The sequence below is a fragment of the Rhizobium sp. BK376 genome (assembly GCF_004341625.1).
Classification (GTDB): domain Bacteria; phylum Pseudomonadota; class Alphaproteobacteria; order Rhizobiales; family Rhizobiaceae; genus Rhizobium.
Window position 1 is genome coordinate 167,053 of sequence record NZ_SLZG01000002.1, and the last position, 56,449, is coordinate 223,501.

Below are 56,449 nucleotides of genomic sequence, written 5' to 3' on the forward strand. Positions count from 1 at the left end.
ATATTCGATGCAACCGTCTTCGGCATGCACCGCTGGGACGTTGGCCTGGAACAGTTCCAGATATTCGGCCCGCTTGCCGGGCTTTGCAGTCAGTATGGCGATGACATGGATCACGTCGGGGGTCCTTTGAGGTGGGATTGCAGGCGGTGAGACGAGGTCATCAGGCTATCGGGGATTCCTCGATCGCGTCAACACGATCCGGATAAAAGGCGAGGTGGTCCTTGATCTCCGATACGGCATCATGCGGGGTCTCGTAAGTCCACACCGCATTCCTGGAACGCTCGCCGCCGGCGGGAATGCTGTAATAGGAGGCGTCGCCTTTGTAGGGGCAATGGGTCTCATGGTCCGTCCGCTCCAGCATCGACATGTCGACATCCCCACGCGGAATATAGAAGACCGCGGGGTAGGAGGCTTCCTTTAGCCTCAGCGCATCCTTCGTGTCGGCGATCGTGCGGCCGGCGATCTTGACAACCACATGCGACCGGCTCGGCTCCACTGTTATCGGGTGGTCGGGGCCGGGGATCTTCATCAGCTTCACGGACATGTCTCTTCCTCGCGTGTTGCGTTTGACTTGAAACAGAGAGGTGGGGCGCAGACGCCGCCACCGCAATGAGTGGAAGAAGAGTTTTTGGCCGAAAGCCGGGAAAAGTCCGTCAGGCGATTTTGCGATAGGCTTCCGGATCCGGGATCGGAACGGCGGCCATCAGCGTCCTCGTGTACTCGTCCTTCGGATTTTCGAAGATCTCGCGTCGTGTGCCCGTTTCGACGATCCGGCCGCCGCGCATGACGGCGACATGATGCGACATGCGCTCCACAACAGCCATGTCGTGGGAGATGAAGAGGTAGGAAAGGCCCATCTCTTCCTGCAGTTCCAGCATCAGGTCGAGTACACGGGCGCGTACTGACACGTCGAGGGCGGCCACGCTTTCGTCGGCGACGATCAGTTTCGGCTTCAGGGCCAGTGCGCGGGCGATGCAGATGCGCTGGCGCTGGCCGCCGGAAAATTCGTGCGGATAGCGCGTTGCTGCATCCGGCGTCAGGCCGACGCGGCGAAGCAGCTCGGCCACGGTGTCCTGTCGTTCCCACTTGCCGCCGAGGCCATGGATGACGAGCGGTTCGGCAATGGCTGCGCCGACGCTCATGCGCGGATCGAGCGAGGCATAGGGATCCTGGAAGATCATCTGCGCGGTGCGGCGGATAGGCTGCATGGCGCGTTGTCCAAGGCCGCCGATTTCCTGGCCGTCGATCGTGACACTGCCGGTAAAGGGGATCAGGCCGAGCACGGCCTTGCCTGTGGTCGACTTGCCGGAGCCGCTTTCGCCGACGAGGCCGAGCGTCTTGCCCGGCAGGATATCGAACGAGACGTCGTCGACAGCCGCTGCCGGCGCCTTGCCCTTGAACAGCCAGCCTGCCTGGCTGCCATAGGTGACGTTCAGGCCGTGCACATTCAGGATTGGCTTCCGGTCCGCGGGCGCTTCCGAAGCAATGCCCGGGGTGATGCGTGGCGGGCCATCGGTGCCCGAGAGCGCGCCGAGCCTCGGGACAGCGGCCAGCAATTGCTTGGTGTAGTCTTCCCGCGGCTGCTTGAACACGGCGAGTGCGCTGCCGTCCTCGACGATCTGGCCGTTCTGCATGATGACGACACGGTCGGCCATCTCGGCGACCACCCCCATGTCGTGGGTGATGAGGATGATCGAGGCGCCGAATTCGGCCTTCAGCTCGCGCATGAGCTTCAGGATCTGCGCCTGCACTGTCACGTCGAGCGCCGTCGTCGGCTCATCGGCGATCAGCACCTTGGGGCGGCAGGAGAGGGCCATGGCGATCATCACGCGCTGGCGCATGCCGCCGGAAAGTTCGTGCGGGAACTGTTTCAGCCGCCGCGCCGGATCGGTGATATGCACGGCGTCGAGCATGCGCAGTGCGGTTGCTTCCGCGGTTCCGCCTTCCGTGCCCTGATGCTCGCGGATCGCCTCCATCAGCTGGGTGCCGATTGATATGACCGGGTTGAGCGATGTCATCGGTTCCTGGAAGACCATGGCGATATCGCCGCCGCGGATCCTGCGCATCTGCCGGTCGGAAAGTTTTGCAAGGTCGCGGTCGCCGAACAGGATGCTGCCTGACGCAATCTGGAGCGATGCCTTGGGAAGCAGCCCCATGATGGCGAGTGACGTCACCGACTTGCCCGAGCCGGACTCGCCGGCGATGCACAGCGTCTCGCCGGCCTTCAGGTCGAAGCCGACGTGATCCAGGACCCGCCGCCGCCCCTCCGGGGTACGGGCGTCGATGCTGAGCTCGCGAACCGAGAGCACGGAGGGGATGGCGGAAGGGGCATGCATCACGCGAACACGATCCTCGGGAAGTAGAAGGAGACGACCCAGTTCGGGACGTCGACGATTTCGCTGATGCGCAGGTCACCGCAGACGGAGCAGAGCAGATAGGCATCGACCGCGCTCATGCCGTGTTCGGCGCCAAGGAGGTCGATCATGCGCATCAGGCTTTCGCGGGCGCCGGTCATGAGGTCAGGGCCGATACCGGTCGTGACTTCGTAGCCGGCGCCGTCGAGATGGCGGGTCACGGGCTCGGTCGTGGTGAAGCGCGGGCTCTTCAGCCTGGCGTCCTTGACGAGTTCGAGGGTTGCCTCGACGTTCATCTGGCTTTCGATGGCGGTACCGCAGACTTCGCCGTCACCCTGGGCGGCATGGGTGTCGCCGATCGAGAAGAGCGCGCCTTCGACTTCGACGGGCAGGTAGAGCGTCACGCCGGCCGAGAGATCGCGGATATCCATGTTGCCGCCGACATTGCGCGGCGGGACGACGGAATGCAGGCCCGGCTCGGCGGGAGCAAGGCCGATGGTACCGGCAAAGGGCTTCAGCGGCACGCGGCCACCGGGGCCGTAAAGGGCCGGCGTCAGGCTGTTCGCATCATATTTCCACATGTGCAGGGCCGGATCGGGGAACTGGTCGGCCAGAAGGCCGAAGCCCGGAATATTGGCTGTCCAGCCCACCCCCGACGGAATAAAGCGGCGGAGCGTCACCTTCAGCGCATCGCCGGGCATCGCGCCTTCGACATAGATGGGACCGGAGACGGGATTGATCCTCTCGAAATCGAGATTGTTCAGCGTGTCTAGCGTGGCGCCGTCGCCAAGCTGTCCGCCTGAGGAATCGAGGCATTCGAAATGGATGGTCTCGCCCGGCTTGGCGACCAGGGCAGGCTCGAAGTCGCGGTTCCAGCCGAAATTGTGCTGCGCGCGGTGAATGGTGTGGGTGCATACGATGCACATGGGAATTTCTCCGTATCTAGATATTCGCCCCTAACCCTCTCCCCGCTCGCGCCGAGAGGGGACGTGCCCTGAGAGGGGCGGGAGAGGGACGAAGAGGTCGCCACTTGTTCCTTCGCCCCGCTTGCGGGGAGAAGGTGGCGGCAGCCGGATGAGGGGCTGCCGCGCAATCCAGACTTACTTCTTCACGTAGATCGCGTCGTAATCGATGACGCGGGTCGGATCGATATAGATCTGGTCTTCGCCGCCCATGCGCTTCGATTTTGCGACCACGCGACGCTCGTTGAAGACCGGGATCCACGGTGCATCCTTTTCCTGGATTTCCGTGAAGATCTTACCCCATTCGGCGTTGCGTTCGGTTGCCTTGGCGGGCAGCGGCAGGGCGTCTGCGGCCTGGGCACGAGGCTCCATGTCCTTGTTGCAGTACCACGACCAGTTCCAGCCGCCGGCGACAGCGCTGGAGCAGGAGAGGATCGGTCCGTAGAAGTCGGACGGATCCGGGAAGTCGGCGATCCAGCCGAGACCGCCGGACCAGACCATTGCTGCCTGGCCCTGCGTGCCGCCTGCTGCAATCACGTTCGGGTTGGCGAGTGCCTTGATCTCGGCCTTGACGCCGATGGCCGCCAGATCCTGCTGGATCGCCTGGGCGATGCGCGGCTGCGGATCTGTGTTGGATGTGTAGAGCTCCGTCGAGAAGCCGTCCTTCAGGCCGGCTTCGGCGAGCAGCGCCTTGGCCTTCTCGACATCATAGGCATAGCCCTTGTAGTCCTTGTCGTAGCCGGCCATCAGCGGCGGCAGCACCTGGTTTGCAGGCACGGCGCGACCGTTGATGATGCGGATGATGCGGTCCTTGTTGATCGCCATGTTGACGGCCTGGCGGACCTTGACGTTGTCGAACGGCTTGACCTGCGTGTTGAGAGTCACATAGCTCGTTTCGAGCTGCTGGCGGTCAACGATCATGCCTTCGAAGTCCTTGGACTTCTTCATTTCGAGGTATTTGGCCGGCGGAATGCCATCGCCGGCGATATCGACCTCGCCCTTCTGCAAGCGCAGCAGCGCGACCAGTGGCTCCTGACCGATTTCGACGGTATAGCCATCGATGCGCGGACGATCCTTTACGAAGTAGTCGGGGTTCTTTTCGAAGACGAGGCGCTGGCCGACGGTCCATTCCTTCAGGATGAAGGCGCCCGATCCAACCGGCTTCTTGCCGAAATCGCCACCGGCGGCGTCAACGGCTTCCTTCGGAACGATCGAGGCGAAATTGAGCGCGAGATCGTTGAGGAAGGTCGCATCCGGCTGGGTGAGCGTGAATTCGACGGTGTGGTCGTCTACGACCTTCACGCCGTCGAGCGAATCCGCCTTGCCTGATGTCATCGCATCATACCCTGATATGGAGTGGTAGAAGCCGGCGCCTGGGCTTTGCGTCTTCGGATTGACAGTGCGCTCGATCGAATATTTGACATCCGACGCAACCAACGGGCGGCCGTTGGTGAACTTCACACCGTCGCGCAGCTTGAACGTATAGGTCTTGCCATCGTCCGAAACGGTGTAGCTCTCGGCGAGCGAAGGCTTTAACTCCGACGTGCCCGCGGGATAGTCGATGAGGCGCGAAAACATGGCGTTGATCATCGACCAGTTCTGCCAGTCGTAACCGATGGCGGGGTCGAGGGTGGCGATATCGTCCTTGTAGGTGACGATGATCTTGGCGCCGGGGGCAGCTTCGTCGGCTGCGTGAGCCACGACGGCCGGCACGAGCGAACTCGTGGCGAGCATGGCGGCAAGTGCCGCGCGTTTTAGAAATCCGTTGGTCATCAAATGCTCCTCTGAGGTTTTGCTTTTGCTTGGTTATTGCGCGCGGATGCGCGGGTCGATGAACGGGGCAATGACATCGGCAGCTAAGTTGCCGAGGACGATGGCGAGGGCGGAGATCAGGGTCACGCCCATGATGATCGGGATGTCGACCTGCTGGATCGCCTGCCAGGCAAGCTGGCCGATGCCGGGCCAGCCGTAGACGGCTTCGACCACCACCACGCCGCTCATGAACTGGCCGATATCGATGCCGATCATGGCGATGATCGGCAGGATCGCGTTGGGCAGGACATGGCGAAAGATGATGCGGCGACCTGAGAGGCCCTTGGCGCGGGCCGTGCGGACATAGTCGTGGTTCAGGACATCGATCATTGCAGAGCGGACCATGCGGGCATACCAGCCGGCGCCAAGGACGCCGAGGGTGGTTGCCGGCAGCACCACATGGGCCGGCGTGCCGAAGCCCGACATCGGAAACCAGCCGAGGGTGGCGGCAAAGACGTAGAGCAACAGCAACGCGACGACGAATTGCGGCGAGGAAACGCCGACAAAAGAGAGCATCATGACCGTGCGGTCGACAAGCCCGCCGCGCCTGATGGCGGCGATGATGCCGAAGGTCAGGCCGAGCACGACTTCGACGACGATACCTGCAGCCATCAGGATCAGCGTTGCCGGCAGGCGGGCAAGGATCAGCGGCAGGACCGCGGTTCGCTGGGTGTAGGAGCGGCCGAGATCTCCATGCACGAGATTGATGAGATAGTGCAGGAACTGCATGAGCAGCGGCTGGTCGAGGCCGAGTTCATGGCGGATGCTGGCTACCATCTGCGGCGTGGCGCTGCGGCCGGCGATCAATACGGCTGGGTCGGCGGGAAGCGCATAGAGCAGCAGGAAGGTGATCGCGGCGACCCCGAGCAGGATCAGCACCGATTGCACGAGGCGGCGAAGGATGACTGCTATCATCAGCCCCTCCCGCGCTGGGTCGGATCAAGGATATCGCGGAGCGCATCGCCGACCAGATTGAAGGAGAGGGCGGTCAGGAGAATGACGGCGCCGGGGATGAAGACGAGCCAGGGCGCATCCTGGAAATAGGTCTGGTTGTCGAAGATGATATTGCCCCAGGAAGCATCCGGCGGCTGCACGCCGATGCCGAGGAAGGAAAGGGTCGCTTCGAGCAGCACGGTCGTTGCGATGCCGAGCGTGCCCCAGACGATCGCCGTCGGCATCAAATGCGGCAGGATGTGCTTGAAGAGAATGCGGAAATGGCCGGCCCCGAGCGAGCGCTCGGCCATGATAAAGTCACGCTCCACGAGGCCACGGGTCTCGGTATAGACGATGCGCGCCACCTGCACCCAGTTCACCAGCGCGATGACCAGCGCGACGATCCAGAGACTCGGCTTCAGCAGGGCAGCCAGCACGATGGCTAGCAGCAGGGCGGGGAAGGCCATCATCAGGTCTGTGAAGCGCATCAGCAGATTGCCGACAAAGCCTCTGATATAGCCGGCAAGGATGCCGATGAAGAGGCCGATTGCGACGGCGACACCGTTGGCGACGAGGCCGATGACGAGCGAAGTGCGGGCGCCGAACAGCAGGCGCGAAAAGAGATCGCGGCCTAGCGTGTCGGTGCCGAGCAGGAATTCATGGCCGGGCGGCAGCGGCGCGCCTTCGAGCGAGAGGCCGTCGGCGATCTGCTCATCGGGGCTGAAAGGGGCGATCAGTGGTGCGGCGATTGCCATTGCGACGACGAGGATGACGACGATCAGGCCGAAGACCGCCGCCGGCTGGCGCAACATGGATTTCAGGACGCGCATCAGCCTGCCTCCGGCAGGGGCTCTGCCCCGCCAAGAATAAAGGCCGATAGTTGCTCCATCGGCAGGCGACGACGCATCGCGCATTGGCGCAGGATGCTGTAGGCACGCTCTTCATCCACCTTGTGCTGCTCCATGATCTTCTGGACGGCGGCATAGACCAGGGGCCGCAGGCGGATACGCTCTTCCAGATATTGCAATTTTTCCGTGGCGGCCTTCCGTTCCTCGTGGATCGAGAGCGCCATGACGAGTGCCGGATAGACGGCAGAGGCGGCAACGGGCTTGGCGACGATGGCGCTTGCGCCCTGTTCCAGCGCCCAGGCGATGCGGCCCGGCGCTTCGGAGCCGAGAAGGGCGACGACGGGGATCGGCGGGTTCGTGCCGCGCCAGGGCAGGAGATCGTCCCAGCCCTGGTCGGCATCGACGATGACCATGTCGGGAAGTGCGGCCGCCTCGATCGGCTTCCATTGCACGGATGGGCGCAGGCCCAGCAGCTTGAGCTGGCGGATTAGGCGTTCGGTATTGCTGTCCTCGCGGTGGAGGATGATCGCGTTCCAGCCCGCGAAGTTCGGTGTCTCTCTCATGAAACCACCCGCAATTTCGGTGCAGTACGCCCACGTTTGCCGGTCAGGTAGGGGTCTGCTGCCAGTGCCGGCCGCGAGGCGATGACGTCGAAGCCGTTCTCGGCATTTATCCGACCGAGATGGAACGGCAGCGCAGCGTGATTGGTTTCCGCGTCGATGGCAAGCGGGCCGAAGAGGCTCGGCCAGGATGACGCGTAGAGTTCGCGGCGGACGGCCTGCGGCTCGTCGCTGCCGGCGGCAAGGATCGCCTCGGCGCAGAGCTTCACGGCGGTATAGGCGCTGGCAAATATGCTGGAAACGCGGCGATCGGGACCATATTGCGCTTCCACCCGTGCCTTGAAGGCAAGGTTTTCCGCGGAATCGACGCTATCGAAATAGGAAGCCGCGCAGAGCTGGCCAGTAGCGGCTCCGGCCTTGATGTCGTCGAGCTCGCATTCCATCAGGTCGCAGCTGACGACGGGGCAGTTTTCCGCCGAAAAGGCTTGGTCGCGCTCGCCGAGCGCCTTGATCGCCTCCAGGAAGGCATAGCTCGACGGTCCAATCAGATTGTTCAGGATGAAGCTCGGACGGCGCTGTTCGATATCCGCGACGATGCGCTCGACCGATGTCTCTTCCAGGGGCAAATAGCGTTCGCCCAGCACTTCGCCGCCGGCATTGGTGATGAGTTCGCGGGCCAGCCGGTTCATCTCCCAGCCCCAGACATAGTTGGCGCCGATGAGATAGGGACGCTTGCCGTAGCCGGGAAGGAGATGGTCGAAGAGCGGCAGAAGATGCTGGTTCGGGCATCCGCCGACATAGATGACGTTCTCGTTGGCCTCGAAGCCCTCGTAGGGGCACATGTACCACAGAAGGCCGTCGTGCTTTTCGACGAGCGGGATGACTTCCTTGCGCGCGGCCGAGGTGATCGTGCCGACGATATGGCGGCAACCGGCGTTGCGTAGCATGTGCTTGGCGGCTTCGAGATAGGCGGGAATGTTGGCGTGCGGATCGATGAAGACGGGTTCGATGCGCTTTCCGGCCGCCGTCAGCTCCTCGATGGCGAACAGGGCGCCGTCGCGCGCATCACGGCCCATCGAGCCGTAAGGCCCGGTGGTGGAATAAAGGATGCCGATCTTCAGCGCGTCATTCATCAGCTGCTCTAAAACGAAAAACCTCACGACGCGGATCCCATCGAGCGATGGGGCGTCATGAGGCGAAACTGCCCGGCGACTATCGAAGTCATGTGATTGCAGCCGGCGCATGCCTAATCTGCGAGCTTGATTAAAATCCGGGCACGTGGCCGTTGTCAAGGAGCTTTCACGCAGATTCGGTTCGAAACGCCCCACGTTTTACGCGGACGTTTCAAGCTTCAAGAAATGTCCGGGCAGAGGTCAACTCGACCGGACCTCAAGCCTCTGAAACTCATGCTGCGTGACGATCGGCGCTCTGGATGGCGGAAAGCTTCCAGTCGGAGCCGGGGCGGCGGACGAAGGTCCAGATTTCAGTCGTCTCGGACGCGTTATGGTCGTCGCCATCGACGAGGCGGCCCGTGTTGCGGTCCACCATCGCGTCGATGCTGGAATAGCGCATGGCAAGGGTGGCGTACTCGCCGCTGGTCTCACGCCAAGCCTCGGCGATGTCACCCTGCAGCAGGTGAACGTTCGAGACGCTGTTGCGGACGCCGCGGGTTGCGTTTTCCCCGAGTTCTTCGGCGAGATAGGACATGGCCTCCGGCGTCGTCAACGTGCGCAGCCGGCCGTAATCCTCCATGCCATAGGCGGTCTGGATTTCCGTCAGCAATTGTTCGAAGCGATCCAGGTCGCGCTGGCTCAGGCCGATTTCGTCATTCGCGCGGGCGTTGCGCGGCTGCGTGTTCGCGGCTGCGCCGCCACCGATCGCGGGAATGCCGAAGGAGGGCCGCTGCGAAGGCTGCGGCCGGCTCATATTGTAGCTCTGGCCGCCCCCGGAGGCCGATGAAGCCGAGCCCTGGCGGTTTGCGAACAGGCGAAAGACGAAGGATGCGGCCCAGACAAGCAGCACGATCTGCAGCAGCATGCCGAGGAAGCCGAAACCGCCGCCGAAGCCATGACCGATCAGCATGCCGAGCAAGCCGCCGGCGATCAGGCCGCCAATCATGGATCGGCCGAAGCCACCATTGAAGAAGCCAGGCCTCGGCTGCGCGCCGAGCGGAGACTGGGTGGCGACGCTGGGTTGCTGCGTCATCGAGCGATTGATCGGGGCTGCCTGCGTCGGAGCGGTATTGGTGACCGGCGGCGCCTGGAAGGTGCGCGCCCCACGGCTGCCGAAGCCGCCGCCAAAGCCTCCGGCCCTGCGTGCCTCGGCGCTGTCGAAAGTCGCGACTACGGAGGCGAGCGTCAGTGCGGCGATGGCTGCGATCTGGGCGATACGCGGAACGGTGCGAAGCATTGTTTCCTGTCCTTGGGCAGAAAGATTGTTCCATGCGTATATAGGAATGCTTTTTGCGATTATAAGTTCGTATTGCAGGACGGGTCTAACCTCCAAGGGCCAAACGGATGCTGACGATCGTACAATCGACGCATAATTACGAGGCATGGTTGCGGGCGCAACTCGGCAACGATCTGGTTGAAGCCGATCTGCAGAAAAAACACGCCAGGATGCGGGACAGCAGTTTTGCCTTCCTGCGCGCCACCTATTGGCGGTGGAGCGAAACGATCCTCGATATCTGTCCGCAACTTGCCTCGGCGCCCAAGCTTCTTGCGATCGGCGATACGCATCTCGAAAACTTCGGAACATGGCGCGACGCGGAGGGACGCCTTGTCTGGGGCGCCAATGATTTCGACGATGCGGCGGTCATGCCCTATGCGCTGGATCTCGTGCGCCTGGCGGCCAGCGCAATACTGGCGCGGGAGGGGGACATTCCTTCCTCCCACGATATCTGCGACAGCATCCTTGGCGGTTATCGGCGCGGCCTTGCCGCTCCATCGCCGATCATCCTCGAGCGCGATCATAAATGGCTGCGCAATACCGTCCTGCTGCCGAATTCCGAGCGCGAGGATTTCTGGCAGAAATTCGAGGAACTGAAGCCGGACGCGAGACCCGTGCCGCCGCCGCATCTGCAGGCACTTCGCTCGTCCTTGCCGGAGCCGGCTACCGCGATCGTCGCGATGCCGCGGACGGCGGGAACCGGAAGTCTCGGCCGTCCGCGCTTCGTGGTGCAGGTGGAATGGCGAGGAGGACCCTTGCTTCGCGAGTCGAAATCCCTGCTGCAGTCGGCATGGTCGCTCCGTCACGACCCGCGCGATACTGCGATCCATGCGGCCGTGATCGCAGACGGTGCGGCCCGCTCGCCGGATCCGGAATACAAGCTGATCGGCACGGTCCTTGTTCGCCGGCTCTCGCCGAATAGCCGCAAGATCGAAGTGAAGAACGATCCTTCCACGCTGTTGTCTTCGCAGATGCTTGATCTGATGGGCTTCGAGATCGCCAATTGTCATGTTGGCGATGCTGCCCAGACCCACGCGATCCTCAGCGACCTTCGCCAGCGGGACGGCGACTGGCTGCGCGATGCCGCAAAGGCGGCCGTCGCGACTATCGAGGCCGAACAGAAGCTCTTTGCAGCTTCGCCATGAGGCTTGCTCCTAAGCCTCAGGGTGCAGAAGTCGAAAGCACTTGACGAAGGGAGGACAGCGGGAAGAAATGTCGCTCCACCTCACCGGCGAAAGAGCGACTGGACCCAATGCAGATCTATGCCTTTGACATGAATTGTATCGGCCACATCAATCATGGCCTGTGGACGCATCCGCGCGACATGTCGCTCAACTATACGGATCTGGACTATTGGGTCGACTTCGCCCGGACTGCCGAGCGCGGCAAGCTGGACGGCATCTTTCTCGCCGATATCGTCGGCGTCTACGATGTCTACAAGGGCAGCCCGGATACGGTCATCCAGACGGCCGCGCAGATACCGGTCAATGATCCGATCATTCCGATCTCGGCCATGGCCTATGCAACGAAGCATCTCGGCTTCGGCGTCACCGTCAATACCAGCTACGAAGCCCCCTTCCTCTTCGCCCGGCGCATGTCGACGCTCGATCACCTGACGAAGGGACGAATCGGCTGGAACATCGTCACTGGCTATCTCGACAGCGCCGCGCGCAGCATGGGCTTTGACCGCCAGCCGGATCATGACGCCCGCTACGATGCCGCGGAAGAATACCTGGAGGTGCTCTACAAGCTCTGGGAGGGAAGCTGGGACGACGATGCCGTGCTCCGCGACAAGACGGGCGGCGTCTTTGCCGATCCCTCCAAGGTGCGCGCCGTAAAGCACGAGGGCAAACATTACCGCATGGAAGGCATCCATCTGAGCGAGCCTTCGCCGCAGCGCACGCCGCTGCTCTTCCAGGCCGGCGCTTCGGCGCGGGGCCAGGATTTTGCTGCCCGCCATGCCGAATGCGTCTTCATTGCCGGACCTTCAGCGCAGGCGGCGCGCTCGACGGTAGAGGCGCTGCGTGGGCGTGCGGTTGATTTCGGGCGCAGGGCGGACGATTTGCGCGTCCTCAGCCTCGTCACGGCGGTGGTTGGGCGCACGGAAAAGGAAGCGCAGGACAAGCTCGAGGACTATCGTCGCCATGCCAGCGTCGAGGCGTCGCTGGCCCATTATTCCAGCTCCATCGGCGTCGACCTCTCCAAGTTCGGCATGGACGAGCCGATCGTCGATCAGGCGAGCAATGCGCAGCAGGCGGCGCTTGCCAATGTCACCGGCAAGGCCGGCAAACCGCCGATGACGCCGCGCCAGATCATCGACCAGATGGTGCTCGGCAGCCGCATGAAGCCCATCGTCGGCTCTGCCGAACAGGTTGCGGATTATCTTCAGGCCTGGGTGGAGGAAAGCGGTATCGACGGCTTCAATCTTGCCCGTACGGTGGCGCAGGAAAGCCTGCGCGATTTCGTCGATCTCGTCATTCCCGTCCTACAGGAACGCGGCCTGTTCAAGGCCGACTATAGCGAAGGTCCGATGCGCCAGAAGATCTTCGGCAGGGATAATGGCCGGCTGCCGTCATCGCATCCGGCAGCCGTTCATCGGCGGGGATAGAGCGCCGGATCAGGCCCGATGATCGAGGCGGGCGACCAGACGGTCGCCGAGCCATTGCATGCCGCAGACCAGAATGATCAGGACGATGACGACCGCAATCATGACATTGGTCTCGAAGCGCTGGTAGCCATAGCGGATGGCAAGATCGCCAAGGCCGCCGGCGCCGATCGCGCCGGCCATGGCCGAGGCGCCGATCAGGGTCACCAGCGTCACGGTGAAGCCCGCGACAATGCCGGGCAGGGCTTCGGGCACCAGCACCTCGCGAATGATCGTCCAGCGATTGCCGCCCATAGCGCGCACGGCGTCGATCAGGCCGCGATCGACTTCGCGCAGCGAGACTTCTGCGATGCGGGCATAATAGGGCGTCGCCGCGATCGCGAGCGGGACGATGGCTGCCCATGTGCCGATCGCGGTGCCGACGATCAGGCGGGTCAACGGTATCAGCGCGACAAGCAGGATGATGAAAGGCACGGAACGGAAGCCGTTGATGACGGCGCCGAGGACGCGATTGATCCAGAGGTGCTCGGCAATGCCGCCCCGTGCCGTGACGACGAGCGCGAGGCCGAGCGGCAGGCCGGCGACCAGTGAGATCAGGCCGGATGCACCGGTCATCAGGATCGTTTCCCAAAGGGATCGAAGCAGCATTTCAAGCATGATCGGTGTCATAGCCCAGCACCTCCACCCGGGCGGACCGGGCTTCAAGAAATTGTTGTACGCGGCCGGCAAGTGCTGCATCGCGTGCGGGGACGGCGATGAAAAAGCGGGCGACCGGCTGGTTCTGAATATGGTCGATGCCGCCGTGGACGAGGCGGAAGGAATGCGGCAGGGCGGCCGAAAGGTCGGAGAAGACTGCCCCTTGTGCATCCGGGCCGGCGAGATCGACGCTGAGGATCGCTTCGGTGCCGCCAGTCCGCGAAAGGCGGGCGACGATATGCTCCGGAAGCTGCGGGCGGATGCCGCTCAGCAGGCTTGCCGTGATCGGCGTCTGCGGGCTGGCGAAGACGGACCAGACCGGGCCTTCCTCGACGATACGCCCGGCGTCGATGACGGCGACGCGATCGGCGATGCCGCGCACCACTTCCATCTCGTGGGTGATCAGGAGGATAGTGAGGCCAAGCTTGCGGTTGATATCCCTAAGGAGCGTCAGGATCGAACGCGTCGTCTCCGGATCGAGCGCCGAGGTGGCTTCGTCGGATAGCAGCAGCGCGGGGCGGGCCGCAAGCGCGCGGGCAATGCCGACGCGCTGCTTCTGACCGCCGGAAAGTTCTGCCGGATAGGCCTTGGCCTTATCCGAGAGACCGACGAGATCGAGCAGTTCATGCGCTCGTTTAAGACGTTCGGCTTTCGCAACACCTTCGATCTTCAGCGGCAGGGCGACGTTTTCCTCGACCGTCTTTGCCGAGAGCAGGTTGAAATGCTGGAAGATCATGCCGATGCGACGGCGGAGCGGCTGCAGGTCGCGCTCCGCTAGGCCCGCAATGTTGCGTCCCTCGATGTGGATCTCACCGGAATCGGCCCGCTCCAGCCCGTTCAGGCAGCGGATCAACGTAGACTTGCCGGCACCGCTTCGACCGATGATGCCGACGATCTCTCCGCGCCGGGCGCTGAAGGTGATGCCGTCAAGTGCCGCGGTCCTGCCGAAGCGGCGGCGAACATCGATGAGGCGGACGATGTCGTCCTTCTGGCGCTCGCCGGGGGAGGAATTTCCCTTAATTGCGGAGGCGGTGACGATGGAATTCATGTCTGTCCTTTCTGGCGCCAGGGTATCCAGCTATCGAAGTATCGCGCCCAACACCGAAGGCGGCCCAGGCATCCGATGCCCAGGCCGCCCCGATGCCCTGCGCTGCCCCCCAGCGCGCGAACCGATGCTTAGTAGGCGCTGATGCCCGTGCCCTTGTAAACCTTGTCGAACACCGCCTTGACCGCGTCGTTCTGGTAGGAGGCGACCAGCGTCTTCACCCAATCCTGGTTTTCGTTGCCCTGCTTGACGGCGATGAAATTGCGGTAGGGATTGTCGGCGACCGGTTCCTGCGCGATACGGTCCTTGTCCGAAAGGCCGCTCTTCAGCGCCCAGTCCGTGTTGACGACCGCAGCGTCGAGATCATCGACCGAACGGCCGACGATGCCGGCATCGAGCTCCTTGATCTCGACATTCTTCGGGTTTTCGACGATGTCGGCGGTCGTGGCCAGAATGCCGGTGCCATCCTTGAGCTTGATGACGCCTTCATTCTGAAGCACGCGGAGCGCACGGCCTTCGTTGGACGGATCGTTGGGCAGGCCGATCACAGCACCTTTCGGCAGTTCGGCGACGGACTTGTACTTCCTGGTGTAAAGGCCGATCGGCCAGACGCCGGTGTAGCCGACGCGGACGATATGGTAGCCGTGCGTCTTGATCTGGTTGTCGAGATAGGGCTGATGCTGAAAGGCGTTGGCATCGACTTCGCCGCGCTCCAGGGCTTCGTTCGGCTGGGTGTAGTCGTTGAAAACGACGGTTTCGATCGTCAAACCCTTCTTGGCGGCCTCAGTCGTTACCGCGCGCCAGACGTCTTCGTCCTCGCCGCTCATGATTCCAACCTTGATTGTCTTGTCGGCGGCGAGTGCCGGGGCTGAGGCGCTGACGCCGAGAAGGACGAGAGCGGAGGCGGCGAAGGCGGCAAGGCCGGCGCGGCGCGTGAGGTTGAGCGTGGCAAGGCGCGGGTTGGACGTTTTCGTCATGGATGTTTCCTGTTTCGCACGGATAGGTTTGGTGTTGTCTGACGCTTTGATCATTTCAGACGGTTGTGGCTGGCGCGACGCAGGATCATTCGTTGTATTCGAAGGACAGGAAAAACTCTTTTTGAAACTGCTGAAATTCAGAACTAATATTCTATAGATATTGTGGATAATTGAGTCGTCGGCGATTGTCGAAATTGCTTCGCTGGTCCGGAAATTTCATTCAATCGCTATGCGTAACAGGGCGAAATGGTCTGTGATTGAAACTTTAAATATTTGAAAATAATACACTATTCAGGAAAATTCAGAAAAGGACTTCCCAAAAAATCATAAGCCTATAGACTCTCTAGTGTTAAAAGCCGGTGAGACGGTGGTTGTTTGTCTCGTGTTGTACCCGGCGCCATAGGAGGACTAAAGGCTTCTAATCTGAGAGGAGACAGCCATGACGAATGTACTGCCACCCCTTCACCAGGGCCATGCCCCAATTACCCTTCAAGAGCTGTTTCGCGAGGCGCTCTATGCGTTCGAGGAATGGGATACAGAACTGACAGAGCCGATCGTGACGTTTGAGGGCAAGATCCTCCCGATCAGTGCCGTCTTTGAATCCATGCGCGATTGCACCGATATCGTGCCCAATGTCATCGTCGGCGCCGTGACCGAACGATTGACCAAACCCTGGGAAGGCGAAGGTCCGCTCGACCAGATGACTTTCTCCACTGCGGCCCGAGTGATGGGCGTTCTCGTCCGTAAACGTCTCTTTGCCAATGGCGGCGCTATTGCCGCAAGCGCCTCGAATTCCGAGCCGGCAGAGCTTTCGGGCAAGTAAGAAATAGCAGGATTTTTTGATCAAGCCGTCGGCAATTTGCCGGCGGCTTTTTCGCGTCCGGCTGTTTCAACAGGCTTGTCAAAATAACTCATATGTGAAAATAATCTTCACATAAGAAAATTAGGGGCAGAGAGTCCCGGCTTGGTTACAGGGCGGAACTGCCTTCCGAATGCCGATGTCTCTGCTTTTTTGAGGGAGGCTAGTCGCCATGACGCCGGAAAATGAATTGCCGCTGAGCGGTCTCGTCGTCATCGACATGAGCCAGTTTCTGTCAGGGCCTTACTGCTCGCTGCGGCTGATGGATCTCGGCGCTCGCGTCATCAAGGTGGAGCGCCCCGACGGCGGCGATCTGTCCCGGCGGCTCTATCTCAACGATTCCGAAATCGGCAATGATTCGACGATCTTTCACGCGATCAACCGCTCCAAGGAAAGCTTCGCGGTCGACCTCAAGAACGAAGACGATATGCGGGCTTTGCGACAGCTCATCTCGAAGGCCGATGTGCTGATCCAGAATTTTCGGCCGGGCGTGATCGAGCGGCTCGGTCTTCACTACGAGGCCGTCAAGGAGATCAATCCGCGGCTGGTCTATGCCTCGATCAGCGGCTATGGCGACGAAGGACCCTGGGTGAAGCGGCCGGGACAGGACCTTTTGGCGCAATCGCGCTCGGGCGTGATGTGGCTTAACGGTGACGACGAGCAGGGACCGGTGCCTTTCGGCCTGGCGGTCGCCGATATGCTGGCGGGTGCGGCGACGGCGCAGGGCATTCTCGCGGCGCTTGTTCGGCGTGGGGTGACGGGCAAGGGCGGTCTGGTCGAGACGAGCCTGTTGGAAGCGCTGGTGGATTTCCAGGTCGAGGTGCTGACGACACATCTGAACAGCGGCCGCAAGCTGCCGGTGCGCTCTTCCTTCCGCAGCGCCCATGCCTATCTTTCTGCGCCTTATGGCGTCTATCCGGCCAAGGACGGGTACCTTGCGATCGCGATGACGCCGATTGCCAAGCTTGCCGATCTGCTTTCGATGCCGGAACTTGCGCCCTATCGCGACGATCCTTCCAAGGCGTTCACCGCCCGCGACGAGATCAAGCGGTTGATCGCGGCCAAGCTTGCGACCGGGACAATCGACGAATGGCTGGCGATCCTCGAACCGGCTGATATCTGGTGTGCCAAGGTGCTAAACTGGCAGGAGATGCTTGCGAGCGACGGTTTCAATGCGCTGGACATGCTGCAGACTGTCACGCGCGACGATGGCGTTTCCATCCTCACCACCCGCTCTCCGGTTCGCGTCGATGGCGTAAGACCAAAGGTGGAGCGGGCGGCGCCTGTCGTCGGCGAGCACAATGATAAGATCCGCCGTGAGTTTGGATTGGAATAATTTGGACCGGAATAGGGAGACCCTCATGACACGCATCACCAACCTTCGCGTTTTCGATCTGCGTTTCCCGACGTCGCAGAGCCTCGACGGATCGGACGCGATGAACCCCGATCCGGATTATTCGGCCGCCTACGTCATTCTCGATACCGACAAGCCTGGGCTCTCGGGCCATGGCCTGACGTTTACGATCGGCCGCGGCAACGACATCTGCTGCATGGCGATCAAGGCGATGTCGCATCTGGTCATCGGCACGGAGCTTTCTACCGTTCTCGAAAACCCCGGCAAATATTGGCGCCACCTGACGAGCGACAGCCAACTGCGCTGGATCGGCCCGGAAAAGGGCGCGATGCATCTGGCAACCGGCGCCGTCGTCAATGCCGTCTGGGATCTGCTCGCCAAGGAAGCCGGCAAGCCTGTCTGGCGGCTGGTCGCTGAAATGGATGCCGAGCGCATCGCCGACATCGTGGACTATCGCTATCTGACTGACGTGCTGACGCGTGACGAGGCCGTGGGGATCCTGAAGAAGGCGGAGGCTGGCAAGGCGGAACGCATCGCCACGCTCGAAGCCGATGGCTATGCCTGCTACACGACCTCGGCCGGCTGGCTCGGCTATGATGACGCCAAGCTGCGCCGTCTCTGCCAGGAAGCAATCGATGCCGGCTTCAACCATGTGAAGATGAAGGTCGGCCGCGATCTGGAAGACGACATCCGCCGCCTGACGATCGCCCGCGAAGTGATCGGTCCCGATCGCTACCTGATGATCGATGCCAACCAGGTCTGGGAAGTCGGCCAGGCGATCGAATGGGTGAACAAGCTTGCCTTTGCCAAGCCCTTTTTCATCGAGGAGCCGACGAGCCCCGACGATGTCGCTGGCCATCGTAAGATCCGCCAAGCGATTGGGCAGGTGAAGGTCGCGACCGGCGAGATGTGCCAGAACCGGATCATGTTCAAGCAGTTCATCGCGGAAGGTGCGATCGACATCGTGCAGATCGACAGCTGCCGCATGGGCGGGCTGAACGAGGTGCTGGCCGTGCTGCTGGTCGCCGCAAAATACGGCCTGCCGGTCTGGCCGCATGCCGGTGGCGTCGGGCTTTGCGAATATGTGCAGCATCTGTCGATGATCGACTATGTCGCTGTATCGGGCACGAAAGACGGTCGCGTGATCGAATATGTCGATCACCTGCATGAGCATTTCATCGACCCCTGCGTCATCAAGGACGCGGCCTATATGCCGCCGACCCTTCCTGGCTTCTCGATCGAAATGAAGCCGGAATCGATCGAGGCCTATACGTTCCGCGGCTAGAATCCGGGCTGGTTTCCGGAGGAGGGATGTCCCGCCGGCTCAGGGCCGTTGCGGGGCATGTCTCGTTTATCGGCGGGCTGGAAACTTTCACTGCGCATTCGGCGATAGTGCTGCGGCGAGATGCCCGTCACCCGCTTGAAGGCATTGCTGAAGGCACTTTCGGATTGGTAGCCGAGCGTATAGGCGATGGCGGAGACCGGCGCAGGACTTGTGCGCAGGGCCTTGGCTCCCAGACGCATGCGCCATTTCACGAGATAGTCGAGGGGTGACAGGCCGGCTAGCTCGCGGAAGCGCAGAGCGAAATTCGAGCGCGACATGCCGATCGAGGCCGCCAGTTCCTCCAGCCGCCATTGCCGCGCCGGATCGGCATGCATCAACCGAATTGCCGCGCCGACGCGGCGGTCGCCGATGGCGCGCAGCCAGCTTGCAGCCGGTGCCTCGGCAGAGCGCTGCCAGGCGCGGAGAATCTCGACCATCAGGAGCTGCGCCAGATGGTCGGCCGCGACGGAGCCGCCCGCTCGGCTGTCATGCCACTCGTCGCGCAGGCGCGACAGCATCCAGCGGATGCCCGAAGCCTCCTGCGTCTTGCCGCTGATGAGCAGGATCGGCGGAAGCTCGTCAAGAAGCAGGCTTGCATCCGTCTCGTCGAAGACGATGCGGCCGCCGACGATGAAGGTCGTCTCGCCCGGCGCATCGGGATTGAGCGAGGCCGTGTAGTCCTCACGAAAGACTGAACTCGCCTTGACCGGCGTGAGGTCCGGATCGCTGCAGAGGATATAGGCTCCGCAATTGACGAGGAGATAGCAATCTCCAGCTTCAAGATGGACAGGCTCCGGCAGGCTTTCGGAGATCAGGCAGCAGGAACCGTTCAATACCGCATTGAACTTCACGCCTTCCGAAATGAAGCGCACCGACCAGTCTGCCTTGGCGTGAATGGCTGCCGAAAGCAGGGTCCGGGCAGAAAGTACCGACAGAAGATCGGAGAGAGGATCCGGGAGTAGCATTTAGGACGATCGCGCATCTGGATTGGACTTTGCAGCATGGATCATCCCATGGCTGACGCGATAGGTCTAGGCATGGCGAGACGAAATCCGTTTCGCATCATTCGCAAGAGGCTATCATGCAAATGCTTCAACACCCCATTCCATCGGGCTTCGGCCCCAAGACAACCGCCGAGGAAGCGCTCGGCGCGACCGATCTTTCCGGCAAGCTCGCCATTGTCACCGGTGGTTATGCAGGGCTCGGGCTCGAGACTGTTCGCGTGCTCGTCAAGGCAGGCGCGACGGTCGTCATACCCGCGCGCGACGTCGAAAAGGCCCGCGCCGCGCTCGATGGCATGCCGCGCATCGAGATCGGCTCGCTCGATCTGGCCGATCCGGCCTCGATCGACGCTTTTGCTCGCGACTTCGTCGCGTCGGGTCGTTCGGTCGATCTGCTGATCAACAACGCCGGCGTCATGGCGACGCCGCTCTCTCATGATGCCAGAGGGTACGAACGGCAGTTCGCGACCAATCATCTTGGACATTTCCAGCTGGCCGGGCGGCTCTGGCCGAGCCTGCTGAAATCGGGCAAGGCCCGCGTCATCGCGCTTTCGTCAGGCGGACACCGCTTTGCGGGCGTCGATTTCGACGATCCCAACTACCAGCGCCGCGCCTATGATGCCTGGAAGGCTTACGGGCAGGCCAAGACGGCGAATGCGCTTTTTGCCGTCGGCCTCGACAAGCGCGGGCAGGATCGCGGCGTTCGTGCGTTCTCAGTCCATCCTGGTGTCATCATGACGGAACTGACGCGGTACGTTTCGCTCGAGGACATGCAGGCCATCGGTTTCCGCGATGCCGAGGGCAATCTGACGCCGTTCCTTCTCGATCGGATGAAGACGGTGGAGCAGGGAGCGGCGACCACGATCTGGTGCGCGACCAGCCCGCAGCTTGACGGCATGGGCGGCCTCTATTGTGAGGATTGCGACGTGTCGCCGGCTCTGCCCGCAGATTCCAAGGAGCTCTATGGCGTCTCACCCTGGGCGATCGATCCCAATGATGCGGAGCGGCTCTGGGCGCTTAGCGAAGAACTGACCGGCGTGTCCTACGGCGCCTAGGCGCCGATCCGCTCCAACCATGCCCGGATAAGCTCGATATCCTCGTCGCCGATCCCATGGTGCTGCTTGATGGTCTCCAGCTGCAGCCTGGCGCCGCCGTTGCCGAGTTGCTCGACCAGCGCCGGAGTGCGCTGGTTGAACTCGTCCTCGCTGCCGGCGATGACCAGCACCTCGGCGTCGGACATGTCTGATGCTGGCGGGTTTTCCAGTGCCGGCTGCGAACGCAAGAGGACCGCGCGGCGGATCAGGTGGGGGTGCAGGGAAAGGATGGCGTTGATGAGGTTGGCGCCGTTGGAATAGCCGATGAAAGTGAGGCGATCGGGGTCGATATCGTAGATGCGGATCGCCTCCTCGACGAAGGCCGCGAAGGCTTGCGCCTCGGCGATGACGTCGGGCTGGTCGAAGACGAAGTTGGAGAAGCGGCGGAACCAGCGTGGCAGGCCTTCCTCCGACGCCCGGCCGCGGGCGCCGAGCAGGATGGCCTGCGGATCGAGCTTGTGGGCAAAAGCCATGACCGTCGTCTCGTTGCCGCCCGAACCGTGCAGCAGGATCAGCGTGCGTCCGTTCGGTTCGTCAGGCGTGAAGAAGCGATGGACGAAATCCAGTTCGCGGTAGATCACCCGCGGCTCGCCGGGCAGCGAGAATTGCGGCAGCAGCACGGTCTGTTCGGCGCGGCTTTCCGGCGTTTCGCCCGGGACGAAAAGGTGCGTGCCGAGCGTTGCCTCATTCTCGTCGACCAGCATGCCGGGCGCGTCGGTCGCCAGCTCGAATAGGATGCGGCCGGGCTCGCGGACATAGAGAGAGCGGAAATATTTTCGGTCATGCATGCTGGTCGGCCAGGAATTGGCGCCCTGCAGATCGCTTCGAACCGACAATATCTGCTCGTCGCTTTCGGCACGGAAGGCGATGTGGTCGGCGGTGCCGGTACCTGGCGCGCTCGCCCAGAAGCCGTTCGCGTCCCTGACGTCGACGATATCGCCGGATGGCGAAGCAAGGCGGCTGATCGTCCCTGAAGTCGCCTCGTGGCGATAGCCGAAATAGCGCTCGACGAAGCCTTGGGTTTCCGCCGGCGTTTCGGTGAAGAGCGTGGCGCCGCGGATGCGGCGGATGGCATCTTCCGGCGGGATGCCGTCGCTCGCCCAGGGTGCGCTCGACTGCAGCTTGCTGGTGCCGACGAGCTTCAGGATTATGCCGTCGGGATCCTTCAGCCGCAGCACGGGCTCGCCGAATTCCTCGCTCGGTCCTTCCGGCTTCAGGCCGAAGCGTAGGGCGCGCGTGAGCCAGAAGCCGATGCTGCCGGGATCGATCGCCAACGAAACCTCGCCGATCTGGCCGATGCCTGATCGCCCGGAGGAGCCGTCTTCCCACACGAGGAAGGTAATCAGCGAGCCGGGAGAACCGACAGCATCGCCATAGAAGAGATGGAGCTGGGCGGTGTCTTCGAAGCCGCCGGTGCGCTTGACGAGTCTCAGGCCCAGGAAGCCGACGTAGAAATCGACATTTGCCTGAACCTTGCGGGTGATCAGCGTGATGTGATGGATACCTGACGTCATCGTGCTCTCCTGCGTATGCATGAAGCGCATCTAAGACAGAAACCGTTGCGAATTCAATTCGGTGAGGCGCAATCCACCCGCTGTTGCCCGATCGCCACCGCGGCGAAGGAGCGCCACCATGTTTGCGGCGTCGGGTCTAGTGGTCGCTGGCGGCGTCGGACTTCCTGCGGTGACCGCTCATTTCAGCGCCGGCGGTGCGCGAGAAGCCGACGTTCCAGATCGTGGCGGTGAGCGCGATCAGGGTCACGACGATAAAGGCGACGGAGAAATCGTTGAGATCGGCATTTTCAGCGCCGCGAATAGCCATGGAGCCGTGCAAGGCAAGCGCTGCGACACAGATGCCGAGCGAGAGCATCAACTGCTGGAAGGTCGTGTAGAAACTCGTGGCCGAGCTCATGCGGTCCCTGTCGATCTCGTCGTAGGCGATCGTGTTGTAGGCCGTGAACTGGAACGACATGAAGAAGCCGCAGAGGTAGAGGATCACGAAGATCAGCGCCATCGGCCAGTCCGGGCGGAAGATCGCGCAAAGGCCGTAGCCGAGCGTACCAATCAATCCGAAGATGATCAGGCTGGTGCGGAAGCCGAGCTTGCGCAGGATATAGGACTGCACCGCCTTCATCGTCATCGAGCCGAGCGCGGTGGCGATCACCACGCGACCGGCCGACGCAGCCGAAAGACCGAAGCCCAATTGCAGCATCAGCGGAATGAGAAAGGGCTGCGCACCCTGGCTGATGCGTGTCAGGGAGCCGGCGATGACGGAGGCACGAAAGTTCGTGAACTTCATCAGCGAGAAGTCCATGATCGGGGCAGGGTGCTTGCGCGCGTGGCGCAGGTAGGCGATGCCGAAGAGCAGGCCGATCGCGATCAGGAATATCGACAGCGATCCCTGGCCCTCATGGCTCGAAAGCTCGAAACCGAAAAGCAGGGAGCCGAGCGAAAGGCCGGACAGAATGAAGCCCAGAAGGTCGAACGGGCCGTCCGCCTTGCCTTTCACGTCCTCGATGAAAATGCTGACGAGGACAAAGCCGAGAAGGCCGATCGGCAGGTTGATGTAGAAGATCCAGCGCCAGTCGAGATAGGTCACGAACATGCCGCCGATCGGAGGGCCGAGGATCGGGCCGATCAGCGCGGGAACAAGAAGCCAGGACATGGCCGAAACCAGGTCCTTCCGGGCCACGCTGCGCAAGAGAACGAGGCGGCCGACAGGGATCATCATTGCCCCGCCCAGACCTTGCAACAGCCGGGCGATAACCAGGAAGAGAAGGGTTGGCGCCTGCGCGCAGAGGATCGAGCCGAGCATGAAGACGCCGATGGCCGTCCGGAATACGGTGCTGGAACCGAAGTGATCGGCGATCTTGCCGCTGGCGGGAATGAAGATGGCGAGGCTGAGCAGATAGGAGGTGAGCGCGATGCTCATCTCGGGGGCGCCGACACCGAAATCCCGTGCCATGGTCGGCAGCGCCGTCGCCAACACGGTGGCGTCGAGTTGTTCCATGAACATGGCGCTTGCCACGATAAGGGCTATCGTACGAAAATTAGGTGCGGCCCGCTGTCTGGCAGCGACCGGATACATTTGATCCGACATTGTCGGGTTCGCTCTCGATGGTGCGGTGGGGTCGGTTGACAGAACCGCAAATCTGGTGACGGCGCATAGCCCGTGTGAATTGTGGTCTCTATACGCGCAGGCTGGTTAATTGACTATATACAATTGCGCAAAGCTGCCTTCACGAATCCGAAAAAGCGCCATGGGTGGGCAGGTCTGCAACAGTGTCGATTTCCGCCCTTCGTAAGAACCGCCGAGGGCGGCTGCAGGCCAGCGAATAACGGCGCCTGGTTGAAAGCGCCGATTGCTGTCAGGGATTGCCGGACGAAGTGGGTGTGGCTCAGTAACAAAGCTCAAACGGCTCATCGACGCAGTTGTTGTGATAATAGTTGCTATAGTAAGGCGGAGGGACGGTACTGGATTCTGCTTCCGACGCGATGCTGGGCAAGGAACTCCGATACCATGCGCCATGATAGACGGGCGCATGCCAATAGTTTCCTTTGCCGTCGTTTCCGGCGGCGTAATCGCGGCTGTCGCCACCATAGCCGCTGTCGAAGTTGTCGATAAAGACGGCGGCCGGACCGCTTAATCCAGTAAGGCTTCCTTCAAGCACGGAAACATCGAACGTCAGCGTATTGTTATCGAGTTTGGGTGATCTCAGTGTTACGACTGCGTCAGCGACCTGCGAGCCATCTCCTCCGAGAACGGAGACCGTGGCGTTCGGCGGGTTCCTGGCGAAATTGTTCTTCCCTTCATCCCACTGCATGATGAACTGCTCGGTCGTGACGTGACCGGCTGCCCGCACCGGGCGGTCGGCAAACACGATCGAACTGGCCGATACGCCAGTCAGCGTCAGCTTGCCATTCTCCAAGGTTGCCCCTGCCGAATTGATGACCGCCAGCGACGGAACCGGCCCGGTCGGCGTCACCTGTCCGATCGTCTTCTGAAGGGGTATATGAGGTTTGACATTCGCCTCCTGGGCAGACGCCCCGATAACGGTGCAACAAAGCACGGTTACGGCAAAGGCAAGGCAGGAGAGATTTCTGGCAAGCATTGCTGATCTCCATCTTCTGGGGCGGCCAGGCCGCATTGACCTTTCTTGAACCGTAGCCGTCGAAGTCCTGGTCTCGCTGACGAGGTGGTTCGGCGGGGCGGAGCGGTATCCGAACCGTCGTCAGTAGCACCGCGGATATGGATAGTAGCCGCACCGATAGCCGTTATAGTAGTACGGCGGGTACCCGTAATAAGGACGTGAAGCGGCTGCTCCAACGGCCACTCCGGCGGCTACGCCGGCCGCAACAGGCGCGCCGGCATACCACGCACCATGATAGACGGGAGCGTGCCAGTAGTTATCGCCATGCCATGCATATGTATTTCCCGTCCGGTTGCTGTGGTACACGCCCGTGTCTCCGACGCGCGCATAATCTCCACCGGCGCGGTCGAAGTCTCCTCCACCGAAGTCGCGACCGCCGCCGCCAAAACCGCCGCCACCGCCGAAGCCGCCCCCTCCGAATCCGCCGCCGCGATCGATGAAGAGTGCCGCGGGTCCGTTTGAACCGGTAAGGCTCCCCTCCAGGACCGAAACATCGAATGTCAGGTTGCCACCTTCGAGCTTGGGCTCCTTCAGCACGACGACAGCGTCGGCGACCTTGGAGCCGTCTCCGCCCAGCACTGAGATGGTGGCGTTGGGCGGATCCTTGATGAAGTTATCCTTGTCCTTGTCCCACTGCATGATGAACTGTTCGGTCGTTACATGACCTGCGGCTCGCACCGGCCGGTCGGCGAATACGATCGAGTTCGCCGCGACACCTGTCATGGTCAGCTTGTTATTTTGCAGCGTCGCGCCCGCCGAGTTGACGACGAAGAGCGATGGGACCGGTCCCGTCGGTTTGACCTGGCCGATGTTCTTTTGAAGCGGGACATGCGGCGGCGGGGTGCCAGCATCCTGCGCGAGCGCAATGCTCGCCGGCGCGAGGAAACTTCCAGCCACCAGGGTGGCGCGTACCAGATTTCCGGTGAGCATGACTTAGCTCCTTTTTCGTACTGGGTTCAACACATGAACCACCGGCTCTAGCCCTCAAGTCGAGCGCGGCGGTGTCCTGTGATCTTCGATATGCATGCGGAACCTTCAGAGTGGTTGTTCACATCGATCGTCAGTTCGGAGGAAAGATCTGTTTCCAGTCGGCCTTCATGTCGACGACGGTCCAATTGGCTATCGGAGCCGCGTTCAGTGCCTTGTCGAGGCGGCCGAAGTCGGTATCGCGGTCGTAGGCATATTCACGGTCCGCATCGGTGTGGTGGATGAGCATGCCAAGGCGCGCAGGCGCACCTCCCATCGTCGTCCACTGCAGCATTTCGAGATCACCGTCGGAATTGCCGAAGGCTGCTATCGGCCGGTGGCCGATATACTCGTTGATCCCGACCGGCTTTCCCGCGCCGTCGTCGACGAAGTTGACTTCAGGCAGGCGGTAGAGGGTCGGCGTGTCGTCCTGCATCTTGAACTGGGTCTTGATCGACGAGCCGACCACCTGTTCCGGCGGAATGCCATAGACCTGCTCCGTCCACGGCCGCATGAACTCGACGCCGCCGCCAGAGACGATGAACGTCTTGAAGCCGTTGGCGCGCAGATATGAAAGAAGCTCGAGCATCGGCTGATAGACGAGCTTGGTGTAGGGGCGATTGAATTTCGGGTCGCGCGCTGCAGCAAGCCAGTCGGTTACGATTTTTTCGAAATTGGTGGTGGTCATTCCCGCATGCGTGGCCATGACGAGTTGAACGACACCCTTTTCGCCCAATGTGCCGAGCGTCTTCATATCGCCCTCGATCGCTGCCTTGAAGGGTTGCGTGTCCTTCCACTCCGGATGCATCGGGGCAAGTGTCTTTATGCGATCCAGGACGAACGCCAGCTGCGTATACATCGGGTGCTCGACCCACAACGTGCCGTCATTGTCGAACACGGCGATACGTTCCGGCTCGGGAACGAACTCGGGGGAGCCCTGTTTGGTCACCTTTTCGACGAAGGCGACGATGGTCGCTTTCGGCGCGGTGTCGTTCCACGACGGCAGGGGATCGCTTTGCGCCTGCGCCGAGGCAAGAAAAAGAAGAGAGGCTACGATGCCGAATGCGGCGCTGCGGACGAGCCTTAAAATCTCTGTGAATTCAGGCATCATGGTACCCTTCGCTGGCGGATGAATGCGCATTTCTGAAGCCGCTTGGAAGAAGACGGGAGGCGCGAAAACGCCGCCCGTCATGATGTTTTCTCAGTTGCCCGGCTGTTTCTTGATTGCTTCGTCGATCTGCTTTTTCACGGCATCCAGGTTGAAGGATGCCGGATCCTGCATCGGCGGATAGTCGATCGCCGTCAGCGCCAGCTTCTTGACGAAGTCCTGCACCGATACGAACCGCCAGAATTCTCGAGCGTAGAAGTCGTTCATGTAGCCGCCGCCCAGATCGTTGAGGCTCTGCTCGCCGATCGATGGCGTCCGCTCGAAGGGATCCTGCCGGATATTGACCATGGTGGGCATGTCGGTCGTCACCTTCCCGCCCGGCCAGCCTTGCGGCTGCTGGAAGAACTGGAATTTGAAGTCGTCGATGCGAACGGCACCGAGCTGCGGGCCGCCGAAGTAGAAGAATTCGTGCCGCTTCGACGGTCCATTGCCCTGCAGCAGATCGATCTGGTTGTAACCGTCGAGGTGGTTCTTGTAGGTCTCGTCTCCGAGCTTCACGCCCTTCAGAAGTTGGTCGGTGATGTCAGAGTTGCCGGCTGCCGCCAGGAGCGTCGGGAACCAGTCGAGGGCCGAGAAGATGCCGTTTTCGACCGAGCCTGCCTTTACGTGTCCCGGCCAGCGGATAATCGCCGGCGCGCGGAAGCCGCCTTCCATGACCGTGCCCTTGGTGCCTTTAAACGGCGTCATGCCACCATCCGGCCAGGTGAACACCTCTGCACCATTGTCTGTCGTGAAGACGATGATCGTATTGTTGGCGTCGCCCGAGTCCTCAACGCACCTCAGCAGGGCGCCGACGCTATCGTCGAGTTGCGCCATTCCGGCCTCTTCGAGACCGTAGTTCGTCTGGCTGTTCATCATGGCCTGATATTTCGGCGACAGGAACGTCCAGACGTGCATGCGCGTGGTGTTGTGCCAGACGAAGAAAGGCTTTCCGTTCGTCTTGGCCTTGTCCATGAAGTCGCAGGACGCTTTGACGAGCACCTCGTCGAACGTCGTCATGTCGTATTTCGCCTTCGGCGTGATGTCGTGCATGTTCGGCACGTGGCTCATGTCGGGATAGGGGGCGAGCGGTCCCTCGTCGACTATCCTCTGCTTGCCGATCCGGCCCCAGCGCGGCTGCTCGGTCGCATCGTCGGTATCGGTCGCGAAGGTGTGGATCAGATCGCGTGGGCCGACCTTGTCGCGATAGGACTGGTCGTCCGGAAACGAATACCAGTAGGGATCGGACATGGCGTCGAGGTGATAGAGGTAGCCGAAGAACTCGTCGAAGCCATGCAGCGTCGGCAGGTACTTGTTAAGGTCGCCGAGATGGTTCTTGCCGAACTGTCCCGTATCATAACCCTGGGCCTTGAGTGCCGATGCTATCGTCGCTGCCTTGTCGGGCATGCCCACATCGGCGCCGGCCTGGCCAACTGTCGTCAAGCCGGTTCGCAACGGGATCTCGCCGGTGATGAAGCTGGCGCGGCCGGCCGTGCAGCTTGCTTCGGCATAATAGTCGGTGAACATCATGCCCTGGGACGCGAGCCTGTCGAGGTTCGGCGTCTTCCCGGACATGATGCCGCGATGATAGGCACCAATGTTGAACCAGCCGACATCGTCGCCCATGATGACGAGGATGTTGGGTTTCGTTTGCTCCTGAGCCTGTGCGGGCGTATGCCCGCCGAACATCAGCGCGCTGCCGCATAGCAGCGCAGTCGTTAGCATGCCCTGTTTCATGTTCATCGAATTCTCCTCTTGGGTCCCCGTTTCAATCCGATTTGCTTCGATCCGATTTGGCTGGGCTTCTGGGCCCGCCGCACTCGTAGATGTGCAAATGCGTAAGTAATCCGGGGCGCAAAAATTGAACTGCGCCCATTGGCAGGGAGAACGTAGGCCGGGAGAGCGTTGTTCTTCGCTCCTAAACGTGGCCTACCCCGCCTCGACTATGACCCTCCCGCTGGGAGATCGAGCATGCGTTCGATCTCGGCCTCGATCTCCACCGCCAGGCTGCTGTATTCCTCCGCCTTCGGCTCGCTGCCGACGGCTTGCCAGTGCCACATTGCACGAAGCGCTTCCTCGTAATCCTCGGATAATGTTCGAAAATCGACGTTCCTATTAAACAGCCTGCGTATGGATAGCTCGCGGTGAGGCCAACGAGCGACGAGGAGGTCTGGTCCCGACATGACGCTTGCCCTCTGATGGCGACAAAGGTCCGCGGGCGAAGGCTGCGCATTAGAGGGAAAAGGATCAAGATACGAACAGGTTCGCACTGCGAAGGCCAATGGTACGAACATGTTCGCACCGCCCCGCAGCTAAATGGTCTGCTCACTGTCCTCGGCGTGTTGGTGTATATTAGTTAATCTTAAATTTCTATACCGGTGAACACGGAAAAGGTGCATACTCCCGCGGTGTCTCGCGCTAGGGGAAGCTGGGTCGTCGCGAACGACAGGGCAGGTGGTGAAGGGTCGGCTTGTCGCTCGGACATCCAATGGGGGGATCGATGGCATCTATCCGGAACCTATTTGGCGACGAAGAAGGGGTGATCGCTGCCGAGCCGTCCCCGAGAGAGCGGCGATTGCAAATGGAGCGGATCCTGGCGAACCCGACGCTTCAAGCCAGCGCCCGCCGCCGTCTGCTGCTTCGATATGTCGTGGAAGAGACGTTGGACGGAAGGGCGGATTTCCTCAAGGGCTATCCGATAGCGCGGGCTGTGTTCGGTCGCGACGAAACCTTCGACGCCCAGTCGGACCCTGTCGTCCGTCTGGAAGCCCGTCGTCTCCGGCGCGATCTCGACTGCTATTATGCCGGGGAGGGAAGCCGTGACATGATCCGCATTTCCATTCCACGCGGCGGATATATTCCTCATTTTGAATGGATGGATGCGAGTGCAAGATCGCGCCCACTCAACCTAGCGGAACCGAACGATGTCGCCACAGGCCCCCTGGAAAAAGAAAGCCAGACAACGGTGACGCTATCAGCTCCCGTGGAAATCCGTGAAGCTGACGGCCGCAAATGGCGGCCCGGACGGGCTACCGCCATGTTTGCAGTCCTCCTTATCTGTGCCGCGGCCGCCGGTGCCTGGATTTGGAACGACATGGGCGCACGGTCCTCCAACGCTGTGGCCGGAGGACCGGCAATAATCGTTCTGCCCTTCGACGCGCTGAGCCTGAGCGACAACGACCGATTTCTGGCCACCGGGCTGACCCAGCAACTCATCAGCAACCTGATCCAGTTCGACACGATGAGACTTTATTCGCTGCCCCCGGGCTTCGTTCAGGACAGTGTGACCGATATCGGGCGTCACCTTGCTGTCGCCTATGTCGTGAGGGGCAGCCTGCGTTCGCAAGGCGACACGGTTCGGCTGAATACGCAGCTTGTGGACGCACATAGCGGCCAAGTCGTCTGGAGCGAAACCTATGATCGCCCCTTTGCGACCACAACGCTTATAGATGTGCAAAAGGAACTGGCCGATCGCGTCGCGCGCGCGCTCAGCCAATCCGTCGGCGTCATGACGGCAAACCCGGACGATCGCCCAGTTGCCAAGGCGGCAGATGGCCCCGGCTCCTAGCGCAAGCGCAACCTCGAAGCATTGCGGCAGAAAAGCCACAACCGCCACTCGTTTTCGCAACGGTGTCGTGGGCTGCTGGACAGGTAGTATTAGAGCATCCTAACATCGTGGGGTAGAGACGGCGATTCTACGGGGTGTATAGCCTTGACTCATTGGATAGAGGGGATTCAGTGATGAAACTTAAGAATGCGGCTATTGCTGCCGTTGCGGTCGGTTTGGCGCTATTGCCTTCCACCATCCTGCGGGCGGCTGATCTCACGCCGCTTGCTCCTGCGCCTGCCGCGGTTCAGGCGCCGTCGGGATGGACCTTTGAAGTCACCCCTTATTTCTGGGCCGCCGGAATATCAGGGGATGTTGGCCACGGCAGACTGCCGCCCGCTCACGTCAGCGCGGATTTTGGCGATCTTTTCGACCATCTCGACTTCGCCGCCATGATAACCGGTGAAGCCCGATATGATCGCTTCAGTGTCTTCGGCGACGTGCTCTACACGAAGTTGTCGTATAGCACGGGGACGCCAAGAGGCATCGTGGCCAACAGTGTCGACGTCACTGCGAAGTCCTTTGCTGGCCTGATCGGGGTGGGCTATGCGCTTCTCGATGACCCGAGCGGCCATCTGGATATCGTCGGCGGTGCGCGGATCTGGTCCGTCGATACAAGCCTGTCCCTAAACGGCGGCTTTTTGGGCGGATTCGACGGCGACCTTTCAAAAACCTGGGTCGATGCGGTCGCTGGGCTCAGGGGCAATTATTTCTTCACGCCGCATATCTACGGGACCGGGTGGGGCCTGGTCGGCGGTGGCGGCGCGAAGGTTGATTGGGATGTCGGCGCCGGGCTCGGATACAAATTCAACGACACAATCTCTGCCACGGCAGGCTACCGCGCCTTGGGTGTCAATTACGACAGGGACAACTTCCTCTTCGATGTCGTCGAACAAGGCCCCATCCTCGGCCTGACGATCCGCTTTTAGGAACAGCGCAAACGGTTGTGCCCGATCGGTCTTCACGTGAGAAACGCCCCGTCCTGAGGGCGTCGTCGAGCGTTTTCCGCTTGAGCTAACGGCCGGCCAAAGGCCAAATCGGCACCGCGCTGGAAAAATCTCCCGGAAATTTGTCGGATCGCGATTCGATCGTTCGTCTAGATAGACAGTGACGGCGGGGCGATCGGCCCGGCCGAAAACCCTGGAGGCAACGACATGGCGCGCTATCTGGTCGCAATCCACCATCCTGACGACTACGATCCGTCCACGGAGGACGAGGCGATGCACCGTGATATCGATGTCCTCAACGAGGAGATGATAGCCGCCGGTGTCAGGCTGTTCGTTGGCGGCCTGCATCCTGTAAGCAGCGCAAGATCGCTGCAGGCGAGGCCCGATGGTCAGGTGCTCGTCATCGACGGGCCTTATCTGAAAACCGGCGAGCATGTCGGCGGCTTCTGGGTGCTGGATGCCGCTGACATGGACGAGGCGATGGCATGGGGGAAAAAGGCGGCCATAGCCTGCCGCGCGCCGGTCGAGGTGCGGCCGTTTCACTGAGGAAACGGCCGGTCAGTCCTCAATATCCCTCGGCGGTGCCTGAGCCGGCGCGGCTGTCCATGGCGCCGTTGTAGCGGGCGCCGCCGCCCTCACTGATTTCGCCAAGGCTCTTGCCGCCGACGAGGATGCCTGCGGCCTGACCCCAGATCGGCCAGCTCTTGTCCACCTGCACGTCATATCCCATGCCGGCCAACAGCTTCAGCGTGTCGGGCGAGAGGGCATAGGGTTCGGTATAGACCTTATCGGGCAGCCACTGATGATGGATGCGCGGAGTATCGATCGCCTGGCCGATGTCCATGCCGAAATCGATGACGTTGATGATCGCTTCGAGCGTGATGGTGATGATGCGGGAGCCGCCCGGGCTGCCGATCACCATGAATGGCTTGCCGTCCTTGGCGATGATCGTCGGGCTCATGGAGGAGAGGGGGGTCTTCTTCGGCTGGATGGCGTTCGCCTCGCCTTGCACGAGGCCATAGAGGTTCGGTACGCCGGGCTTGGAGGTGAAATCGTCCATCTCGTTGTTGAGCAGGATGCCAGTGCCATCAGCCACGACACCGGCGCCGAAGGAGCCGTTCAGCGTATAGGTCACTGCGACCGCGTTGCCGTCATTGTCGATGATCGAATAGTGGGTGGTCTCGTGACTCTCGCCCATGCCCTTCGGCATGAGATCCTTCGAGACGCCGGCGCGATAGGGATCGATGCTGTCGCGGATCTTGGCGGCATAGGCCTTGTCCAGCAGTTTGCTCACGGGATTGTCGACGAAGTCAGGATCGCCGAGGGCGGCATTGCGATCTACATAGGCATGGCGCATGGCTTCGACCATCAAATGCACCGTCTCGGCCGAACCCTGGCCGAGATAGGAGAGCGGATAGCCTTCCAGCACATTGAGGATTTCGCAGATGATGACGCCGCCTGACGATGGCGGCGGCGAGGAAATGATGTCGTAGCCGCGATAGTTGCAGGTGACGGGTGCGAGTTCACGCACCTGGTACTGCTCGAAATCTTCCTTTGCCAGAATGCCATGCTTGGCCCCACTCGCCTTGACGATCAGATCGGCGATGGAGCCCTTGTAGAAAGCGTCCGGTCCCTGGTCCGATATGCTGGAGAGGGCATTGGCAAGATCGGGCTGCACAAGCTTGTCGCCCGAGGAGAAGGGCGCGGCATTCGGCTTGACGAAGATGGCTGACGCGGCCGGATCCTGCGACAGACGCTTCTCGCTGTCATTCAGCGTCTTGGCGTCGGCCTGGTTTAGGATGAAGCCTTCTTTCGCATAGCGGATGGCCGGGGCCATCAGTTCCTGGCGGGATTTGGTGCCGTATTTCTCCCGCGCCGTCTCGAAGCCCATGACGGAGCCGGGGACGCCGACGGCGAGATAGCCCTCGGTGCTTGCGCCTTTCACGACGTTACCCTTGTCGTCGAGATACATGGTCTTGGTGGCGGCGATCGGCGCACGCTCACGAAAATCGAAGAAAGTCGTCTTGCCGTCCTTCATGCGGATGGTCATGAAACCGCCGCCGCCGATATTGCCGGCCGTGGGATAGACAACCGCCAGTGCATACCCGACCGCAACAGCTGCGTCGACCGCATTGCCGCCGCTCTTCAGCACGTCGACGCCAATGTCGGTAGCCAGATGCTGAGCGGTGACGACCATACCGTGCTCGGCCTCGACCGGTTGCGGCGAGGCGGCGAAGCTGGTCGTTATACCAATGAAACCGAAAGACAGAGCAGTGATCGAGGCGAAAACGCTTCGGCGTAGATGCATGGTAACTCTCCCCCATTGATCCCGATAAGACCTAGGGGATCCTTTCGGGAAGGCCATGTCCAGCCCTCCCTTTCCACTGGTCCCTAGGTTTTTGCTGTCAGCGTGTGCTTTTTGGGGCTCACACATGCGGTCAGCGGCGTGCGGCCCAGGAAAGGCCACGCCGCAGGATGACCGGCATGTGGGGATGGTCGAATTCGGCCGCGACATGGCCGAGGGCGGAATAGAAGATGCGGCCGGCGCCGAAATGGCGCTTGAAGACGACGGGCATGGTGACGTTGCGCGTCGCCTGATCATGTTTGCCCGTGAATGTCGTGGTCGCCAGCACTTCGACCGACGGATCGTAGTGCAGGTAATATTGCTCCGAGCGGTAGTCGAAATCCGGGATGTCGGCCATGAGAGGGTCGTCCTGGCGGGTCACGGCGACGCGGAAATCGATAATGTTGCCGGGATGGGCGACCCAGGTGACGCCGGTCAGATAGTGGAAGGCGGGGCTTTCCTTGAAGGAGGTGGCAAGCGCGCAATGGAAGCCGGCGAGGCCTAAGCCGCCGCGGACGGCCGATGTCAGCGAATCGACGTGGGGCTTCTCGATCGTCTCGCCGGTAATGATCGGCACCAGCAGGCTTGCGCTGCGCAATGTCGGCGAGCCCAAGATGCCGAGATCCGGTGTGATCTCCACCTCGAAGCCGTCTTCAGCGAGCATCCGCCCGACGATATGCGCGCCTTCCTCGGGTTCGTGACCTTTCCAGCCACCCCAAACCACGATTGCCTTGCGCATATCGGCTCCCCTTCAAGTCTTGCTGGATAAGGCTTTCGCCAGTGAGCGTGCGATAGCCGCTTTACCCCGAGATAGCGTCAGATTTCGTCTGCGACCCGTGCAGCGCCGATTGCAACCACAATCGGTGGCGTCTGCAATGTGCCTTGACGACGCAGGGCGTCGGCGAATCGCGAATCAGGATGCCGATAACCCCTCGCGCCGCTTCGGGCCGGTAACTAATACTTAAGAGTTACTACCCATGGGTTAAGCGAAACCGAAAGTATAACTCCATATCGTTAGAGCAATATTCGCCAAACTATCCTTTTGTGTCCTGTTTGTAGAGAATATCGGGGATAACTTACCGTTATTATCCACAGTAAGTCGGACTGGCGTTTTCTTAAATTTAGGATTTTCTACAATGAAGGAAATTGATCGAGCGGGGGATAGCATGATCACGAAGCTGGAGCAGTGGAGAGCGGAGCGGGTCAGCCGACCAAAGCCGTTTGTGGTTGCCAAGAAAACGCATGTCGTCGAAATCGAGTGCGTATATTGCCACCAACGGTTCTTCCGCTGGACATCCACGGCGCCGGCCTATGGATGTTGCGAAAGCTGCTGGACCGCCCATTGAGAGCCGGAACGGCCCGTATTGTGTTGTCGTAAATTCACTTGGATTGTTTCCGGTCGCGAAAATCCCTATCTGTTTTCAAACGTTGTTTTGAACAGGTAGGGCAAATTTTCCCATGGCTGAGCTGAAGATTAAGACGCGGCAGACGGGCGCAACCGCGGTCGTTGGACGCACCGGATTTCCGCATGTGACGACAGTTACCGGCGGCGCGCTCGATATCGTCACCGGCCCATCGCAGCCGGGATTCAATCCGCTCGATCTGCTCTATTCCTCGCTGTCGGCCTGCCTTGTGCTCAGCGCCCGCATGGCGGCAAGCAATATGGGCGTTCTCGACAAATTGACCGAGGTCACCGCGGTCGTGACCGGCGAGAAGGCGACCGAGGGCCTGTCGCGCGTCGAGAAATTCAACATCGCCTTCACGATCAAGGGTGCTTTCGACGAAGAGACCCGCGAGGCGATCGCGCGCGCCGCCGAAGACGAGATCTGCACCGTCAGCAACACGATCCGCGGCAACCCTGAGTTCTCGACCACGATTTCGGGGTGAGATGATCGGGCGGTAGCGTTACGATCTGGCTGGCAACTCAAAGCCTTCCAGATAAGGCCTCAGCTCCGCATCGACGTCCACATCCACGACATTGTTGAACACGGCCGTCGCGATCATGATGCCGGCGAAGGCGACGAGGTTCACCAAGGTCGGCTCGTCGTAGCGCGCTTTCAGCTGGTCCCACAGTTCCTGAGGCACGGCGTTGGCATCGACGACGATCGCCCTGCCGAATTCCATCAGCAGCGCCTCGTCTTCCGTCGCCACAACAGCATCGGGCGTAAGACCCGCATTGATCAATGCCCGGCGAAAGAAGCCGACGGGAATGATCGACCGGCTCTCCAGTGAGATGGACAGGCAGAAAAGCCAGACGGCGCGGTCGTCCAGTGCAGGCCGCAGTTCCTCGCGCAGCGTGAACCACTCGGCATAGATCCGGTGTGCCGCCGGCGAATGCAGCAGCGTGCGCTTCATGTTGGTCATGCGACCGCGCAGGGCGACTTCACGATCATGCTCGGCGCGGGCGGCTTCGGAGGCGGTGTCGTAGTCGAAATGGGATAGCTGGCTCATCGGCTGGTCTCTTGAAATGATGGTTTCTTCTGACCGATTTGGCTGCCGATGTCACCCGGATCCCTCATTGGGCCGCGTGTGCTGCCGGCGCAAAGAAGCGGTTTTCCGGGCGCGGCAGGCCAAGATGTTCGCGCAGCGTCGTTCCCTCATACTCCTTGCGGAAGAGACCGCGGCGCTGCAGTTCGGGAATGACCCGATCCGCGACGTCATTCAGGCCCTGGGGCAGGAAGGGGAAGACGACGTTGAAGCCGTCGGAGCCTCGTTCGTCGAGCCATTTCTCCATCTCGTCGGCGATGGTCGCTGGCGTGCCGACGAAGGCAAGCCCGCCATAGCCGCCGAGGCGCTGGGCAAGCTGCCGGACGGTCAGATTTTCCCTCTGCGCCAGACGGATCGCCTGCTCGCGACCGCTCTTGCTGGCGTTGCTCTCAGGGATTTCCGGGAGTGGAGCGTCGGGATCGAATTTCGAGGCATCGTGGCCGAGCGTGATCGACAGCTGGGCGATGGCGCTGTCGTAATGGACCAGGCTGTCCAGCTTGGCGCGCTTGGCCTTGGCTTCGTCGACCGTGTCGCCGACGACGATGAAAGCGGCCGGCAGGATCTTCAGATGGTCGGGATTGCGACCGACGCGCTGCATCCGGCCCTTGATGTCGGCATACATCGGCTTGGCCGTATCGAGGTCGCGGGGTGCGGCGAAGACGACTTCGGCGGTTTCGGCGGCAAGCTGTCGGCCGGCTTCGGATTGTCCGGCCTGCACGATAACCGGCCAGCCCTGCGGCGAACGGGCGATATTCAGCGGGCCGCGCACGCTCAGTTCCGCGCCCTTGTGGCCGAGGACATGCATCCTATCAGGATCAAAGAAAATGCCGCTTTCGGTATCGCGAATGAAGGCATCGTCGGCAAAGCTGTCCCAGAGGCCGGTCACGACATCGTAGAATTCACGGGCCCTGCCATAGCGTTCGTCGTGCTCCATGTGCTCTTCCAGCCCGAAATTCAGCGCTGCATCGGGATTGGACGTGGTGACGATGTTCCAGCCGGCGCGGCCACCGCTGATGTGGTCGAGCGAGGCGAAGCGACGGGCGATGTGATAGGGCGCATCGAACGTGGTCGAGGCGGTCGCGACGAGGCCGATCTTCTCGGTGAGGGCCGCAAGCGCGGAAAGCAGGGTGAAGGGCTCGAAGGAGGTGACGGTGTGGCTGCGCTTCAGCGCCTCGATCGGCATGTTGAGCACGGCCAGATGATCGGCCATGAAGAAAGCGTCGAATTTCGCCTGCTCCAGCTTCTGTGCGAAGCTGACAATATGCTTGAAATTGAAGTTGGCATCGGGATAGGCACCCGGGTAACGCCATGCGCCGGCATGAAGGCTGACAGGACGCATGAAGGCGCCGAGTTTCAATTGTTTCCGCTCAACCATTCGCCCCATCCTTCCGCAGATTCCTTGCCTGTATTGCAGGCCCGGCGTTTCCCTTCGCACGTAGGGATGTCGGCTGCATATTCAAAGGGCTGTTACCGCTTATTTGTTTCAGGCGGTGGTTTCATCCCGGTGCTGCGCGAAGACTCTGGTGAGCCAATCGATGAAGACGCGCACGCGGGGAGAAAGCTGGCGGTTGCGGGGATAGAGCAGCGATACCGGCGTCTTCGTCAGGGGATAGTCCGTCAGGATCGATACCAGCTCGCCGGAATCGAGATATTGTTGCATATGGTACCGCGGCACCTGGATGATGCCTAGCCCGAGCCTTGCCGCAGCGTGCATGCTTTCGGCAGCATTCACCGAAACCGTCGTCGGCAGCATGATATTGCGCACCTCCCCGTCGATGATGAATTCAAGGGGCAGCAATCCGCCTGCTGCCGTCGAACGGAAGCCGACCATGCGGTGGCCCTCCAGCCTTTCCGGATGCTCCGGCATCCCATGGCGTTCGATATAGGCGGGTGAGGCAAGTGTCAGCTCTTCCAGCATCGCAACGCGGCGGGCGACCATGTCGCTATCCTGGGAAATGCCGACGCGCAGCACGCAGTCGATACCCTCGCGCACCAGGTCCACCAGCCTGTCGCCCTCGCTCATGTAGAACTCGATGTCGGGATAAGTCTCGAGGAACGAGGGCAGGCTCGGCAGCACGAAATGCCGCGCCAGCGTCCCGTGGACATCGACGCGCAGCAGCCCTTTCGGCTTGGCGCCGGCAAAGGCGCCCTCGGCATCCTCGATGTCGGCGAGTATGCTGAGGCATCGCTGGTAATAGGCCTCGCCGTCGAGCGTCGGGCTGACATGGCGGGTCGTGCGCTGCAGCAGGCGCACGCCGAGGCGCGCCTCAACCTGCTTGACCGCATCGGTCACCGTCGAGCGTGGCAGCCCGGTGTCCTCGGCCGCCAGTGTGAAGCTGCGTCTTTCAACGACGCGGGTGAAGACCCGCATGGCATCGAACCTGTCCATCGTATTTGTTCGCATTTCCCGGATAGTGATGCCGGATAATGGCCGATTATCCGCCGTTCGAAAAGGGGCATCTTCCTCTCATCGAAACGCGCTGAGGCGCAAACACACTGAGGAGAAAGACAATGTCCGTTGAGAGCAACAAGGTCGCCATCGTCACCGGCGCTTCCAGAGGCATCGGCGCCGCGATTGCCGAGCGTCTCGGCAAGGATGGTTTCACCGTCGTCGTCAACTATGCAGGCAGCGCCGCCTCAGCCGAGGACGTGGTGCGCAAGATCGAGCAGGCCGGCGGCAAGGCCGTGGCGGCACAGGCCGACGTTTCGGATGCCGAAGCCGTCCGCCACATGTTCGATACGGCTGAAACCGCATTCGGGGGCGTCGACGTGCTCGTCAACAATGCCGGCATCATGCTGCTTTCGCCTCTGGTGAATGTCGATGACGCCAGCTTTGATCGCCAGATCGCGATCAATCTCAAGGGCACGTTCAACACGCTGCGCGAAGCTGCAAAGCGCCTGCGCGAAGGCGGCCGGGTCATCAATTTCTCGTCGAGCGTCGTTGGCCTGAAGCCGGAAAGCTACGCCGTCTATGCCGGCACCAAGGCTGCGGTCGAAACCATGACGGGCATCATGTCCAAGGAAATGCGCGGCCGCAAGATCACGGTCAATGCAGTCGCTCCCGGCCCGACGGCCACCGATCTCTTCCTCAACGGCAAGTCCGACGAACTCATCGATCGGCTGGCCAAGGCAAACCCGCTGGAACGTCTCGGGACGCCTGACGACATCGCCAGTGTTGTCGCCTTCCTTGCCGGCCCCGACGGCACCTGGGTCAACGGTCAGGTGCTGCGCGCCAATGGCGGCATGATCTGAGGTTTTGACTGGCAGGTGGGGGCGGGTCACTCGGTAGCAAATGAAACCTTGCTGTCTGTCGTGGCCCTGTCCCCTGTCATTCCTGTGCTTGTCACAGGAATCCAGTCACGGCGCGTCTGCGACGTGAAAAAACTTTCCTCGGCCCAAGGACTTGGGCCGGCTGGATCCCTGTGACGAGCACAGGGATGACGGAGGAGAGGAAGAGTGCCTCCGCCTTTCGTAAATCCCATTTACCCCATCCCGAAGGATCAAGATCATGAGCAAGCAAGTTATCGTCATCACGGGTGCATCGAGCGGCTTTGGCGCACTCACGGCCCGCGCCCTCGCCAAGGCCGGCCACACCGTCTATGCCGGCATTCGCGGCACCGAAGGACGCAACGCTTCTGCAGTTGCCGAGGCTGCGGCCTTCGCCAAGGACAACGCCGTCGACCTTCGCTCCGTCGAACTCGACGTCGCCAATGATGCTTCCGTCGAAGCCGGCATTGCCAAGGTCATCGCCGACGAAGGCCGCATCGACGTGCTCGTCCACAATGCCGGCCACATGTCCTTCGGCCCGGCCGAAGCCTTCACGTCGGAACAATATGCCGAGCTCTTCGATATCAACGTCCTTTCGACCCAGCGCATCAACCGTGCGGCGCTGCCCTTTATGCGCAAGGCGGGGAAGGGCCTGGTCGTCTGGGTATCCTCATCAAGCACCCGCGGCGGCACGCCGCCCTATCTCGCTCCTTATTTCGCTGCCAAGGCCGCGATGGATTCGCTTGCGGTCTCCTACGCCAGCGAGCTCAACCGCTGGGGCATCGAGACCGCGATCATCGTGCCCGGCGCCTTCACCAAGGGCACCAACCACTTCGCCCATTCCGGCTCCCCGGCCGATACGGCCCGCGCTGCCGAATACAATGACGGTCCCTACAAGGGCGTGACGGATCAGGCACTGAAGGGTCTTGCCTCGCTCGAACCGGCCGATGCAGACGCAGGTGCCGTGGCTGTCGCGATCGTCGACGTGGTCAACATGCCATTTGGCAAGCGTCCGTTCCGCACTCATATCGATCCGTCGGAAGATGGTGCGGAGATCGTCAACGGCGTCGCTGACCGCGTTCGCGCCGAGCTCTTCCGCCGGATCGGCCTGGACGACCTTTTGAAGCCGACCGTCAGGGGCTGATTACCGGTCGTTATGTCCATCGCGTCAAATCGCCGCTTTGCACCCCGCAAAGCGGCGATTTCCATGTTTTCGGCCATCAATTCGATATCGCCGCTTTCTTGCGTCGTGGAATGGTATTAAAGCGAACCCTCAGAAGCCCCCGGGATTACCTTCATGCAAGATAAAGATATCAGCGAGATTGCTGCATGGTTGATGCAGCAAGGCCTGAAAGGCGCTTCGGAAGCCGCGTTGCTCAGTGGTTTCTGCGATGCCTGCTATCAGCACGGCCTCGAACTCGGCCGAGCGATGGCACTGATGGACACGCTGCACCCCGTTTATGAAGGCCGCGCATTTCGCTGGGATCGGCGCGAAGCCGTCGAGCCGGTATTCGAATACGGCCCGACGGGACGCGGCATCGCGCAGGAAAACTGGCTGCGCTCGGCTTTCTATTACCTGCTGAGCAGCGGCGAGCCCGAAGTTCGCCGGCGCATCACGGGTGGCGATCCGATCGATTTCTACGGGCTGGACAGCATGCAGGAGTCCGGCCACACCGATTTCATCGCCTTTGCCCAACGCTTCGAAGAAGCCGGTACGATCGGCGAGATGGATTGCTTTTTCTCGCATTTCGCAAGCACTGCCAAGGACGGTTTTTCCGGGGAAGACCTGGCGACCCTGCGCCGCCTCGTGCCTGCGCTCGGGCTTGCGATCAAATGCACGGCGCTCGGCCGCATCGCGCGCACCATTGCCGAGGTCTATCTCGGCGAGGATGCCGCCCGGCATGTGCTGGAGGGCAAGATCAGCCGCGGCAAGGCAGAGCGGATCTCGGCGGCGCTATGGTTTTCCGACCTTGCGAACTATACGCGCATTTCGGATACGGCCGAGCCGGATGAACTCATCCCGATGCTGAACGACTATGCCGATGCCGTCATATCCTCGATCCATGAGGCCGGCGGCAACGTGCTGAAATTGATCGGTGACGGGACGCTTGCCATCTTCAAAGCCGAGGATACCAGCGATGCCTGTGCTGCGGCTCTCAAGGCCGAATCCCTGTTGCGCCAGCGTCTGAGGGACCTCAATTCACAGCGGCAGATCGAGGGGCGGCCGGTGACGGAAGTCTATCTCGGGCTGCATATCGGCGATGTCTTCTATGGCAATATCGGCAGCCAGGATCGGCTGGATTTCACGGTCATCGGGCCTGCTGTCAACGAGGTGAGCCGCATTGCATCGATGTGCCATTCCGCGGATCGCGATATCCTGATGTCGTCGAGTTTCGCCTCGTCGGCGCAGGTCGTGCAGCGCAACGATATCGTCTCCGTCGGCCGTTATGCGCTGCGCGGCGTCAAGCGCGCACAGGAGCTTTTCACGCTGATCTCGGCGGCCTGACGCAATTTCAGCAAAGGTGTCGCGCGGCTTTGCGTCCGGAATTGCGTAGGATCAAAACTTATCGGCGGCCGGCGGCAAACATCGGGCCGCCGCGATGGGACGGGAAGCCGTAGCCGTTGATCATGACGAGATCGATATCGCCGGGGCGTGCCGCGATGCCTTCGGCAAGCAATGCCTCGCCCTCGTCGGCCATGGCCTTTAGCAGGCGAGCGGTGATCTCGTCGGCATTGAAATGTCTGGGTTCGATGCCTTTTTCGGCTCGAACTTGCTCGATCAGGGCGGTCACTTCGGGGTCCACAGAGCGCTTGCCATCGGGATAGGCATACCAGCCCTTACCAGCCTTCTGGCCGAAACGCTGCGCCTCGCAGAGCCGGTCTGCGATATCCACGTAGCGAGCGGCGGGATCGCGGGTTGCGGCCTGGCGCTTGCGCTTTGCCCAGGCAATCTCGAGGCCTGCCATGTCGTAGACCGCGAAAAGGCCCATCGGAAAGCCGTAGGCCTCCAGCGCCGCATCGATCTCGTGCGGCAGGGCGCCGTCCTCCAGCATGAATTCAGCCTCGCGGCGATAGGCCGAGAAAATGCGGTTGCCGATGAAGCCTTCGGTCACGCCGCAGACGACAGGCAGCTTGCCGAGCTTCTTGGCAACGGCGAGTGCGGTGACGAGCACGTCGGGCGCTGATTTCGCGCAGTTCACGACCTCGACCAGCCGCATGATGTGGGCCGGCGAGAAGAAGTGCAGGCCGACCACCCGCTCGGGATGGGCGGTGGCGGCGGCAATCGCGTTCGGGTCCAGATAGCTGGTATTGGTGGCAAGGATCGCGTCCGGTCGGACGATGTTGTCGAGGCGCTGGAAGAGTTCGGTCTTGACCACAAGGTCGTCGAAGACGGCTTCGATGACGAGATCGGCGGCGGCAAGTTCCGACGCGTCAGATGTTACGGTCAGCCGCTGCAGGCGCCCGTCGCGTCCGGCGGCATCCAGCCGGCCGGTCTGCACGGCCTTGTCGAGAAGGCCAGAGATCCGCTCACGGCCCTTGTCGGCCGCATCCTGTGTCTGCTCGACGCCGATGACGCGATAGCCGCCATTGAGCGCAGCAACGGCGATGCCCGAGCCCATCAGGCCGGTGCCGACGATGCCGATCACGTCGACCTTGCGTGCCTTCACCGTTTCGAGGCCATCGACCTTGCCGGCGGCGCGCTCGGCGAAGAAGACGTGGCGAAGGGCGGCGGCTTCGTCGCTGTCGCGCAGTTCGAGAAAGGTGCGGCGTTCCTCTGCCAAGCCCTCGGCAAGCGGGGCAGTGGCGGCAAGGCGCACGAGGCGGATCGCTTCGAGCGGCGCGCGCTGGCCTTTGGCCTTGCGGGCGGCATCGGCGGCCGCCTTCTCGAGGGTGTCGGCCGGCGCATCGGGAACTGTCAGCGCGCCGGTGCGGCGAAGAGGCTTGCCGACGAGGCCTTTCGCGACCTCGGCAGCGGCGCCGACCACATCGGCGTCTACAACCGCGTCGACAATGCCAAGCGACCGCGCTTCACCGGCGCCGACGAGGCGGGCCGACGAGATCAGTTCGATGGCTGCGGGTGTTCCGGTCAGGCGCGGCAGGCGCTGCGTGGCACCCGCGCCCGGCACGATGCCGAGCTTGACTTCGGGCAGGCCGATCTTCGCCGAAGAAAGGGCGATGCGATGATGGCAGGCGAGCGTCAGCTCGCAGCCGCCGCCGAGGGCCGCGCCATTGATAGCGGCAACGGCAGCCTTCCTGAAGGCTTCGATGCGCTCGATGACCTGCGGCAGCGTCGGTTCGACGGGCGGCTTGCCGAATTCCTTGATGTCGGCGCCGCCGACGAAGGTATTGCCGGCGCCAGTCAGCGCGATTGCCTGCACTGTCGCGTCCACTTCGGCGCGGTCGAGCGCCGCCATCAGACCAGCGCGAACGTCCGCCGATGTGGCGTTGACCGGCGGATTGTCGATGGTGACGACAAGAACGCCGTTACGCACCGAGCCCGAGATCGTGTCGGAAAAGCGCAAGTCCGGCATGGTTCACCTATTCCGGGATGACGGCGGTTGCCTGGATCTCGATCTTGGCGCGGTCCTCGACGAGGGCGACGACCTGCATTGCGGCCATGGCCGGGAAATGCCGGCCGATGATGTCGCGATAGGCCTGGCCGATGCCTTTGAGGTTGCCGAGATATTCAGCCTTGTCGGTGAAATACCAGGTCATCGAGGTGATGTGCTGCGGTTCGGCGCCACCCTCGGCGAGGATCGCAACGACGTTCTTCAGCGTCTGACGCACCTGCTCGACGAAATCGTCGCTCTCGAATTCGCAGGCGGCGTTCCAGCCGACCTGACCGCCGACGAAGACCGTACGACCGGTTGCGGCGACGCCGTTGGCATAGCCGATGGGCTTGGCCCAACCTTCAGGTTGCAGGATGGTGTGCATCGGCGGTCTCCAAATGAGAGGTCAGCGCGGCACGGATATCCTCCGGCCAGGCAAGGGATTGATGGGTATCGAGCGAGGTCGAGACGACGCGGTGCTTGGCGCTCCACAGTAGCTTGCCGTTGGCGGATATCTCATGCTCGAGATCGAGCGAGGACCGGCCGACGCCGCGGACATGGAGCGCAAATTCCAGCGTGTCGCCCTGGAAGCCGGGGCTGGAAAAGGTCAGATCGAGGCGCACCGTCGGAACGCCGAGGCGCCTGTCGTCAATCATCGTCTTCCAGGGAAAGCCGAGCGATGCGAAGAAGTCCTCCAGAACACCGACGAGGATGTTCAGGTAGGACGGGAAATAGGCGATCCCTGAAGGATCGCAGTCCCCGAAGCGCAGCGGTCTTTCGGTGCGAAACGCCAATTCCGTCCTCAATTCGCGAAAGCGGCAATGCCCGTGATGGCGCGGCCGAGGATGAGGGCGTGGACGTCGTGCGTACCTTCGTAGGTGTTGACGACTTCGAGGTTGACCATGTGGCGGGCAATGCCGAATTCGTCGGAAATGCCGTTGCCGCCGAGCATGTCGCGGGCTGCGCGGGCAATGTCCAGCGCCTTGCCGCAGGAGTTGCGCTTCAGGATCGAGGTCAGTTCGACCGGCGGATGGCCGTCTTCCTTCATGCGGCCGAGGCGCAGGCAGCCTTGCAGGCCGAGCGTGATCTCGGTCACCATGTCGGCGAGCTTCTTCTGGATCAGCTGGTTGGCGGCGAGCGGCCGGCCGAACTGCTTGCGGTCGAGAACATATTGCCGGGCCTTGGCATAGCAATCCTCGGCAGCCCCCAGCGCGCCCCAGGCAATGCCGAAACGGGCCGAGTTGAGGCAGGTGAAGGGACCCTTGAGGCCCGATACGTTGGGCAGCAGGTTTTCTTCGGGCACGAAGACATTGTCCATGACGACTTCGCCCGTGATCGAGGCGCGAAGCCCGACCTTGCCGTGGATTGCCGGGGCGGTGAGGCCCTTCCAGCCCTTTTCGAGGATGAAGCCGCGGATGACACCATCCTCGGTCTTCGCCCAGACGACGAAGACGTCGGCGATCGGGGCGTTGGAAATCCAGGTCTTGGCGCCGGTCAGGCTATAGCCGCCATCGACCTTCTTTGCGCGTGTGACCATCGAGCCCGGGTCGGAGCCGTGGTTCGGTTCGGTCAGGCCGAAGCAGCCGATCCATTCGCCCGAGCTAAGCTTCGGCAGGTATTTCTGCTTCTGCGCTTCCGAGCCGAAGGCGTCGATCGGCACCATGACGAGGGAGGACTGCACGCTCATCATCGAGCGATAACCGCTGTCGACGCGCTCGATCTCGCGCGCGATCAGGCCATAGGCGACGTAACCGAGGCCGGCGCCGCCATATTCCGGTGCGATTGTCGGCCCGAGCAGGCCGAGTTCGCCCATTTCGCGGAAGATAGCGGGATCGGTCTTCTCATGACGGAAGGCGTCAAGCACGCGCGGCGCCAGCTTCTCCTGCGCATAGGCATGCGCGGTGTCGAGCACCATGCGCTCGTCGTCGTTCAACTGCTCCGTCAGCCGGAATGGATCCGCCCAATCAAAGACTTCGCGTGTCGATGCCATGAGTATGTCTCCCGTCAAATGGTCTTGAGGAGTTCGCGGGCGACGATGAGTTTCTGAACCTCCGTCGCACCTTCGTAGATGCGCAGCGCGCGAATCTCCCGATAGAGTTTTTCCGTTATTTCACCAGTCCGCACCCCGCGGCCGCCGAAGAGCTGGACGGCGCGGTCGATGACATCCTGTGCCGTCTCGGTCGCCGTCATCTTCGCCATCGCCGCTTCGCGCGTCGTGGAAAGCTTCTGCACATCGCGTCGCCAGGCCGCCCGATAGGTCAAAAGCGCTGCCGCATCGATGCCGGTCGCCATATCCCCGAGGGCCGCTTGCGTCAACTGAAGGTCGGCAAGCGCTGCGCCGAACATCGGCCGCGCCTTGGCATGAACGAGGGACTCGTCGAGCGCCCGGCGCGCGAAGCCCAGGGCCGCTGCGGCGACTGAGGCGCGGAAGATGTCCAGCGTGCGCATGGCGATCTTGAAGCCTTCGCCGGGCGCGCCCAGGCGGCGCGAGGCCGGGATGCGGCAGTTTTCGAACCGGATCGTCGCCAGCGGATGCGGCGCGATCACCTCGATGCGCTCGGAGATCGAGAAGCCGGGATCATCGGCAAAGACGACGAAGGCCGAGATGCCGCGTGTGCCCGGCGCCTCGCCGGATCGAGCGAAGACGGTATAGACGTCGGCGATGCCGCCGTTGGAAATCCAGGTCTTTTCGCCATCCAGCACATAATGGTCGCCATCGGCGTGGGCGGCGCAGGCCATGGCGGCGACGTCGGAGCCGGCATCCTTTTCCGAGAGCGCGAAGGCGGAGAGCCATTCGCCGGAGCGGACCTTGGGCAGAACGGCAGCGCGCAGTTCCGCGGAGTCGGTCAACCCGATCGCGCCGGTACCAAGACCCTGCATGGCGAAGGCGAAATCGGCAAGCCCGTCGTGCCAGGCGAGCGTTTCGCGGGCGAGGCAGACAAGGCGGGAATCGATCAGCGGCTCGGCATCCGAGGTGCCGGTAGCGGCGGCAAGCAGACCGGCGTCGCCGAGCGCCTTCACCAGCTTGCGGCAGGCGCCGTCGACATCGGCGTGGTCGATGCCGGCCATGACGCCCGATCTGGCGAAGTCGTCGACCCTGGCCGCGAAATCGCGGTGGCGCTCTTCGAAGAACGGCCAGTCCAGATGGTCCCGCGACGGTCCGGGAAGCGTCGATGCCTGACCCATGTTAGTTCCCCTGGAACTCGGGCTTGCGCTTGGCCGCGAAGGCCTCGAAGGCGCGGCGAAAATCCTGTGTCGCCATGCAGACCGCCTGGGCCTGGGCTTCGGACTCAATCATCTCGTCGATGCCCATCGCCCATTCCTGGTTCAGCATGGTCTTGGTCATGCCATGCGCGAACCAGGGACCGTCGGCGAGCGAATGGGCAAGCTTGAGCGCTTCGGCTTCGAGATCGGCCGCGGCGTGCAAGGCGTTGTAGAAGCCCCAGGCATTGCCCTCGGTAGCGCTCATCGAACGGCCGGTGAAGAGCAGTTCGGCGGCGCGGCCCTGGCCGATGATGCGCGGGAGGATGCCGCAAGCGCCCATGTCCGCCCCGGCAAGGCCGACGCGGGTAAAGAGGAAGGCGGTTTTGGCTTCCGGCGTCGCGAGCCTGAGGTCCGAGGCCATTGCGAGGATCGCGCCGGCGCCGGCGCAGATGCCGTCGACAGCCGCGATGATCGGCTGCGGGCACTTGCGCATCGCCTTGACGAGATCGCCGGTCATGCGGGTGAAGGCCAGAAGCTCCGGCATCGCCATGCGCGTCAGGGGCTCGATGATCTCGAAGACGTCGCCGCCCGACGAAAAATTGCCGCCGGAGCCGGCCAGCACGATCGCGCGGATATCCGAGGCATAGACGAGGTCGCGGAAGAGATCGCGCAGCTCGGCATAGCTTTCGAAGGTGAGCGGGTTCTTGCGCTCCGGCCGGTTCAGCCGGATGGTCGCGACGCGGCCGTCCTCACTGACTTCCCAGAGGAAATGCTTCGGCTGATAATCCCTAAAGGGCGTCAAATGACCCCGCATCGTCATATCATGATCGCTCATCCTGCCAAAACCTCCCCGCCGGCAACCGCGATTGCCTGTCCTGTTATCGATGCCGCATTGGGCGATGCGAGCCAGATCACCGTATCGGCGACCTCCTCCGGCTGCACCAGCCGCCCCTGCGGATTGGATTTCGTGAATTCCGCCATGGCCTGCTCGGGCGTGCGGCCAGTCTTGGCGACGATCGTCTCGATTGAGCGCGCGATGATCGGGGTGTCGGTAAAGCCCGGGCAGACAGCATTGACCGTCACGCCCGTCTTTGCCAGCTCCAGCGCCAGCGAGCGGGTCAGGCCGACAACGCCGTGCTTGGCGGCTACATAGGCCGAAACATAGCCATAGCCGGTGAGCCCGGCCGTCGAGGCGATGTTGATGATGCGGGCGCCGTTTCCATGCGCCTTGAGATCGGGCAGGGCGGCCTGCGTCACCAGGAAAACGCCGGTCAGGTCGACAGAGAGAACGTGGTTCCACATGTCGAGACTGGTCTTCTCGAAGGGGGCGGTCGGCGCCTCGCCGGCGTTGTTCACGAGAACAGAGACGGGGCCGAATTTTTCCCGTGCGGCCGCAAAGCCTGCCGCGATCGCCTCGGGGCTGGTGACGTCGAAACCGGCGGCGACGAATGTGTTTTCGCCGAGTTCCGTGGCGAGCGCTTTCAGCGGCTCGCTGCGGCGGCCGGCAAGCGTCACGCGGGCACCCTCGGCGACAAGCGCGCGGGCGATCGCGGCCCCGATGCCGCTGCCGCCGCCTGTGACCAGCGTATGACGTCCTGCCAGTTTGCCTTCAGCGCTCATGCTGCCTCACTTCGCCTGAGTTGGCGCCGCGGTAGCGGCGCGGGCGAGATTCGCTTCGTATTGATACTTGCCCGACTGATATTGCTTCGGCCACGGAATTTCGGTGAGGCCGATCTTGGCCGCCTCGTGCAGCGACCAAGCGGGATCGGCCAGATGCGGGCGGGCGACGGCGCAAAGATCGGCGCGGCCGGCGGCAATGATCGAATTGGCGTGATCGGCCTCCGAAATTGCGCCGACGGCGATCGTCGGAATGCCGATCTCGTTGCGGATCTTGTCTGAGAAGGGCGTCTGGAAGAGGCGGCCATAGACCGGCTTTTCCTCTTTCGAGACCTGGCCCGACGAGCAGTCGATCAGGTCAGCGCCAGCATCCTTGAACATCTGCGCGAAGATTGCCGCATCCTCGGGCGTGTTGCCGTCGTCGGTCCAGTCATGGCAGGAGAGGCGCACCGACATCGGCTTTTCCTCCGGCCAGACTTCGCGGATGGCGCGGAAGACTTCCAGCGGAAAGCGGGCGCGGTTCTCGTGGCTGCCGCCATATTCGTCGTCGCGCAGATTGGTAAGCGGCGACAGGAAGCTCGAGAGCAGATAGCCGTGGGCGCAGTGCAACTCCAGCCAGTCGGCGCCGGTCGTGGCCGCGAGCTGGGCGGCTCGGACGTGATCGGCCTTGACGCGGTCCATGTCCGATCGGTCCATGGCCTTCGGTACCTGGCTGTTCTTCAGATAGGGAATGGCTGACGCCGAGATCAGCGGCCATTCGCCTTCCGAAAGCGGCTGGTCGATGCCTTCCCAGGCAAGCTTCGTCGCGCCCTTGCGGCCGGCATGGCCGAGCTGGATGCCGACCTTGGCGGCGCTGCTCGTATGCACGAAATCGACGAGGCGTTTCCACTGCGCGGCCTGTTCCTCGTTCCAGAGGCCGAGGCAGCCGGGGGTGATGCGCGCATCCGGCGAGACGCAGGTCATTTCCGCGAAGATCAAGCCTGCGCCGCCGAGCGCGCGGGAGCCGAGATGGACCATGTGGAAGTCGTTGATGAGCCCGTCGTCGGCCGAATACATCGCCATCGGCGAGACGACGACGCGGTTGACGAGCGAGGTGCCGCGCAGCTGATAGGGCGTGAACATTGGCGGTAGGCAGCGGTCGCTGCCGACAGGCAGACCGGATTTCTTCGCAAACCAGCGCTCATAGCCTTCCAGCCAGGTCTTGTCGCGCAGGCGAAGATTCTCGTGGCTGATGCGCTGCGAGCGGGTCAGCATGGAATACATGAACTGTTCCGGCTCCAGCTGATCGGCATAGCGGCGGCCGACCACTTCGAACCATTCCATCGCGTTGCGCGCGGCATTCTGGATGCGGGCGACATCGACGCGACGGATTTCCTCGTAGGTTTCGAGGACATCAGGGATCCTGTCCTTGCCGTGGCCATGGATTTGGAACTGGTTGGCAAGCTCGATCGCATCGTCGATTGCAAGCTTGGTGCCGGAGCCGATGGCGAAATGGGCGGTGTGGGCGGCGTCGCCCATCAGCACAACATGCGAATTGCCATTGAAATGGCTCCATTTGCCGCAGATCAGGCGGTTGAAGTTCAGCCAGGCCGAGCCACGCAGATGGCGCGCATTGGTCATCAGCTCGGCGCCGTCGAGCACTTCCGAAAAGAGGCCCTGGCAGAAATCGATCGAGCCCTGCTGGTCGATCTTGTCGAGACCATGGGCGAGATAGGCTTCTTCCGTTGTCTCGACGATGAAGGTCGAGGTCTTGTCGTCGAACTTGTAGATATGCGCCTGGAACCAGCCATGATCCGTCTTGCGGAAATCGAAGGTGAAGGCGTCGTAGAGCTTGTTGGTGCCGAGCCAGATATAGCGGTTCGGCCGAGTGATCATGTCCGGCTGGAAGATATCGGCATAGCGATTGCGGATCTTCGAGTTCAGGCCGTCGGAGGCGATGATGAGGTCGGCGTCGGGGTAGTCGAGATCGGAACTGACGTCGGTTTCGAAGACGAGTTCAACGCCGAGTTCCTCACAACGCTTCTGCAGGATGTTCAGCAGCTTCTTGCGGCCGATGCCGACGAAGCCGTGGCCCGAGGTGCGCTGGCGCGTGCCCTTGAACAAGACCTCGATATCGTCCCAGTGGTTGAAGGCATCCTCGATCTCGGCCGCACTTTCGGGATCCCATTTGCGCATGGAAACCATGGTCGCGTCCGAGAAGACGACGCCCCAGCCGAAGGTATCGTAGGGCTTGTTGCGTTCGACGACCCTGACATCATGTTCGGGATGCAGCTTCTTCATCAGAAGGCCGAAATAGAGGCCCGCCGGGCCGCCTCCGATACAGACGATGCGCATGGCAATTCCTTTCCGCATTCCGAAGTCGGTCATTACTTTAAACCTAAAATATATCCACATCCTTCGGGTGGTCAAGCGATAGATGCGGCTTTCGACAGTAGAAATCAAATTTATTTTAGGCTTAAAATTTCAAGCTTGAAATGGAGAAGGTGCGATGCCATCCTGCTCGCGCAGGCACAGATCAAGGTCTCGTAGAAGGCCGTGCCGCCGCATGTTGCAATCGCGCTGCAGAGCAGGGGAACGAAGATGCTTGGACCGACCGGTCACGCCGATACATTTACCCGGGACAATCTACCGCCGCTTGCCGAGTGGCCGGAATTGCTGATGGATGGCTTCGACTATCCGGAATGGCTGAACGCCGCCTACGAGCTGACCGACCGCATGGTCGAGCGCGGCTTCGGAGACCGGGTGGCGCTGATCGGCAATGGCCGCCGCCGCACCTACAAGGAGCTGACGGACTGGACGAGCCGGATCTCCCATGCCCTCACCGAGGATTACGGGCTGAAGCCCGGCAATCGCGTGTTGATCCGATCCGCCAATACGCCGGCCATGATCGCGTGCTGGCTGGCCGTGACCAAGGCCGGCGGCGTCGCGGTCAATACCATGCCGATGCTGCGCGCAGGCGAGCTTGCCAAGGTCGTCGACAAGGCGGAGATCGGGCTGGCGCTCTGCGATACGCGGCTGATGGACGAGATGGTCGCTGTTGCCAAGGACAGCCGCTGCCTGAGGCAGGTGGTCGGCTTCGACGGCACCGCCAATCACGACGCTGAGCTCGACCGCATCGCGCTGAACAAGCCCGTGCATTTCGATGCCGTGAAGACCGGCCGCGATGATGTCGCGCTGCTCGGCTTTACCTCGGGATCCACAGGCGTGCCGAAGGCGACGATGCATTTTCATCGCGACCTGCTGATCATTGCCGATGCCTATGCGAAGGAAGTGCTTGCCGTCACGCCCGACGACGTTTTCGTCGGCTCGCCGCCGATCGCCTTCACCTTCGGGCTCGGCGGGCTGGTGATCTTCCCGCTGCGATTCGGGGCGTCTGCGGCTCTCTTGGAAACCGCCTCGCCGCAGAACATGGTGCAGATCATCCAGGATCTGAAGGCGACGATCACCTTCACCGCGCCGACGGCCTATCGCGCCATGCTGGCCGCCATGGATGCGGGCGCCGATCTCTCGTCGCTGCGCATCGCGGTCTCGGCGGGCGAGACCCTGCCGGCGCCGGTCTATCATGAATGGGTTACGAAGACGGGAAAGCCGATCCTCGACGGCATCGGCTCGACCGAGATGCTGCATATCTTCATCTCCAACCGGCTGGGCGATGCGAAACCCGGCTGCACCGGCAAGCCGCTATCAGGCTACGAGGCGCGCATCGTCGATGAAGCGATGAACGAGGTGCCGCGCGGCGGCATCGGCCGGCTCGCCGTTCGCGGGCCGATCGGCTGCCGCTATCTCGCCGACACGAGGCAGGCGGACTATGTCCGCGCCGGATGGAATCTGACGGGCGATTCCTTCACGCAGGACGAGGACGGCTATTTCCACTTCGCCGCCCGCTCGGACGACATCATCGTCTCCGCCGGCTACAACATCGCCGGCCCGGAGGTGGAAGCCGCGCTGCTGCAGCACCCTGATGTCCGCGAATGCGCCGTCATCGGCGCTTCCGACGAGGCGAGGGGGACGATCGTGCAGGCACACGTCGTTTTGGTCGATGGCGCGCAGGCGTCAGATGCCATGGCGAAGCTGCTGCAGGAACATGTGAAGGCGGTCATCGCGCCCTACAAGTATCCGCGGTCGATCGTGTTCACCGAGGCGCTGCCGAAGACGGAGTCGGGGAAGATCCAGCGGTTTCGGTTGAAGTGAGAGAGAAATCGCGCGTAGCGGTGATCCGCTGCCTGACCCCTTGGTTTGGGCAGTGTGAGTAGCCGTGGCCGTCGGTTCGTTAGGATGTCAGTGCAAAGACGTCTCTACAGGCGGGCTCGGGTCAACGCTGGTTTTCGCGCAACCTTTCGCTTGCTATCGGAGATGAGACGGCGCAGGGTGCCGCTGCCGATAGCCATTTATCCGGGCGCTGTCGCTAAAGGGCACTACCACCCTTGCCCCAACAAAAGGAGGACACGATGTCTTCCACTCACAACAGTACATATCTTTCTTCCTCAGACCTGAACATGCTTGAGGCCATTCTTTCCCAGGAAGGTCTTCTACAAGGAAAAGCGGGCGAACGAGCCGATATCGCCAGAAGATTGATTCGTTCCTTGTTTCACGCCGGTAAAAAGTCTTCAGCGGAGCTATCGAGCGCGCTTCGGCTTCAAATGAAGAGAACCCGATCGCGCGGCATGGCAACTGCACTTCATCGATATGCGATTCAGGGGCTTCCGGTTTCAATGCAGGCCAAGCCTAACTTAGAGGTAGGGCGAGAAAACCCAGCCTCATGTTCTGGGATTTAATCCTCCTCGCAATCATCGTCGGCGCCATCATCATACGGCACGAGGCCAACCTGATCCTCGCGCGTGCCCAGGCTCAGGGCTGGCAGCATCTTCCAATGCGATGATCCTTCACCGACCTTCGATTGAAAGCATATCGTAACACAAGGACAAAGTCGTTGGTGGACAAATGGGACTTGGACGAGCAAGGCAACATCCGGGTGAATCCTCTGTTTGGATATGAGACAGCTACTGTCGCGGCAAGGTTGGCACTCATCCGACTGGACTATGCCAACGGCGAAGAGGAATGGAACAGTCGAACGATCCATCGCCTTCAGATGACGCTCACCCCGACCCAATGTCGTGCCCTCGCTCAAACGCTGTTTGAGGTTGCAGAGGCCGTTGACGGTCGGGGTGGCGAACAAGAGCATTTTCGTTCGCGATTTGAGCAGGCGCCAGACCAAGGCTGAAAGAACTGGAACAATACCGCACACATCACTTCGGCGAATGGGGCGAAGATCATCCGAATTAACTCGCTATTATCCCGCGTATGTGAGCTAGTGCCGAAAGCCGGTGGTTTGTTCTCGAGGGGACCGTAGAACAGCCTCATGGAGCTCGTCGGAGCCCGCTTTGTGCCCTTAGCGGGCTCCTTCTGGGGCTGCGCTGGACTCTGCTGATTGGTGTCGGGGTGGCGATGCAGACCATACACGTTCTTACCTTCCCTCACGCTGTTCTAAAGTTGTTGCTAATAAAACAAAGCGAGCGCAAGGTGTTTTGTGGAAATATTTCCATGGAAGGAAAATGCCATGGATCGCCTCATCACAATCGCCAACATCCAGTACTTTCGCGAGCGCCTTGCTGCGGCAATGGACGAGAGTGAAATCACAGAATTGAGCTTCCTACTCGCACGGGAAAAGTGCCGTTTGCGCGGCATCAGCCCTCGGCAAGCTCAAATAACCACCCGCCATTGAGCTGCGGTGGAGCCGATCGTGTTCGACGCCTCGGCGATCGATTGGCTGCCTTTTGATCGATTTCAATCGGAGCGCTTGTCCGATCCGCAGGGGTGGTCAGGCGAAAGATTCGCTGCCAGAACCATCGCATCGGGCAGCAGCACCTTCCGTAAATCCGCAAAAACAAGGAATGCTATCGTGCCAGATAAAGTCAGCCATGTTTCGAAGGTCGCAAAGGGCTTTCAATGCAGCATACGCGAGAAGACGACCACGGTATTTCGCTCAATCAATTCCGGCGACGTTGCCAAACGACGGGAGAGGGCTGGCCTTCTCAAGGCGTTGCGTATCGAGCGCAACAGACCGACACGTCCACAACGCGAGGGGTGAAAATGCCAAACAAGCAAACAAATCTCAGGCGAGTCCTTCAACATGCCGACTATGCTACCTCGGATATGGAACCTTCGCATGGCAACGAGCATCATGAGGACATGATGATCATCCGCAGGATTCGCGCAGCGACGATTTCGCCCGCCGATTACCCGCGCACGCGGAGGCAAAAGCGGAATGCAGATCCAGGCGCCCTCGCAGCGTGGGAAAATGAAGGAGGAGCCCTTCGCAAAACATAAGGCGCACCTACACCCTTGATTAAGGAGGGGGCGAACCGACAGGGAGTGTCTGCCGCGATCACCCCACCCCGGAGCTGCGCTCCGACCCTCCCCCGAGGGGGAGGTTATAGCCGTTACTTCCCCGGATCCTTCGGAGACCAAAGCTTCACTTTGCTGGTCTTCTCATAGGCCATCCCCTTGGGATAGCTGATCGCTTCCAGCTGCAGGCCCCAAGGGGCCTGGAAATACATGATGGTCTGGCCGGCATTGGCGCCTTCGGTCATCGGCACGGGGCCCATGCGGGTGGCGATGCCCTTGCTGTCGAGATATTTCTTGGCGACACCGACATCATCGACATAGAGCGCGATGTGAAAGGCGCCGATGTCGCTGTTTTTCGCTTTCAGGTCGCGCTGGTCGGGCGCTTCGTACTGGAAGAGCTCGATATTGGAGCCGTAGCCGCAACGGACCAGCGTGACCTGGTCGATCGTGGCCTTGGCATCGACGCCGACGAGGTCGGACATCAGCGTGCCCTTGTCGTCGGAGATCGGGCCGAAATGCATGGCCTCCTTGCAGCCGACGACGCCGACGAAGAAATCCAGCGCCTGCTTCATATCAGGGACGGTGATGCCGGTATGGTCGTGGCCGCGCATGCCGGGAATGCCGTCGGCATGGGCGATGCCAGTACCGGCCAACGCAGCTGCTAGTGTAAGGGCGGCTGCGGCGATGCTTTTGCGAGATATCATGTCTTTGTTCCCCTGTTTGGCGGGCATGAAACGAAAGGCAACAGCCCTCCAGCGCCCGAAAGCCCGCGGCTTCGGAGCGTGTCTCTCATATCGGCATGCAATTCTCGGGCGCGGCCTGGTCAGGCCGCGTCTTCATGCTCCGTCCTGCGGCCGAGCCATTCCGGATCGATTTCTGGTAGAGGAATGGCGTCGAGCAGTATGCGGGTATAGCTCACGGCAGGCGCGGTGAAGACGCGCTCGCA

At 61.7% G+C, this 56,449-nt stretch carries 53 protein-coding genes (2 of these 53 running past the window's edge); 18 read left to right on the top strand and 35 right to left on the bottom strand.

Annotation, left to right across the window (positions count from 1 at the left end; genetic code table 11):
* From EV561_RS05355 to EV561_RS05400, 10 genes are all read right to left on the bottom strand, one after another.
* Window positions 1–114, bottom strand: partial view of a putative quinol monooxygenase gene (locus tag EV561_RS05355; RefSeq protein WP_132518410.1) — the 5' end (the start) only. It extends 186 nt beyond the left edge of the window; only the first 114 of its 300 coding nucleotides appear in the window; it begins with the start codon at window positions 112–114; its stop codon lies off the left edge, out of view.
* Between the two features lie 46 nt (window positions 115–160).
* On the bottom strand, window positions 161–544 hold the full coding sequence (locus EV561_RS05360) for a DUF427 domain-containing protein (RefSeq protein ID WP_132518412.1): 384 nt from the start codon (window positions 542–544) through the stop codon (window positions 161–163).
* A gap of 109 nt (window positions 545–653) precedes the next feature.
* Complete coding sequence (locus EV561_RS05365) at window positions 654–2,336, bottom strand: ABC transporter ATP-binding protein (RefSeq protein WP_132519838.1); 1,683 nt, start codon at window positions 2,334–2,336, stop codon at window positions 654–656.
* On the bottom strand, window positions 2,336–3,280 hold the full coding sequence (locus tag EV561_RS05370) for an acetamidase/formamidase family protein (protein ID WP_132518414.1): 945 nt from the start codon (window positions 3,278–3,280) through the stop codon (window positions 2,336–2,338). Before EV561_RS05370 ends, EV561_RS05365 begins: the two co-directional genes overlap by 1 nt.
* 174 nt (window positions 3,281–3,454) lie before the next feature.
* Window positions 3,455–5,089 carry an ABC transporter substrate-binding protein gene (locus EV561_RS05375; RefSeq protein WP_132518416.1) on the bottom strand — a complete coding sequence of 545 codons (1,635 nt, stop codon included), beginning with the start codon at window positions 5,087–5,089 and terminating at the stop codon, window positions 3,455–3,457.
* 33 nt (window positions 5,090–5,122) lie between these two features.
* The gene (locus EV561_RS05380; protein WP_132518418.1) at window positions 5,123–6,043 is read right to left on the bottom strand and encodes an ABC transporter permease; all 921 of its coding nucleotides are present in this window, start codon (window positions 6,041–6,043) and stop codon (window positions 5,123–5,125) included.
* Window positions 6,043–6,891: an ABC transporter permease gene (locus EV561_RS05385; protein WP_132518420.1), complete on the bottom strand. Its 849-nt coding sequence runs from the start codon at window positions 6,889–6,891 to the stop codon at window positions 6,043–6,045. The genes EV561_RS05380 and EV561_RS05385 overlap by 1 nt, the downstream gene beginning before the upstream one ends.
* Window positions 6,891–7,472 carry an ANTAR domain-containing protein gene (locus tag EV561_RS05390; RefSeq protein WP_132518422.1) on the bottom strand — a complete coding sequence of 194 codons (582 nt, stop codon included), beginning with the start codon at window positions 7,470–7,472 and terminating at the stop codon, window positions 6,891–6,893. The genes EV561_RS05385 and EV561_RS05390 overlap by 1 nt, the downstream gene beginning before the upstream one ends.
* Window positions 7,469–8,602 carry a transporter substrate-binding domain-containing protein gene (locus tag EV561_RS05395; protein ID WP_132518424.1) on the bottom strand — a complete coding sequence of 378 codons (1,134 nt, stop codon included), beginning with the start codon at window positions 8,600–8,602 and terminating at the stop codon, window positions 7,469–7,471. The genes EV561_RS05390 and EV561_RS05395 overlap by 4 nt, the downstream gene beginning before the upstream one ends.
* A gap of 271 nt (window positions 8,603–8,873) precedes the next feature.
* Window positions 8,874–9,878 carry a Tim44 domain-containing protein gene (locus tag EV561_RS05400; protein WP_132518425.1) on the bottom strand — a complete coding sequence of 335 codons (1,005 nt, stop codon included), beginning with the start codon at window positions 9,876–9,878 and terminating at the stop codon, window positions 8,874–8,876.
* Window positions 9,879–9,985: 107 nt separating this feature from the next.
* Here EV561_RS05400 and EV561_RS05405 point away from each other — a divergent pair, with 107 nt between their 5' ends.
* The gene (locus EV561_RS05405; RefSeq protein ID WP_132518427.1) at window positions 9,986–11,062 is read left to right on the top strand and encodes a DUF2252 family protein; all 1,077 of its coding nucleotides are present in this window, start codon (window positions 9,986–9,988) and stop codon (window positions 11,060–11,062) included.
* A 98-nt stretch (window positions 11,063–11,160) separates the two neighbouring features.
* Window positions 11,161–12,525 carry an LLM class flavin-dependent oxidoreductase gene (locus EV561_RS05410; protein ID WP_132518429.1) on the top strand — a complete coding sequence of 455 codons (1,365 nt, stop codon included), beginning with the start codon at window positions 11,161–11,163 and terminating at the stop codon, window positions 12,523–12,525.
* A gap of 9 nt (window positions 12,526–12,534) precedes the next feature.
* Here the strand turns inward: EV561_RS05410 and EV561_RS05415 are convergent, their stop codons facing one another.
* The 3 genes from EV561_RS05415 to EV561_RS05425 all read right to left on the bottom strand — a co-directional run bounded on the left by EV561_RS05415 (window position 12,535) and on the right by EV561_RS05425 (window position 15,240).
* On the bottom strand, window positions 12,535–13,191 hold the full coding sequence (locus EV561_RS05415; protein WP_132518431.1) for a methionine ABC transporter permease: 657 nt from the start codon (window positions 13,189–13,191) through the stop codon (window positions 12,535–12,537).
* Entirely contained in the window at window positions 13,172–14,266 is a 1,095-nt protein-coding gene (locus tag EV561_RS05420; RefSeq protein ID WP_132518433.1) for a methionine ABC transporter ATP-binding protein, read from the bottom strand. The genes EV561_RS05415 and EV561_RS05420 overlap by 20 nt, the downstream gene beginning before the upstream one ends.
* Before the next feature lie 128 nt (window positions 14,267–14,394).
* Entirely contained in the window at window positions 14,395–15,240 is an 846-nt protein-coding gene (locus EV561_RS05425; RefSeq protein WP_132518435.1) for a MetQ/NlpA family lipoprotein, read from the bottom strand.
* A gap of 439 nt (window positions 15,241–15,679) precedes the next feature.
* Here EV561_RS05425 and EV561_RS05430 point away from each other — a divergent pair, with 439 nt between their 5' ends.
* The 3 genes from EV561_RS05430 (at window position 15,680) to EV561_RS05440 (ending at window position 18,738) form a co-directional block, all read left to right on the top strand.
* Entirely contained in the window at window positions 15,680–16,063 is a 384-nt protein-coding gene (locus tag EV561_RS05430; RefSeq protein ID WP_132518437.1) for a hypothetical protein, read from the top strand.
* A 208-nt stretch (window positions 16,064–16,271) separates the two neighbouring features.
* The gene (locus EV561_RS05435; RefSeq protein ID WP_132518439.1) at window positions 16,272–17,435 is read left to right on the top strand and encodes a CaiB/BaiF CoA-transferase family protein; all 1,164 of its coding nucleotides are present in this window, start codon (window positions 16,272–16,274) and stop codon (window positions 17,433–17,435) included.
* Window positions 17,436–17,460: 25 nt separating this feature from the next.
* A complete protein-coding gene (locus tag EV561_RS05440) occupies window positions 17,461–18,738 on the top strand; it encodes an L-fuconate dehydratase (RefSeq protein WP_132518441.1) in 1,278 nt (425 codons plus the stop codon).
* Here the strand turns inward: EV561_RS05440 and EV561_RS05445 are convergent.
* Window positions 18,735–19,742: an AraC family transcriptional regulator gene (locus tag EV561_RS05445; protein ID WP_132518443.1), complete on the bottom strand. Its 1,008-nt coding sequence runs from the start codon at window positions 19,740–19,742 to the stop codon at window positions 18,735–18,737. The genes EV561_RS05440 and EV561_RS05445 overlap by 4 nt on opposite strands.
* A 116-nt stretch (window positions 19,743–19,858) precedes the next feature.
* Here EV561_RS05445 and EV561_RS05450 point away from each other — a divergent pair, with 116 nt between their 5' ends.
* On the top strand, window positions 19,859–20,833 hold the full coding sequence (locus tag EV561_RS05450) for an oxidoreductase (RefSeq protein ID WP_132518445.1): 975 nt from the start codon (window positions 19,859–19,861) through the stop codon (window positions 20,831–20,833).
* Here the strand turns inward: EV561_RS05450 and EV561_RS05455 are convergent.
* The 6 genes from EV561_RS05455 to EV561_RS05480 all read right to left on the bottom strand — a co-directional run bounded on the left by EV561_RS05455 (window position 20,830) and on the right by EV561_RS05480 (window position 28,824).
* Window positions 20,830–22,386 (bottom strand): VOC family protein, encoded by a 1,557-nt coding sequence (locus tag EV561_RS05455; protein WP_132518447.1) that lies wholly within the window; start codon window positions 22,384–22,386, stop codon window positions 20,830–20,832. The two genes, EV561_RS05450 and EV561_RS05455, sit on opposite strands and share 4 nt — an antisense overlap.
* 136 nt (window positions 22,387–22,522) lie before the next feature.
* A complete protein-coding gene (locus EV561_RS05460) occupies window positions 22,523–23,971 on the bottom strand; it encodes an MFS transporter (RefSeq protein WP_132518449.1) in 1,449 nt (482 codons plus the stop codon).
* Between the two features lie 298 nt (window positions 23,972–24,269).
* A complete protein-coding gene (locus EV561_RS05465; RefSeq protein ID WP_245512592.1) occupies window positions 24,270–24,983 on the bottom strand; it encodes a hypothetical protein in 714 nt (237 codons plus the stop codon).
* A 120-nt stretch (window positions 24,984–25,103) separates the two neighbouring features.
* Window positions 25,104–25,952, bottom strand: coding sequence for a hypothetical protein (locus EV561_RS05470; RefSeq protein WP_132518451.1), 849 nt, complete (start codon window positions 25,950–25,952; stop codon window positions 25,104–25,106).
* A 130-nt stretch (window positions 25,953–26,082) separates the two neighbouring features.
* Window positions 26,083–27,096, bottom strand: a complete 1,014-nt coding sequence (locus tag EV561_RS05475; RefSeq protein WP_132518453.1) for an HAD family hydrolase — start codon at window positions 27,094–27,096, stop codon at window positions 26,083–26,085.
* Window positions 27,097–27,189: 93 nt separating this feature from the next.
* A complete protein-coding gene (locus EV561_RS05480; protein WP_245512622.1) occupies window positions 27,190–28,824 on the bottom strand; it encodes an arylsulfatase in 1,635 nt (544 codons plus the stop codon).
* Between the two features lie 811 nt (window positions 28,825–29,635).
* Here EV561_RS05480 and EV561_RS05485 point away from each other — a divergent pair.
* From EV561_RS05485 to EV561_RS05495, 3 genes are all read left to right on the top strand, one after another.
* Complete coding sequence (locus EV561_RS05485; protein ID WP_132518455.1) at window positions 29,636–30,703, top strand: hypothetical protein; 1,068 nt, start codon at window positions 29,636–29,638, stop codon at window positions 30,701–30,703.
* A 173-nt stretch (window positions 30,704–30,876) separates the two neighbouring features.
* Window positions 30,877–31,671 (top strand): hypothetical protein, encoded by a 795-nt coding sequence (locus EV561_RS05490; protein ID WP_132518457.1) that lies wholly within the window; start codon window positions 30,877–30,879, stop codon window positions 31,669–31,671.
* A gap of 225 nt (window positions 31,672–31,896) precedes the next feature.
* Window positions 31,897–32,235 (top strand): YciI family protein, encoded by a 339-nt coding sequence (locus EV561_RS05495; protein WP_132518459.1) that lies wholly within the window; start codon window positions 31,897–31,899, stop codon window positions 32,233–32,235.
* 19 nt (window positions 32,236–32,254) lie between these two features.
* Here EV561_RS05495 and ggt read toward each other — a convergent pair whose 3' ends face one another.
* Entirely contained in the window at window positions 32,255–33,997 is a 1,743-nt protein-coding gene (ggt, locus tag EV561_RS05500; protein ID WP_132518461.1) for a gamma-glutamyltransferase, read from the bottom strand.
* Between the two features lie 130 nt (window positions 33,998–34,127).
* Complete coding sequence (locus EV561_RS05505; RefSeq protein ID WP_132518463.1) at window positions 34,128–34,772, bottom strand: ThuA domain-containing protein; 645 nt, start codon at window positions 34,770–34,772, stop codon at window positions 34,128–34,130.
* A gap of 719 nt (window positions 34,773–35,491) precedes the next feature.
* Between EV561_RS05505 and EV561_RS05515 the strand changes: the two genes are divergently transcribed.
* A complete protein-coding gene (locus EV561_RS05515) occupies window positions 35,492–35,920 on the top strand; it encodes an OsmC family protein (protein ID WP_132518465.1) in 429 nt (142 codons plus the stop codon).
* Between the two features lie 18 nt (window positions 35,921–35,938).
* On the opposite strand, the gene EV561_RS05520 is transcribed toward EV561_RS05515, so the two are convergent.
* The 3 genes from EV561_RS05520 to EV561_RS05530 form a co-directional block, all read right to left on the bottom strand.
* Window positions 35,939–36,484 carry a hypothetical protein gene (locus EV561_RS05520; protein ID WP_132518467.1) on the bottom strand — a complete coding sequence of 182 codons (546 nt, stop codon included), beginning with the start codon at window positions 36,482–36,484 and terminating at the stop codon, window positions 35,939–35,941.
* Window positions 36,485–36,548: 64 nt separating this feature from the next.
* Entirely contained in the window at window positions 36,549–37,895 is a 1,347-nt protein-coding gene (locus tag EV561_RS05525) for an LLM class flavin-dependent oxidoreductase (protein WP_132518469.1), read from the bottom strand.
* A 108-nt stretch (window positions 37,896–38,003) separates the two neighbouring features.
* Complete coding sequence (locus EV561_RS05530; protein ID WP_132518471.1) at window positions 38,004–38,909, bottom strand: LysR family transcriptional regulator; 906 nt, start codon at window positions 38,907–38,909, stop codon at window positions 38,004–38,006.
* A gap of 122 nt (window positions 38,910–39,031) precedes the next feature.
* On the opposite strand from EV561_RS05530, the gene EV561_RS05535 reads away from it, so the two are divergent.
* From EV561_RS05535 to EV561_RS05545, 3 genes are all read left to right on the top strand, one after another.
* Window positions 39,032–39,772 (top strand): SDR family oxidoreductase, encoded by a 741-nt coding sequence (locus EV561_RS05535; protein ID WP_132518473.1) that lies wholly within the window; start codon window positions 39,032–39,034, stop codon window positions 39,770–39,772.
* A gap of 256 nt (window positions 39,773–40,028) precedes the next feature.
* Window positions 40,029–40,931, top strand: coding sequence for an SDR family oxidoreductase (locus tag EV561_RS05540; RefSeq protein ID WP_132518475.1), 903 nt, complete (start codon window positions 40,029–40,031; stop codon window positions 40,929–40,931).
* A gap of 153 nt (window positions 40,932–41,084) precedes the next feature.
* Entirely contained in the window at window positions 41,085–42,293 is a 1,209-nt protein-coding gene (locus EV561_RS05545) for an adenylate/guanylate cyclase domain-containing protein (protein WP_132518477.1), read from the top strand.
* 58 nt (window positions 42,294–42,351) lie between these two features.
* Here EV561_RS05545 and EV561_RS05550 read toward each other — a convergent pair whose 3' ends face one another.
* From EV561_RS05550 to EV561_RS05585, 8 genes are read right to left on the bottom strand one after another with little or no spacing between them, the layout of a single operon-like run.
* The gene (locus tag EV561_RS05550) at window positions 42,352–44,319 is read right to left on the bottom strand and encodes a 3-hydroxyacyl-CoA dehydrogenase NAD-binding domain-containing protein (RefSeq protein ID WP_132518479.1); all 1,968 of its coding nucleotides are present in this window, start codon (window positions 44,317–44,319) and stop codon (window positions 42,352–42,354) included.
* Between the two features lie 7 nt (window positions 44,320–44,326).
* Complete coding sequence (locus tag EV561_RS05555; RefSeq protein WP_132518481.1) at window positions 44,327–44,722, bottom strand: RidA family protein; 396 nt, start codon at window positions 44,720–44,722, stop codon at window positions 44,327–44,329.
* Window positions 44,700–45,131: a thioesterase family protein gene (locus tag EV561_RS05560; protein WP_132518483.1), complete on the bottom strand. Its 432-nt coding sequence runs from the start codon at window positions 45,129–45,131 to the stop codon at window positions 44,700–44,702. The genes EV561_RS05555 and EV561_RS05560 overlap by 23 nt, the downstream gene beginning before the upstream one ends.
* 8 nt (window positions 45,132–45,139) lie before the next feature.
* On the bottom strand, window positions 45,140–46,327 hold the full coding sequence (locus EV561_RS05565) for an acyl-CoA dehydrogenase (protein WP_132518485.1): 1,188 nt from the start codon (window positions 46,325–46,327) through the stop codon (window positions 45,140–45,142).
* 14 nt (window positions 46,328–46,341) lie between these two features.
* Complete coding sequence (locus EV561_RS05570; RefSeq protein ID WP_132518487.1) at window positions 46,342–47,523, bottom strand: acyl-CoA dehydrogenase family protein; 1,182 nt, start codon at window positions 47,521–47,523, stop codon at window positions 46,342–46,344.
* Between the two features lies 1 nt (window position 47,524).
* On the bottom strand, window positions 47,525–48,376 hold the full coding sequence (locus EV561_RS05575; protein WP_132518489.1) for an enoyl-CoA hydratase family protein: 852 nt from the start codon (window positions 48,374–48,376) through the stop codon (window positions 47,525–47,527).
* On the bottom strand, window positions 48,373–49,161 hold the full coding sequence (locus EV561_RS05580; protein WP_132518491.1) for an SDR family NAD(P)-dependent oxidoreductase: 789 nt from the start codon (window positions 49,159–49,161) through the stop codon (window positions 48,373–48,375). Before EV561_RS05580 ends, EV561_RS05575 begins: the two co-directional genes overlap by 4 nt.
* 6 nt (window positions 49,162–49,167) lie before the next feature.
* Window positions 49,168–51,492: a bifunctional salicylyl-CoA 5-hydroxylase/oxidoreductase gene (locus tag EV561_RS05585; RefSeq protein ID WP_132519847.1), complete on the bottom strand. Its 2,325-nt coding sequence runs from the start codon at window positions 51,490–51,492 to the stop codon at window positions 49,168–49,170.
* A 246-nt stretch (window positions 51,493–51,738) separates the two neighbouring features.
* On the opposite strand from EV561_RS05585, the gene EV561_RS05590 reads away from it, so the two are divergent.
* From EV561_RS05590 to EV561_RS05605, 5 genes are all read left to right on the top strand, one after another.
* Window positions 51,739–53,349 (top strand): AMP-binding protein, encoded by a 1,611-nt coding sequence (locus tag EV561_RS05590; RefSeq protein WP_132518493.1) that lies wholly within the window; start codon window positions 51,739–51,741, stop codon window positions 53,347–53,349.
* 257 nt (window positions 53,350–53,606) lie between these two features.
* Entirely contained in the window at window positions 53,607–53,933 is a 327-nt protein-coding gene (locus EV561_RS05595) for a hypothetical protein (protein ID WP_132518495.1), read from the top strand.
* A 155-nt stretch (window positions 53,934–54,088) separates the two neighbouring features.
* Entirely contained in the window at window positions 54,089–54,379 is a 291-nt protein-coding gene (locus EV561_RS05600) for a hypothetical protein (RefSeq protein ID WP_132518497.1), read from the top strand.
* A 336-nt stretch (window positions 54,380–54,715) separates the two neighbouring features.
* Window positions 54,716–54,880 carry a hypothetical protein gene (locus EV561_RS37085; RefSeq protein WP_165927754.1) on the top strand — a complete coding sequence of 55 codons (165 nt, stop codon included), beginning with the start codon at window positions 54,716–54,718 and terminating at the stop codon, window positions 54,878–54,880.
* An 18-nt stretch (window positions 54,881–54,898) separates the two neighbouring features.
* Window positions 54,899–55,246, top strand: coding sequence for a hypothetical protein (locus EV561_RS05605; RefSeq protein ID WP_132518499.1), 348 nt, complete (start codon window positions 54,899–54,901; stop codon window positions 55,244–55,246).
* 352 nt (window positions 55,247–55,598) lie between these two features.
* Here the strand turns inward: EV561_RS05605 and EV561_RS05615 are convergent, their stop codons facing one another.
* Both EV561_RS05615 and EV561_RS05620 read right to left on the bottom strand, forming a co-directional pair.
* The gene (locus EV561_RS05615) at window positions 55,599–56,207 is read right to left on the bottom strand and encodes a VOC family protein (RefSeq protein WP_165927755.1); all 609 of its coding nucleotides are present in this window, start codon (window positions 56,205–56,207) and stop codon (window positions 55,599–55,601) included.
* Window positions 56,208–56,326: 119 nt separating this feature from the next.
* On the bottom strand, window positions 56,327–56,449 hold the final stretch of the coding sequence (locus EV561_RS05620) for an ATP-binding cassette domain-containing protein (RefSeq protein WP_132518503.1). The gene runs 720 nt beyond the window's last position; 123 of the gene's 843 nt are visible here — the last part of the coding sequence; its start codon lies off the right edge, out of view; its stop codon occupies window positions 56,327–56,329.

Bases quoted from the DNA above. Each gene is read 5' to 3' on its own strand.
- EV561_RS05360 (WP_132518412.1), bottom strand. From the start codon at position 544: ATGTCCGTGAAGCTGATGAAGATCCCCGGCCCCGACCACCCGATAACA.
- EV561_RS05365 (WP_132519838.1), bottom strand. From the start codon at position 2,336: ATGCATGCCCCTTCCGCCATCCCCTCCGTGCTCTCGGTTCGCGAGCTC.
- EV561_RS05370 (WP_132518414.1), bottom strand. From the start codon at position 3,280: ATGTGCATCGTATGCACCCACACCATTCACCGCGCGCAGCACAATTTC.
- EV561_RS05375 (WP_132518416.1), bottom strand. From the start codon at position 5,089: ATGACCAACGGATTTCTAAAACGCGCGGCACTTGCCGCCATGCTCGCC.
- EV561_RS05380 (WP_132518418.1), bottom strand. From the start codon at position 6,043: ATGATAGCAGTCATCCTTCGCCGCCTCGTGCAATCGGTGCTGATCCTG.
- EV561_RS05385 (WP_132518420.1), bottom strand. From the start codon at position 6,891: ATGCGCGTCCTGAAATCCATGTTGCGCCAGCCGGCGGCGGTCTTCGGC.
- EV561_RS05390 (WP_132518422.1), bottom strand. From the start codon at position 7,472: ATGAGAGAGACACCGAACTTCGCGGGCTGGAACGCGATCATCCTCCAC.
- EV561_RS05395 (WP_132518424.1), bottom strand. From the start codon at position 8,602: ATGAATGACGCGCTGAAGATCGGCATCCTTTATTCCACCACCGGGCCT.
- EV561_RS05400 (WP_132518425.1), bottom strand. From the start codon at position 9,878: ATGCTTCGCACCGTTCCGCGTATCGCCCAGATCGCAGCCATCGCCGCA.
- EV561_RS05405 (WP_132518427.1), top strand. From the start codon at position 9,986: ATGCTGACGATCGTACAATCGACGCATAATTACGAGGCATGGTTGCGG.
- EV561_RS05415 (WP_132518431.1), bottom strand. From the start codon at position 13,191: ATGACACCGATCATGCTTGAAATGCTGCTTCGATCCCTTTGGGAAACG.
- EV561_RS05420 (WP_132518433.1), bottom strand. From the start codon at position 14,266: ATGAATTCCATCGTCACCGCCTCCGCAATTAAGGGAAATTCCTCCCCC.
- EV561_RS05425 (WP_132518435.1), bottom strand. From the start codon at position 15,240: ATGACGAAAACGTCCAACCCGCGCCTTGCCACGCTCAACCTCACGCGC.
- EV561_RS05430 (WP_132518437.1), top strand. From the start codon at position 15,680: ATGACGAATGTACTGCCACCCCTTCACCAGGGCCATGCCCCAATTACC.
- EV561_RS05435 (WP_132518439.1), top strand. From the start codon at position 16,272: ATGACGCCGGAAAATGAATTGCCGCTGAGCGGTCTCGTCGTCATCGAC.
- EV561_RS05440 (WP_132518441.1), top strand. From the start codon at position 17,461: ATGACACGCATCACCAACCTTCGCGTTTTCGATCTGCGTTTCCCGACG.
- EV561_RS05445 (WP_132518443.1), bottom strand. From the start codon at position 19,742: ATGCTACTCCCGGATCCTCTCTCCGATCTTCTGTCGGTACTTTCTGCC.
- EV561_RS05450 (WP_132518445.1), top strand. From the start codon at position 19,859: ATGCAAATGCTTCAACACCCCATTCCATCGGGCTTCGGCCCCAAGACA.
- EV561_RS05455 (WP_132518447.1), bottom strand. From the start codon at position 22,386: ATGACGTCAGGTATCCATCACATCACGCTGATCACCCGCAAGGTTCAG.
- EV561_RS05460 (WP_132518449.1), bottom strand. From the start codon at position 23,971: ATGTCGGATCAAATGTATCCGGTCGCTGCCAGACAGCGGGCCGCACCT.
- EV561_RS05465 (WP_245512592.1), bottom strand. From the start codon at position 24,983: ATGCTTGCCAGAAATCTCTCCTGCCTTGCCTTTGCCGTAACCGTGCTT.
- EV561_RS05470 (WP_132518451.1), bottom strand. From the start codon at position 25,952: ATGCTCACCGGAAATCTGGTACGCGCCACCCTGGTGGCTGGAAGTTTC.
- EV561_RS05475 (WP_132518453.1), bottom strand. From the start codon at position 27,096: ATGCCTGAATTCACAGAGATTTTAAGGCTCGTCCGCAGCGCCGCATTC.
- EV561_RS05480 (WP_245512622.1), bottom strand. From the start codon at position 28,824: ATGTTCGGCGGGCATACGCCCGCACAGGCTCAGGAGCAAACGAAACCC.
- EV561_RS05485 (WP_132518455.1), top strand. From the start codon at position 29,636: ATGGCATCTATCCGGAACCTATTTGGCGACGAAGAAGGGGTGATCGCT.
- EV561_RS05490 (WP_132518457.1), top strand. From the start codon at position 30,877: ATGAAACTTAAGAATGCGGCTATTGCTGCCGTTGCGGTCGGTTTGGCG.
- EV561_RS05495 (WP_132518459.1), top strand. From the start codon at position 31,897: ATGGCGCGCTATCTGGTCGCAATCCACCATCCTGACGACTACGATCCG.
- ggt (WP_132518461.1), bottom strand. From the start codon at position 33,997: ATGCATCTACGCCGAAGCGTTTTCGCCTCGATCACTGCTCTGTCTTTC.
- EV561_RS05505 (WP_132518463.1), bottom strand. From the start codon at position 34,772: ATGCGCAAGGCAATCGTGGTTTGGGGTGGCTGGAAAGGTCACGAACCC.
- EV561_RS05515 (WP_132518465.1), top strand. From the start codon at position 35,492: ATGGCTGAGCTGAAGATTAAGACGCGGCAGACGGGCGCAACCGCGGTC.
- EV561_RS05520 (WP_132518467.1), bottom strand. From the start codon at position 36,484: ATGAGCCAGCTATCCCATTTCGACTACGACACCGCCTCCGAAGCCGCC.
- EV561_RS05525 (WP_132518469.1), bottom strand. From the start codon at position 37,895: ATGGTTGAGCGGAAACAATTGAAACTCGGCGCCTTCATGCGTCCTGTC.
- EV561_RS05530 (WP_132518471.1), bottom strand. From the start codon at position 38,909: ATGGACAGGTTCGATGCCATGCGGGTCTTCACCCGCGTCGTTGAAAGA.
- EV561_RS05535 (WP_132518473.1), top strand. From the start codon at position 39,032: ATGTCCGTTGAGAGCAACAAGGTCGCCATCGTCACCGGCGCTTCCAGA.
- EV561_RS05540 (WP_132518475.1), top strand. From the start codon at position 40,029: ATGAGCAAGCAAGTTATCGTCATCACGGGTGCATCGAGCGGCTTTGGC.
- EV561_RS05545 (WP_132518477.1), top strand. From the start codon at position 41,085: ATGCAAGATAAAGATATCAGCGAGATTGCTGCATGGTTGATGCAGCAA.
- EV561_RS05550 (WP_132518479.1), bottom strand. From the start codon at position 44,319: ATGCCGGACTTGCGCTTTTCCGACACGATCTCGGGCTCGGTGCGTAAC.
- EV561_RS05555 (WP_132518481.1), bottom strand. From the start codon at position 44,722: ATGCACACCATCCTGCAACCTGAAGGTTGGGCCAAGCCCATCGGCTAT.
- EV561_RS05565 (WP_132518485.1), bottom strand. From the start codon at position 46,327: ATGGCATCGACACGCGAAGTCTTTGATTGGGCGGATCCATTCCGGCTG.
- EV561_RS05570 (WP_132518487.1), bottom strand. From the start codon at position 47,523: ATGGGTCAGGCATCGACGCTTCCCGGACCGTCGCGGGACCATCTGGAC.
- EV561_RS05575 (WP_132518489.1), bottom strand. From the start codon at position 48,376: ATGAGCGATCATGATATGACGATGCGGGGTCATTTGACGCCCTTTAGG.
- EV561_RS05580 (WP_132518491.1), bottom strand. From the start codon at position 49,161: ATGAGCGCTGAAGGCAAACTGGCAGGACGTCATACGCTGGTCACAGGC.
- EV561_RS05585 (WP_132519847.1), bottom strand. From the start codon at position 51,492: ATGCGCATCGTCTGTATCGGAGGCGGCCCGGCGGGCCTCTATTTCGGC.
- EV561_RS05590 (WP_132518493.1), top strand. From the start codon at position 51,739: ATGCTTGGACCGACCGGTCACGCCGATACATTTACCCGGGACAATCTA.
- EV561_RS05595 (WP_132518495.1), top strand. From the start codon at position 53,607: ATGTCTTCCACTCACAACAGTACATATCTTTCTTCCTCAGACCTGAAC.
- EV561_RS37085 (WP_165927754.1), top strand. From the start codon at position 54,716: ATGGATCGCCTCATCACAATCGCCAACATCCAGTACTTTCGCGAGCGC.
- EV561_RS05615 (WP_165927755.1), bottom strand. From the start codon at position 56,207: ATGATATCTCGCAAAAGCATCGCCGCAGCCGCCCTTACACTAGCAGCT.